The following is a 57,671-nucleotide window of genomic DNA, read 5'->3' as shown; positions in this document are numbered from 1 at the left end:
CGCTCGCGACACCATGCCTCGCGGCGTGCTGGGCATGAACGCGGCGATGATGGAGGATTACCTCAAGTTCATCGCCAACCGTCGCCTGTCGCAGATTGGCTTGAAGGAAGAGTACCCAGGCACCACCAACCCGTTCCCGTGGATGAGCGAGATCATGGACTTGAAGAAAGAGAAAAACTTCTTCGAAACCCGCGTGATCGAGTATCAAACAGGTGGTGCGCTGAGCTGGGACTGACGTAACGCTGTAGGAGCGAGCAAGCTCGCTCCTACAGTCAACGGCTTCAGTTCGACACCTGCTCCAGGAAAATCAACTGCAACGGCTCGCTGAGCAAAGCATCCGCCGTGGCCGCAAAGTGCTGGAAGTACGGCGTGGCAAAATGCTCATCCAGTGCTGCCTGGCTCTTGAACGCCTCGCGCATATAGAACGTGCCGGGTTCATCGCGTCGCTCGAACAACACGTAATCCAGATTGCCAGGTTCGGCCCGCGTCGGTTCGATCAGGCTCAGCAAGCCAGTCTTGAGCGCGTGTTCTTGGCCAGGTTTGGCCTTGAGTACGGCGAGGGATACCAGAGGTTTGGGCATGGCGATGTCTCTTTGAGTGGGTGGGTTGGAACAGCCGGCAACAGCGGTGAACATCACGGCATACAGCCAGGGTTTGATCGGTGTTCTCATGGGTGTCGCTCGCAATGGATTGAAGCCATCGTTGCCCATTTGGCGACGCAGAAACACCGACTAAACACGCTTACACTTTCTTCAAAGGCTTGAAAATGCCGCACTCCATCAAGACCCCTTGCGTCGGCCTGTGCTCCACCGTCTACGGTGATCTGGTCTGTCGGGGCTGCAAGCGCTATCACCACGAGGTGATCCAGTGGAATGGCTATAACGCCGAGGAAAAACAGGCGGTATGGCTGCGCCTGGAACAGCTACTGGTGCAGGTGATGGCCAGCAAGCTAGAGGTTTTCGACCCACACTGCCTGCGACAGCAGTTGGAGGCCCGCAAGATTCGCTTCATGCCGCACCAGTCGCCGTATTGCTGGGCATACCAGCTGATCGCGCGGGGTGCGCGGGTGATTTCCAGGCTGGATGCCTATGGATTGGCATTGCTGCCGGAGTTTCGCGAGCGCCACCTGGCGGATTTGCGCGATGCGATAGATCGGGAATTCTTTCTGCTTTCAGAAGCGCATTACGAGCGCTATATCGCCCCGGGTTTCCTCAAGGATGCCTTCGGGCCAGCCCTGATCGCCACACTCTAAGCAACACCAGCAATCAACTGTGGGAGGGGGCTTGCTCCCGATGGCGGTGTATCAGTCAGCTCAATCAGCTACTGACACGCCGCCATCGGGAGCAAGCCCCCTCCCACAATCAGCAGGTCCAGGGCGCATCCCGTTCTGGCTGCAACCCGTAGAGATGAATCGCCCGCTGACACACCGCCGGCGCCAAACTCCCCTGCTCCACCAATGCCGTCAACGCTGCCAGCACAATATGGTGCCGATCCACCTCAAAGAAATCACGCAACGCCGCCCGTGTATCACTGCGCCCAAACCCATCGGTGCCGAGCACGGTGTAGCCCGAATCCACGTACGAGCCAATCATCTGCGGCACTGCCCGCACATAATCGGACACGGCAATCACCGGCGCGCCTTTGGGCAAACAGTCATGCAAATGACTGACACGCTTGATGCCCTGCGGATGCAGGCGATTCCAGCGCTCCACCTCTCTCGCTTCCCGCGCCAGTTCACTGAAGCTGGTGACGCTGTACACCGCGCTTTGCACCTGCCAGTCATCCATCAGCAACTGCGCCGCCGCCAGGGCCTCACGCACCAGCGTGCCGGAGCCGAGCAGGCGCACCTGCGCGTCCTGCGTACCCTGCAAGCGATACATGCCCTTGATGATCGCGCCTTCCACGCCTTCCGGCAGGCTGGGTTGCGCGTAGTTTTCGTTCATCAGCGTCACGTAGTAGAACTCGTCGACATCCTGCTCCAGCATCCGACGCATACCGTGGTCGAGGATCACCGCAAACTCACCGGCGAACGCCGGATCATAGGCGCGGCAATTGGGCACGGCGTCGGCAGCAAGATGGCTGCTGCCGTCCTGATGCTGCAAACCTTCGCCGCCCAGGGTGGTGCGCCCGGCCGTGGCGCCGAGCAGGAAGCCCCGGGCACGCTGGTCGGCAGCTGCCCAGATAAGGTCGCCCACGCGCTGAAAACCGAACATCGAGTAATAGATATAGAAGGGCAACATGCGCAGGCCATGCACCGAGTAACTGGTCGCGGCGGCCACCCAGGAACTGATGGCGCTGGCTTCGCTGATGCCTTCTTCCAGGATCTGCCCGTCGGTGGCTTCGCGGTAACTGAGGATCGAGCCGATGTCTTCCGGCTCATAGTGCTGGCCGACACTGGAGTAGATGCCAATCTGCTTGAACAGGTTGGCCATGCCAAACGTACGCGCCTCGTCGGCAACGATGGGCACGATGCGCGGCCCCAATTGTCCGTCTTTGAGCAAGTGGGTGAGCATACGGACGAAGGCCATGGTGGTAGACATTTCCTTGCCTTCAGCGGCCGTGGCGAAACCCGCATAACCGCTCATGGACGGCACGCTGACCCGCGCTGCGAGCTGGCTGCGGTTGGGCACGTAACCGCCCAGGGCCTTGCGGCGCTGGTGCAGGTAGCGTAACTCCAGGCTGTCATCGGCCGGCTTGAAAAAACTCAAGGACTCGACCTGCTCATCCGACAGCGGCAATTGGAAACGATTGCGAAAGGCAATCAGCGCCTGGCGATCAAGCTTCTTCTGTTGGTGAGTGGTCATCTTGCCCTGCCCGGCTTCGCCCATGCCAAAGCCCTTTTTGGTCTGGGCCAGGATCACCGTGGGTTTGCCCTTGGTCCGGCGGGCAGCGTGGTAAGCGGCGTGGATCTTGACCATGTCATGGCCGCCACGCTTGAGGCGGTCGATCTGATCATCGCTCAGGCCCTCGACCAGCTTGGCCAGGGATTCACTCTGGCCAAAAAAATGCTCGCGGTTATAGGCGCCATCCTTGGCGGCGAAGGTTTGGAACTGCCCATCCACGGTGTGCGAAAGGGTTCGGACCAATGAGCCGTCGGCGTCCTTGGCTAGCAACGCATCCCAGTCCGAGCCCCACACCAGTTTGATCACGTTCCAACCGGCCCCGCTGAACAATGCCTCCAACTCGTCGATGATGCGTCCATTACCGCGTACCGGGCCGTCGAGGCGTTGCAGGTTGCAGTTGACGACCCAGGTCAGGTTGTCCAGGCCCTCGCGGGCGGCCAGGGTCAGGGCTGACATGCTTTCCGGTTCGTCCATTTCGCCGTCGCCGAACACGCCCCACACATGGCGGTCCGAGGTGTCCTGCAAGCTGCGGTGCTGCAGGTAACGCATAAAGCGCGCCTGGAAAATCGAGCTGATGGGGCCAATGCCCATGGAACCGGTGGGGAACTGCCAGAAGTCGGGCATCAACCATGGATGGGGATAGCTGGACAGCCCGCGAGCGCCCTCCTTCGGGCCACCGATTTCTTGGCGGTAGTGGGCCAGATCCTGTTCTGTGAGGCGCCCTTCAAGGTAGGCACGGGCATAAATACCGGGCGCCGAATGGGGCTGGTAGAACACCAGGTCACCGCCGGATTGCTCGCTGCGTGCGCGGAAAAAGTGGTTGAAGCCCACTTCGAACAAATCCGCGGCGCTGGCGTAACTGGCGATATGCCCGCCCAGTTCGCCATACGCCTGATTGGCGCGCACCACCATGGCCAGGGCATTCCAGCGCACCAGCGAGGCGAGGCGCTCTTCGGTGGCCAGGTCGCCGGGAAAAGCCGGCTGCTGCTCGACGCTGATGCTGTTGATATACGGTGTGCCGTGGCGGGGTTTCCAGTCGATGCCCGGCGCACCGCCTTCGCGGGCCAGCAGGTCTAGAATTTCGCGGGCCCGGGCGGGGCCGGCATTGGCCACCAGCGAGGCCAGGGCATCACGCCACTCATCCAGCTCCTGCTGATCCTGCGCCGTGTGATTGACTGCGTGGGCGAAACCGTTCATGGGCACCTCCGGACTTTTTTTCCAGTTTATGTCGGTGCTGAAGGATTTTTTGCCTGTTATCAGGCTCACCCAACAGAATTTTGAGCATGAATCACTGTAGATCGGCTTTATTCCAGCACGTTGTGCTCATGCACCCGCAAACCCGGCAATTGTGTTTAAAATGCCGCCCGCCCGATGACTGACGCACAACGATGAACCCAGACGCACTCGCTACCCTTCACGCCCACTTGCTGACCGCCCTGGCTGACGCACCGGTGGAAACCCGGCGCCTGTTCCATGGCCGCGGCCGTTGCTGGCCGGGCCTGGAACAACTGACGGTGGACTGGCTGCAAGGGGTGGTGCTGGTGGCGCTGTTCAAGGAAACCGAGCACCTGCAAGCCCTCAAGCAGACGCTGCTGAACATCGACTGGGCGAGCTTTGGCGCGCACACAGTGGCGCTGCAACACCGCTACCTGCCGCAAAGCACCACCGAGTGGTTAGTGGGTGAGGCCATCGATGAGCTGACCATCACCGAGGGCGGCCTGCGGTACCTGATCGACCTGGGTAAAAAGCAGAACAGCGGGCTATTTCTCGACATGCGCTACGGGCGCAACTGGGTGCGCGAACAGGCCCAAGGCCAGCGCGTGCTGAATTTGTTTGCCTATACCTGCGGTTTTTCGGTGGCCGCCATCGAAGGCGGCGCCGACCATGTGGTGAACCTGGACATGGCCCGTGGCGCCCTCAGTCGTGGCCGCGACAACCATCGCCTGAACGGGCATGACCTGAGCAAAGTCACCTTCCTGGGCCACGACTTGTTCAAGTCCTGGGCCAAGGTCACCCACAGCGGCCCTTACGATCTGGTGATCATCGACCCGCCGTCATTCCAGAAAGGCAGCTTCCTGCTGACCAAGGACTACCAGCGCGTGCTGCGCCGCCTGCCGGACTTGCTCACCGCCCAAGGTACGGTGCTGGCGTGCATGAACGACCCAGCCTTCGGCGAAGATTTCCTGATCGACGGTGTAACCCGCGAAGCACCGGGCCTGCGCTTTGTGCAGCGCCTGGACAACCCGCCGGAATTTCCCGACGTCGATCCGCAAAGTGGGCTGAAGGCCCTGGTGTTCCGTCAGGGTTGATGCCGAATCGTCCTACGCTTGCTACGCTTACGCAGACACCGGGCGGTGAACCTTATCCCCCTCTTCCCGGTCGATACCTGCATTCCCCGGCCAGACTCGACGGCGCTACGTTGTCGGCTGCCCCGTTTGACCTTTTGGAGAACCGCCCGTGATATCGACCCTGCATGTAGCCAGACTCAAAGCCTGGGGCGCCCACGGCTTTACTGCCACCGGAGTGGTACTGGCCTTCCTGGCCACCCTGGCGCTGCTGGAAAACTCCCCCAAGGCGTGCCTGCTGTGGCTGGGCCTGGCGCTGGTGGTAGATGGCGTCGATGGCTCGCTGGCGCGACGGGTGAATGTCAGCACGGTATTGCCCAGCTTTGACGGCTCGGTTCTGGACCTGGTGATCGATTACCTCACCTATGTGTTCATCCCCGCACTGTTTATCTACCGCTATATCGACCTGCCGGAATTTACCCACCTGTTTACGGTGTCGGTGATTCTGGTGTCTTCGCTGTTCTGCTTTTGCAATGTGAACATGAAGAGCAAGGACAACTACTTCGTCGGCTTCCCCGCCGCCTGGAACGTGGTCGCCCTGTGCGTGTACATCATCCAGCCTGACGCCTGGGTCACCTTGCTGACCGTGATCGGCCTGGCCCTGCTGACCGTGACACCGATGAAGTTTTTGCACCCATTCCGGGTCAAGCGCTTCATGCCGATCAATATTGCGGTGACTACGATCTGGTTACTGTGCAGCTTTTTGATGGTGGTGGACTATCCCAACACCAACCCGTGGACGTTCGGATTGTGGTCGCTGATGTCGGCGTATTTCCTGGGCATTTGCATCTGGCGTACGGCGCTGGAATGGCTGGGCGCGCACAAATGACCGAGCACGCTCGGTAAAAATGTGGGAGGGGGCTTGCCCCCGATAGCAGTGGGTCAGTGACCAATAAGCTGACTGACCCACCGCCATCGGGGGCAAGCCCCCTCCCACATTTGAGTCACATCGCAGTAAGATGCTGGCTTTCTGCGGCCCTCCAACAATAAGCCCTGCCCATGCCCTTCGAACTCAGCGTTGACCTCACCACCCTGGCCATCCTGGCCGTCGTTGCCTTTATCGCCGGTTTTATCGACGCCATCGCCGGCGGCGGCGGGCTGCTGACCACTCCGGCTCTGCTCACCGCCGGTATGCCGCCTCACCTGGTACTGGGCACCAACAAACTCAGCTCCACCTTCGGCTCGGCCACCGCCAGTTTCACCTTTTACCGGCGCAAGCTGTTCCACCCGCGCCAATGGGTGCACGCCATCGTCGGTACATTGATCGGCGCACTGACCGGTGCCGTGGTCGCCCACTACCTGCCCGCCGAAACCCTGAACAAGATGCTGCCGGTGATCGTCTTTGCCTGCGGGGTGTACCTGTTGTTCGGCGGTACGCCAAAGGCGCCGGTGGATGCCGAAGCACCGATCAAGAAGAAATGGCAGGCCACCCAGGGCTTTGGCCTGGGCTTCTATGACGGCGTGGCCGGGCCTGGCACCGGTGCATTCTGGACCGTCAGCACGATGCTGCTGCACCCCATCGACCTGGTGAAGGCCAGCGGCGTCGCGCGCAGCATGAACTTCGTCAGCAACGCGGCGGCGCTGACGGTGTTTATCATCAATGGCTCGGTAGACTGGATCGTCGGGCTGGCGATGGGCGTGTCAGTGATGTGTGGCGCGTTCTTTGGCGCACGCAGCGCAATCAGCGGCGGCGCCAAATTCATTCGCCCGGTGTTTATCACCGTGGTGCTGGGCCTGACCGTACGCCTAGCCTGGCAGCACTGGTTCAGCGTGGCCTAAGCGGCGGGCCACGTAGAGGTCGATCAGGTAACGAGCAATCGAACGTGACGCCGGCAACGGCGGCAGTTCGTGGATGTTGAACCACTGCGCATCCTCGATCTCGTCGGCCTGGGGCACGATGTCGCCACCGGCGTACTCGGCGTGGAAACCCAGCATCATCGAATGGGGGAACGGCCAGCACTGGCTGCCCATGTACTGGATATTCTTCACTTCTATCTGCACTTCCTCGCGCACTTCGCGGATCAGGCAGTCTTCGGCCGATTCGCCGGGTTCGGCAAAGCCGGCCAAGGTGCTGTAGACCCCTGTGACGAACCGTGGCGAGCGCGCCAGAAGAATCTCGTCACCACGGGTCACCAGCACGATCATGCTCGGCGAAATCCGTGGGTAGCTGCGCAGGTCGCAAGGCGCGCAGTACATCGCCCGCTCCCGCGGGACCTGAACCATGGCCTGGCCGCAACTGCCGCAGAAACGATGCTCCCGCGCCCAGGTGCCGATCTGGGCGGCGTAGCCCAGCACTCTGTAGAGAGTGTGATCGCCCTGTAGCATGAAACCGCGCAGCCCCTGCCAACTGCACCCTGGCACATCGGCAGCACTGTCGAGTTCCAGCAAGTACACCGGTTCACCATCGAGGTGGCCGATGCCGTGTTCAGCGAACACCGGCAGGTCCTGACGCTTAAGCCACTCCCGAGGGAACAGAGGGCCATTGGCGTCATGCAAAAAGCCCTCACGGCTGCGGGCGACGGCCCAGCCGCCGACGGCGTCGTTATCCAGCAGCGTTGTGGTAATCCAGCCTGGGGTCATATCAGTCAATCCACGAATTCAGGTTTCTGCTTGCTCATATGGGCCGCAATGGCCACGCGCAAGTCGTTGGATTGCAACATAGCCGAGTTCCAGGTGGCAACGTATTCCAGGCCGTCATTGACTGTGTGGTCACGCATGTAGCTGATCATGGCTTTGGTGCCGGTCACGGCGATTGGCGACTTGGCGGCGATTTCATGGGCGATTTCCATAACGCCGGCCAGCAGGCTGTCCTGATCGGCATACACGCGATTGACCAGGCCGATGCTGCGCGCTTCTTCAGCACCGAACTGGCGACCGGTGTAAGCCAACTCACGCAACATGCCGTCGCCGATGATGCGCGGCAGGCGTTGCAAAGTGCCTACGTCAGCGGCCATGCCGATGTCGATTTCCTTGATCGAGAACTGCGCGCCCTCGGCCGCGTAGCGCATGTCGCAGGCGCTGATCAGGTCAATGGCCCCGCCAATGCAGTAGCCCTGGATCGCGGCGAGTACCGGCTTGCGGCAATGGTCGACCGCATTGAACGAGGCTTGCAGCTCGAGGATCTTGCGCCGTAACAGGCGCGCATTACGCCCCACGTCCTTGCTGAACTCATTGGCTATCGAGGCCAGCATCATCAGGTCGATACCCGAAGAGAAATGCTTGCCCGCACCACTGAGCACCACGGCGCGCACGGCATCGGTGTCGTCGATCCATTGGAAGATGTCGATGATTTCGGTCCAGAACGCCGCGTTCATGGCGTTGATCTTTTCCGGGCGATTGATCTGCACATGGGCAACGTTGCCGCTCAGTTCGACGACGAAGGCTTGGTATTCGGACATGGCAGTGATCCCTGACTGGCGATTGAGGAAGGCCAGACTATATCAAGGGTGCGCCACGGCGCATCGGCCAAAAGCGGGACTGGCCACGGTGAGGGAAAAGACGCTGGATAAAACCCGGTGCACACGCCATCCTTTGCGCTTTAAGCCGCCCCTGTCAGCGGCGCTCGACGTTTTAAGGATATGCCATGCACGCCCAACCCCTCGCTCCCGCCGATTTCGACTTCATTGACGCCACCTTGCTCAAATACGGTGAAGACCACTCGGTGCTGAACATGGCCGAACTCGACGGTTATTTCACCGCCCTGGTTTCCAGCCCGGCCAAGGTGGACGTGGCCGAGTGGTTCCCGGCGATCTGGGGTGGGCAAAACCCTGAATGGGACAACATGGACGAGGCCCAGAATTTTCTCGAACTGTGTGTACGCCATATGAATACCCTGGCCGCTCAATTGGCCACTGATTCCCAGGCATTCAAAGCCCGTTTCGATGAAACCGAACATCAAGACCAGGCGGTGACGCTGGCTGAAGAATGGTGTTTTGGTTATGTGCGGGGTGTGACGATCGGCAACTGGCCGCCATTGCCCGCCGAACAAGCCGGGCAACTGGAAAAAATCACCTCGTGCGCCGAGCAGGACAATTTCGAACTTCCGGCGGACCTGGATATAAACGCCCATCAACAGCAGGTCAGCGAAATCGAACCGGCTGCGCGGGTGCTGCATGACTACTGGTTGAGCCAGCGTTAAGCCGGGCTTGCTGGCCCCGTCCCACATTTGAATCGGAGCACATTCCAGAAAATTCACGCAGATCACTTGCTCACTCGACAAGCATGGCGTGTTTGCCTGATTATTCGGGTCCGCACGTCGGCCACTCCACGCCACCTCGCCTTGACCAGGAGCCTTGTACCTTGAGTTCGCAAAAAACCGTGACCGTTACACCGCCCAACTTTCCTCTCAATGGCAAGGTCGCGCCCCCCGGCTCCAAATCCATCACCAACCGCGCCCTGTTGCTGGCGGCATTGGCCAAGGGCACCAGCCGTTTGAGCGGTGCGTTGAAAAGCGATGACACTCGCCATATGTCAGTCGCCCTGCGTCAGATGGGTGTGAGTATCGATGAGCCAGACGACACCACGTTCGTCGTCACCAGCCAAGGCTCGCTGCAATTGCCTGCCCAACCACTGTTCCTCGGTAACGCCGGGACTGCCATGCGCTTTCTCACCGCCGCCGTGGCCACCGTGCAAGGCAGCGTGGTGCTGGACGGCGATGAATACATGCAAAAGCGCCCGATTGGCCCGCTGCTGACCGCCCTCGGCCAAAACGGAATTCAGGTCGACAGCCCCACTGGCTGCCCGCCCGTGACCGTGCATGGCACAGGCAAGGTACAAGCCAGGCGCTTTGAGATCGATGGCGGCTTGTCCAGCCAGTATGTATCGGCCCTGCTGATGCTCGCGGCCTGTGGTGAGGCGCCGATTGAAGTGGCGTTGACCGGCAAAGACATCGGCGCCCGTGGCTACGTGGACCTGACCCTGGATTGCATGCGCGCCTTTGGCGCCCAGGTTGAAGCCGTGGACGACACCACCTGGCGCGTCGCCCCGACCGGCTACACCGCCCGGGATTACCTGATCGAACCCGACGCCTCGGCCGCTACCTACCTGTGGGCCGCCGAAGTGCTGACCGCTGGCCGTATCGACATCGGTGTCGCAGCCCGGGATTTCACCCAGCCGGACGCCCAGGCCCAGGCTGTGATCGCCCAGTTCCCGAACATGCAAGCCACGGTGGTCGGTTCGCAAATGCAGGACGCAATCCCGACCCTGGCCGTGCTCGCCGCTTTCAACAACACCCCGGTGCGTTTTACTGAACTGGCGAACCTGCGCGTCAAGGAATGTGACCGTGTACAGGCACTGCACGACGGCCTCAATGAGATCCGCCCAGGCCTGGCGAGCATTGAGGGCGACGACCTGCTGGTGGCGAGCGACCCAGCCCTGGCCGGCACCGCGTGCACGGCGCTGATCGACACCCACGCCGACCACCGCATCGCCATGTGCTTTGCCCTGGCCGGGCTGAAAGTTTCGGGGATTCGCATCCAGGACCCGGACTGCGTGGCCAAGACCTACCCTGAGTACTGGAAAGCCTTGGGCAGCCTGGGCGTTCAATTGACCTACTGACACGCCGATCGTGAAACTTCGCCGGGAGCGTCAATGACCATTCGCCAACCCTGCCCTCCCGGCGCCTGTGTGTGCGAGCGTGAACAACTGCTGGAGGCGCCCGGTGCGGACCTGCGCATCCTCCAGTTGACGCGACAGCAGGAAAAAATCCTGCTCGAACGCCTTGAAAACCTCAAAAGTCTGCAAGACCTTGAACACATGCAGCAGCGGATGTACGAGCAACTGGGCATCCGCGTGCACATTGCGCCTGGGCATACCGAGGTCAAGAGTATGCGCGGGATCCAGATCGTTATCGACGAGTTGCCGGGCATGTGCCGCAAGACTCGTCAATCGATCCCGGCGTCGATCCGCCGCGGCCTGGAAAAACGCCCCGAGATTGCCTACCGCTTGCTCGATGCCCACGACCTGTTTCGCGACACCTGAATCACCCCGCGACCGTCTCGCGCTGGAACATCCCCTGCCCCACAGCTTTGGCCGTGTGCAAATGCGCCTGGGCGCCCCCGCTCTCCGAATCCAGCAGCAGCTTGGACGTCAGCACCTGCGCCCCGCAGTAATCAAAGATGCCGTAATCGATCTGGGTGTGCATGGCCTTGGCATAGCCGTGCCGATCGAAAGCGCTGTCATCCGCGCCCCCGAGGGCCAGCAGGTGCACCTGCAAGTGGCGCAGTTTTTTCACGACGGGTGTGTCGGGGCCATAATCAATCGCCCAGCCGTTGACGAACACGCGGTCGACCCAGCCTTTGAGCAACGCCGGCATCGACCACCAGTAGATCGGGAAAGCCACCACCAGCGCGTCGGAGCGCTCGATACGCGCCTGTTCGGCCAGCACATCGGCCGGCGGAGTTGCATGAGCGCGGTGCACCTGATGGTCGGCGGCGGTGTAGCGTGGATCGAACCCTTCGGCGGAAAGGTCGGCGATTTCGAAGGTGTGGCCGGCGGCGGTCAAACCGGCGCCTACCTGAGCCGCTACGCTATGGGTGAGCGATTTCCGGTCGTGATGAGCAACTACGATCAAGGCGTGCATGACTTTAACTCCTGACAGGATTAAGCTACGTTTAGTAAGTTACGCCCCTTAAGTTACTTTTGGTATATAAACATGTCAAGCAGTGAATCCCCTGCCCCACGTCGGCGCTTGTCCCGTGAAGATCGCCAGCGCCAATTACTCGATGTGGCGTGGCAATTGGTGCGCGAGGAAGGCACCGACGCCCTGACCCTGGGCCGCCTGGCGGAGCTGGCAGGTGTGACCAAGCCGGTGGTCTACGACCACTTCACCACGCGTGCGGGATTGCTGGCTGCTTTGTATGCCGATTTCGATGCGCGCCAGGACCAGGTCTTTACCGAGGCCATCGACACCAGTAAGGCGACGCTAGAGGACCGGGCATGGGTGATCGCGTCGGCGTATGTCGATTGCGTGCTGTTGCAGGGCCGGGAAATCCCCGGAGTGATTGCCGCGCTGAGCGGCTCGCCGGAGCTGGCGGTGCTCAAGCGCGAATATGAGGCGATCTTCCTGGAAAAGTGCTCCAACGCACTGTCACCGTTCGCCTCGGGCGGCGGTGTTTCCAGGGCCGGCTTGCGCGCTATGCTCGGTGCGGCGGAAGCCCTGTCTCATGCGGCAGCCAATGGCGAGATCAGCCGTGAGGAGGCCCAGCAGGAATTGCTGGCGACCATCCTGGGGATGGTCCAGCGGGTCAAATCGTAGGAAACCGCTGCTGGATGTACAGCTGCACCTTGCGCGTCAACTGATCCAGATGCCGGTCACGCTGTTTTTCAGCGTCGACCATGGCGCGCTTGCCGTGCTTTTGCAGCAGGTAGGTATGAATCTGGCGCACTTCCAGCGAACGATAGATCGCTGCTACATCCAACACCCCCATCAAGCCATCGGTGCCGTAGTCCCGGGTGTTCATCAGCACTTGGGTGCCACGTGCGCCGCGCACCTGAAACCCCATGGCCTCGAATACCGGCACCTTCTCCACCGCACAGGCCAGTTCGGCGTGGGGATAGCGCGCCAGCACATCGCCTAGCATTAGCTTCGCCACGCCCTGGCGACGAAAGCCGGCCTGCACCGCCATAAAGGCAATGCCGCAGGCTTGAGGGTCGTTCTTGACCGGCAGATACAGGCAAAAACCGACAACGGTTTCGTCCTGCATCGCCACGACCAGCTCGACGGCGATGCCCTTCTCGCCATTCAACGCCTCAAGGTACAAGTGCACCTCAAACCCGATGGCATACTGGTAGATGTTGTAGAGCAAGTTACTTGGCGCCAGCGCGACACTGCTGATGTCGGTGAGGTTGTCCACCACCATCTGCAGGATCTGGCTATTGACCGATTCGGGGCACGGCGTGGTGTAACGGGTAAGGCTGAACATGCAAATTCCTGGAGTTTCGCGTCAAGGCAGCGGCGATTGTACCTGTTGCAGGCCGCTCATGGCCCGCACAGTGAACGCAGGTAACGGGCCTTGCCGCCTATCTTGCTGCACTGATCGTGTTGGACACATATTGACAAGCTAAATTCGTAACGACTATTGTCTGACAACCTGATTACCAAGGTTTCATCATGCTTGAGCTCCAGCGCCCCGACTCGCTTGTCGTACGGGTTGTCAGCGCCATTCGCGCAGAAATCGAATCCGGCCAACTGGCTCCGGAGTCGCGCCTGCCTACCGAACAGCAATTGGCTGAACAGCTCAACGTCAGCCGCTCTGTGGTGCGCGAGGCCATTGCCCAGCTCAAGGCCGACGGTGTTCTCACCGCCCGCCGGGGGTTGGGGTCGTTCATTTCGCAGACCCCGGCCGGCACGGTGTTCCGTTTCCCGCAGCAAAATGGGCGACGGCCTGACCTGGCGCAGATGTTCGAAGTGCGCCTGTGGATCGAAACCCAAGCCGCCTCGATTGCCGCCCAGCGCCGTGACGCCGCCGACCTGCAACGCATGGAAAGCGCCTTGCAGGCCATGCAGGACCATCGCGACGACTTTGAAGCCGCAGCCCTGGCCGATGTGGAATTCCACCGCGCCATTGCCGACGCCAGCAAGAATGACTACTTCGTGGCCTTCCATGACTTCCTCAGAAGCCAGCTGGCGAGCGCACGCAAGACCGCCTGGGAAAACTCTGCCTCGCGCTTCGCCACCGGCTCGGCCGATGCGACCCAGGAACACCAGCAGCTCTATCAGGCCATCGCCGACGGTGATGCCCAACGCGCCGCTGCCAGTGCAGAGGCCCATCTGCGTGCATCCGCACGGCGCTTGCAACTGGAACTGCCTCCCATCAACTGATCGACTTTTTAAAGCGTGTCCCCGGACACGCCATTTTTTTAACAAAAACATTAGTCTGACAACCTGATAAGCAGACCAAAATGTCTAACCTTAGGTACTCCCAGCAATGATTCACGACTTTTGCATTATCGGCGGCGGCATCGTCGGCCTCGCCACTGCCATGGAACTGCTCAAGCGCCAACCCGGCGCATCACTGGTGATCCTGGAAAAGGAGCCGGTGCTGGCCAAGCACCAGACCGGCCACAACAGCGGCGTGATCCACGCCGGCATTTACTACGCCCCCGGCAGCCTCAAGGCCGACCTGTGCAAGCGCGGTGCCGAAGCCACCAAGCAGTTCTGCCGCGAACACGGGATCAAGTTCGAGGTGTGCGGCAAGCTGCTGGTGGCCTCCAGCCCCCTGGAAATGCAACGCATGGAAGCCCTGCACGCCCGCGCCCAGCTCAACGGTATGCAGGTCGAGCGCCTGGATGCCGAGCAACTGCGCGAGCGTGAACCAAACATCGTCGGCCTGGGCGGCTTGTTTCTCGATGCCACCGGCATTGTCGATTACCGCCAGGTGTGCGAGACCATGGCCCAGGTGATTCGCCGCAACGACGGGCAGATCTGCCTGGAACGCACGGTCACTGCGATCCACGAAGACACCGATAAAGTCACGGTCCATACCCAGGGCGAAACCTGGCAGGCGCGGCACCTGGTGGTGTGCGCCGGTTTGCAATCGGACCGCCTGGCTCGCCTGGCCGGGATCAGTATCGACCATCAGATCATCCCGTTTCGCGGCGAGTACTTCCGCTTGCCGGCGGCAAAGAACAACATCGTCAACCACCTGATCTACCCGATCCCCGACCCGCAGTTGCCGTTTCTCGGCGTGCACCTGACACGCATGATCGACGGCAGTGTCACCGTCGGCCCGAATGCCGTGCTGGGCCTGGGCCGCGAGAACTACCGCAAGTTCTCGGTGAACTGGCGCGATGTGGCGCAATACGCCAGCTTCCCGGGTTTCTGGAAAACCCTCTGGCAGAACCTCGGCTCCGGCACCACCGAGATGAAAAACTCTTTGTTCAAGTCCGGCTACCTGGAGCAGTGCCGCAAGTACTGCCCTTCTCTGACCCTCGACGACTTGCTGCCCTACGAGGCCGGTATCCGTGCCCAGGCAGTCATGCGCGACGGCAGCCTGGTACACGATTTCCTGTTCGCCCAAACCCCGCGAATGCTCCACGTGTGCAACGCACCTTCACCGGCCGCCACCTCGGCCATGCCCATCGGCGCGATGATCGCCGACCGTCTGTTCCAGCCTCAGTAATACCCGTACTGCCCGTTCACCCAAAAATAACTACAAAGACCAGAAGGAAATCCAGCATGTCGGCATCCGCCTCCATCCCCGGTACCGAAACGCCCGAACAAACCCGCAAGCGCCTGCGCAAAGTGGCCGCCGCCACCATCTTTGGCTCGATGCTGGAGTGGTACGACTTTTACCTGTACGCCACCATGGCGGCCATTGTGTTTTCGAAGATCTTCTTCGATAACAGCGACCCGAAAACGGCCACGCTGATGGCCTTTTCCACCTTTGCCATCGGCTTTATCGCCCGCCCTTTCGGCGGCATTCTGTTCGGCTACCTGGGTGACAAGTTCGGACGCAAGCAGGTGCTGGTGCTGACCTTCTGCCTGATGGGCGTGTGCACCACGCTGATCGGCCTGATCCCCAGCTATGCCTCCATTGGTATCTGGGCGCCGATCCTGCTGGTGTTCATCCGCATCATCCAGGGGCTGGGCGCGGGTGCTGAACTGTCGGGCGCCGCGGTAACTTCCTACGAACACGCCTCCCATGGCAAGCGCGGCAGCCAAGGTGCCTGGCCGGCACTGGGGCTGAACCTGGGCCTGTTGCTGTCCTCACTGACCATTTACCTGCTGACCATCAACGGTAACGAGTTCTTGCTGGCCGGCGGTTGGCGCATCCCGTTTATCTGCAGCATCGTGCTGGTGGGCGTGGGTCTGTGGGTGCGTAACAGCATTCCGGAAACCCCGCAGTTCGAGGAACTGAGCAAGGAAAAAGCCAAGGCCAAGCCGTCGCCCCTTAAAGCGTTGTTCAAGAACGACCTCAAGGGCCTCGCCGTGGTGTTCTTTGTCGCGATTGGCTACAACGCCCTGAGCTATATCTTCAAGACCTTCTCCCTGGCGTACCTGACCCAATTCAAAGGTGTGGATGTACACGTCACCTCCCTGTCGGTGACCATCGCCAGCCTGGTGGCCATCGTGGCCGTGCCTTGCTTTGGCTGGCTGTGCGACAAGTGGAGCAGCAAGATTGTGTTGATGCTCGGCGGTCTGTGCTCGCTGCTGTTCGCCTACCCGTTCCTGGCCCTGCTCAACAGTGGTGAAAGCCTGATGATCTATCTGGCCATCGGTGTGGGCACCGGTATCCTTGCGCCGATGATGTTTGCGCCCCAGGGCTCGTTCCTGAGCCGGCAATTCCCGACCCAGACGCGCTCATCGGGCTTCGGCACCGGGCGCGAAATCGGCACCGCGATTGCCGGTGGCCTGGCACCGCTGGGCGCGCTGTCGATGGTGGCGGCCTCGGCCACTCATTCCACCGATGGCGTGGTGGTTATCCTCGCGATTTCCGCCCTGCTGGTGGTGGTGTTCGCCCTCTGCGATCAGGGTGCAAAACACTCGACATTCAAGAACTGAAGAAAAAAGTTCGGACCAACGGGTGCATGGATGCACCTGGATCGCGCATCATGGGCACTTTCAAGCTCAAGGGTAACGTCCATGCGCGTTCTGTCATTGATGATGGGTCTTACGACGCTGGCCGCCACTACGGTGTTCTGCGCCAGCGCGATGGCGAATGAAGAAAGTCAGTTAGTCCAACAGATCAACCAATACCGCAGCCAGGTGCAACGCTGCGGTGACCAGGGTTCCCAGGAACTGCCACCGCTGACCAGCGACACACGGCTGGTGCTGCCGGCCTCCAATGTCGGCGATTTGCAGCAGTCGCTGGCGCGGGCTGCGTACCCTATGGTCAACGTGCAGGCCATCAGCCTGTCCGGGCCCAAGGATGCCGACGCCGCCATGAAAGCAGTGCGCGAAAGCTTCTGTCGGGTCGTACTGGACCCGCAATATGTCGACATCGGCGTCAGCAACAGCGGCCAGGATTGGCGCATCGTGCTGGCCCGCCCGCTGCTGACCAGTGGCCTGGGCGACTGGCAGACCGAAGGCAAGCAACTGCTGAACCTGGTCAACGCTGCGCGCGCCGAACCACATCAATGCGGCACCCAGGCGTTCAGCGCGACCACGCCGCTGTCGTGGAACGACACCCTGGCCAGCGCGGCCAACAGCCACACGCGCAACATGGCCAACGGCAACTTCTTCGACCACCTGGACCACGACGGTCGTACTCCCGGTGACCGCGCCGAACTGGCCGGGTATATCGCGAAGAACATCGGCGAAAACATCGCTGCCGGCCTCGATACCCCACGCAAGGTCGTGGACGGTTGGCTCGCCAGCCCCGGCCATTGCGCCAACCTGATGAACCCGCAATTTCGCGAATTGGGCGCGGCCTACGCGATGGACCCAAAAAGCGATGCGGGCATCTATTGGACAGGTGTATTCGCCGCTCAATAACCTGGATATTCGCGCTGAACTGGGAGCAGTCATTCAGGTCTGTTGCTTGGCAACCTGAGGTTTCAGGCAATAGTCGAACCGCGGTAGATAAGGTGTTGACCCCATGATGAATTGGCTGCAAGGCAACAGCGACATGGCCGAGCGGGTCCGCCAGCATGATTGGGCCAGTACGCCCCTCGGCCCGCTGGAGCAGTGGTCCGATGTATTGAAGACCACCGTCGCGCTGTGCTTCGCTTCCAGGTTTCCCCAGGCCATTGTTTGGGGGCCTGAGTTGATTACGCTCTACAACGATGCATTCCGGCCGATTCTGGGCAACAAGCCGGAGGCACTGGGCCGCCCTTTCAGCGAGGTGTGGCACGAGGCCTGGAGCGAGATAAGCCCCATCGCCAGCGCGGCGTTCGACGGTCATGCCACCTATATTGAAAACTTCCCGCTGATGCTCAAGCGCAATGGCGCGCCGGAACAGGCGTATTTCACTTTTTGCTACAGCCCTATCCGCGACTCCCGAGGCAACGTGGTGGGCATGCTCGATACGGTGACCGAGACCACCTCCACCGTATTCCTCGCCCGTCGCCTGGCGGTGCTGGATGCCATCGGCAACGCCGTGGCCAGCGCCACCGACGCCGAAGCCATCATGACATCGACCACCCAACTGCTGGCGCAACACCTGCAAGTGTCGATTTGCGCCTATGCCGATATGGATGAGGATGAAGATGGCTTCACTATCCGTGGCGACTGGGCGGCGCAGGGCTCACCCAGCATCATCGGACACTACAGCCTGGCGGCGTTCGGCGAACGCGCGGTGAGGGCTCTGCGTGCCGGTCAGCCCCTGGTGATCCGCGATAACCTGATCGAACTGCCCGCCGATGAGTCGGCAACCTTCCAGGCGCTGGGCGTCACGGCTACCATCTGCGTGCCGCTGATCAAGGATGGACGTCTCACGGCGCTGATGGCCGTGCATGACAAACAGCCCCGCTACTGGTCGCCCTACGATCTGGCGTTGTTGGGTGAAGTGACCGAACGGTCCTGGGCGCACATCGAGCGCGTGCGCGCCGATGCCGCCGTACGCGAGGGTTTGGCGGCCTACACCGAACTCAACGCCACACTGGAGCAGCGCGTGGAAGAACGCACCCTCGCGCTGGCCCAGGCCGAGGCCGCGCTGCGCCAGTCACAGAAGCTTGAAGCCATCGGCCAACTGACCGGCGGCGTCGCCCATGACTTCAACAACCTGCTGACCATCATTCGCTCGTCAGTGGACTTCCTGCGCCAACCGAACTTGTCGCAAGAGCGTCGCCAGCGCTACATGAGCGTCGTCTCCGACACGGTGGAGCGGGCCAGTAAACTCACCAGCCAATTGCTTGCCTTCGCCCGTCGCCAGCCGTTGAACCCGCAGGTATTGGATGTCAGCCAGCGGGTACGCAACATCGGCGAGATGCTTGAAAGTGTCACCGGCGCCCGCATTCATGTACAGGTGCAGTTGCCCGATCAGCCGTGCTACGCACGCATTGACCCCAGCCAACTCGAAACCGCGCTGCTCAACATCGCACTCAATGCTCGCGACGCAATGGACGGCCAGGGCATCCTGACCCTCAAGGTCGCCACACAGCAAGCGCTGCCGCGCATCCGCGGTGACGCCGAGTCGCGCCTGCCGTACATCAGCATCTCTCTGACCGACACCGGCACCGGTATTGCCGGCGACACCATCGACCGTATCTTCGAGCCGTTCTTCACCACCAAGGCCGTTGGCAAAGGCACCGGGCTGGGCCTGTCGCAAGTCTTCGGCTTTGCCAAACAGTCGGGCGGCAACATCGATGTGGCAAGTACCCTCGGCCAGGGCACTGTGTTCACCTTGTATTTGCCCCAAGTGGAAGGCGAACCCGCCCCGCAGCAGGACGAACAGGAGCAACTTGTACCGCCGCAGGAGGCTGCCCAACGGCATGTTCTGATCGTGGAAGACAACCTGGAAGTGGGACGTTTCGCCAGCCAGATCCTCAAGGACCTGGGCTACAAGACCACTTGGGCGACCAATGCCGAGCAGGCACTGGCCCTCGCTGGCAACGACGCCCGAGCTTTCGACGCGATTTTTTCGGATGTGGTCATGCCGGGGATGACCGGCGTTGCGATGGCCAGACTGCTGCGTGAGCGGCGTCTGGACCTGCCGGTGGTACTTGTCTCAGGCTACAGCGAAGAGCTGGCGGACAGCGGTTATGAGGGGTTTGAGTTCCTCGCCAAACCCTACTCCGCCGAACAGGTCGCCAGGGCGTTGGTGAGGGCGATGTCCAAGGATCAGACCGCTACAGCCACCTGATCAAGACCTTGAGCCTTAGCGGTGCAGGTCTTCAAACCCGTCGCGCTCATCGGTTTGGGCCGCGCGGGTTGAAAGACGGTGTGTACGCTCCATTTGCCGAGTCAGGCGGAAGGCTTTTTCCAGCGCATCGGACAGTTTGCAGGTGGCCGTCACCACAAAAGATGAAAACACCAGCACCGCCAGGGCCACACCCACTTGCATCGGCGCCGGCTGGAACAACAGCCACAGCGTACAGGGCAACAGCACCAACGCCATCGAACTCAGGGTCATGTAGCGATAGGCCGAGTAGCAGGACACCGCACTGACTGACATCCCTACGGTAAAGAGCATCACCAGTACCTGGGACACTCGGTCATCAACCGGCATCACCGCCAGCGCTCCACCTCCCCAGATGCCAGCCGACAACATCAGCGTGATCCAGTAACGCCGCTCCCAACGCTTTGGGGTGCGCTCGCTGTCAGGGCAGCGAAACCACTGCACGAACATGTGCAGGCGCAGCAGTGACGAGCAACCCAGCAGCACCAGCCATACCAGAATGATTCGATGATCGAAGCGATCCCAGCACAGCCAGCAGAGCATGGCGGCGCCCAGATAACTACCGAAGACGGCCGAGAACGACTGGCGAAACAGTTGGTGCAACCGGTCGGTTCGCACTTGCTGCTCGATGATGGGATCCTGATCTTGCCCATGCCCAAGGCTGTTCATGCAATGCGCCTGTGTCGATTGCGACGGCAAAGGCGCCATTGTGGCGCCCTGCCAGTATCGGGAACAACTGCATCCGCCAATCCAGTGCCCTTACAGCTCCTGCGGACGCAGAATCAACACACCCAGCGGCGGCAGGTTCAACGACAGCGACACCGGTTGCCCATGACGCGGCTCATCCTGGGTGAACACCTCTCCCCCATTGCCAAAGTTGGAACCGGCGTAAGTGTCCGCATCACTGTTGATCACCTCACTCCAACGCCCGCCGAACGGCACCCCAACCGCATAGCCTTCACGCGGCACCGGGGTGAAGTTAGCAACCACCAGCACCGGCCGGCCGTCCTTGCTCCAGCGCAGCCAGGCGTAAACACTATTGATCGCATCATCGCCAATCAGCCACTGGAAGCCTTGGGGCGCATCATCCTGTTCATGCAGCGCCGGCTCCTCGCGGTACAGGCGGTTCAAATCGCCCACCAGCTTCTGCACACCACGGTGCTCAGGGTATTGCAGCAGATACCAGTCCAGTTGCTGGTCGTGGTTCCATTCGCGCCACTGGCCAAATTCGCAGCCCATGAACAACAGCTTCTTGCCCGGGTGCATCCACATGAAACTCAGATAGGCGCGCAGATTGGCAAACTTCTGCCAGCGATCTCCCGGCATCTTGTCGATCAGCGAGTGCTTGCCGTGCACCACTTCGTCGTGTGAGATCGGCAAGATAAACCGCTCGGACCAGGCATATACCAGGCCGAAGCTCAGCTCGTTGTGATGATGGGCACGGTAGACCGGGTCTTGCTGGATGTAGTGCAGCGAGTCATGCATCCAGCCCATGTTCCACTTGTAATTGAACCCCAGGCCACCTTGCTGGGTAGGCTGGCTGACCCCCGGCCATGCCGTCGATTCCTCGGCGATCACCAGCGCGCCGGGCGCTTCAAGGGCGACCACGTCGTTCAAATGCCGCAGAAAATCGATGGCTTCCAGGTTCTCGCGCCCGCCATGGCGGTTGGGCACCCACTCGCCGGCCTTGCGCGAATAATCGCGGTACAACATCGAAGCCACCGCATCCACCCGTAGCCCATCCACATGAAAATGCTTGAGCCAGTGCAGGGCCGAGGCCAGCATGAAGCCGTGCACTTCCGTACGGCCCAGGTTGTAGATCAGCGTGTCCCAGTCCTGGTGAAAGCCCTCCAGCGGGTTGGCATACTCGTACAGCGCTGTGCCGTCGAACTGCGCCAGACCGTGGGTATCGGTGGGGAAATGCGCCGGCACCCAATCGAGAATCACGCCGATATCCGCCTGGTGACAGGCATTGACGAACCAGGCGAAATCCTCGGGCGATCCAAAGCGTGCACTCGGGGCGAATTGCGACAAAGCCTGATAGCCCCAGGAACCACCAAAGGGGTGCTCCATGATCGGCATCAGCTCGATATGGGTGAAGCCCAGTTGCTGCACGTAGGGGATCAAGCGCTCCGCCAGTTCACGCCAGCCGTATTGACGGGCGACCTCGCCGGTCTCGTCCAGCTCGCACTGCCAGGAGCCCACGTGCAGCTCGTAGATCGACAACGGCGCCGTGGATTTCTGCTTTTCACCCCGGGCTTGCATCCACTCATGGTCTTGCCAGTCCACCTGCAACGGTGCGGCGACCTTGGAGGCCGTGTCGGGCGGCAGTTGGGTGGCCAGCGCCACCGGGTCGGCCTTGAGAGGCAGGATCCCATGGGCCCCGAGGATTTCGTATTTGTAGGCAGCGCCCGGCTGCAAACGCGGGATAAAAATCTCCCACACACCGGAGGGGTGACGCAGGCGCATCGGATGGCGGCGACCGTCCCAGATATTGAAATCGCCAACTACCGAAACCCGCCGCGCATTCGGTGCCCACACCGCAAAGCGCACACCTTGCACGCCATCGACACTGGTCACCTGGGCCCCCAGGCAACTGCCCAGGTCGCGGTGATTGCCTTCGGCAAACAGGTAAAGGTCCATTTCCCCCAACAGCAATTGACTGAAGCTGTAGGGGTCTTCGGTAATCTGTTCACCGCCCGCCCACTGGATTTTCAGCAGGTACGGCTGGCGCGTGCTGAACTGCCCGACAAACAAGCCAGGCACCTGGGTTGCCTCGAGGCTGCCCAGCACTTCACCGCCATCCCGGCTGAGTACCTGAACGCTGAGCGCCTCTGGCAGAAAGGCGCGAATAAACTGCCCGCCCTGCTCGTCGTCATGCGGGCCCAGGATCGAGAACGGATCCGGGTGTTCGGCGCGTACCAGCGCTTCGACGTCCTTGGACGCCGGCAATGCAGTCAACTTGGGCTGCAGCGGTTCTTTATGTGTAAAACTCATGACGTCTCCCCACCGCGTACAGGTTTCGATTTAGGTGTAAGCCCGCTCAGCAAGCCATGCAGCCCTTGCAAGGGCACCGGCAACCAGGTCGGGCGATTTTCCGCTTCGTAGGCCACTTCGTACGCGGCCTTTTCCAGGCTGAACAACGTCAGCGCTGCGTCCTGGCCGTTGGCATCCTGCCAATCATGCGCCAGTGTAGACGTCGCCGTCTGATAAGCCTGAGTAAATGCCTGGCGGGCTTCACTCAGATAGCGATCGGTGACGCGCTTGCGCGCAGTGTTGGCTTGCGGTGTCTGATCCACTGCTTGCACATTCAGGGCCATGGCCGCCGCGTAGTCAAAGGAGCGCAGCACTCCGCTCACATCTTTATAGGGGCTGTGCTTGCCGCGCCGCTCATGCAACGGCCGCGCAGGTTCCCCTTCAAAGTCGATCAGGTACGCGTCGCCCTTGACCACCAGCACCTGGCCCAGGTGCAAGTCACCGTGGACACGAATCCGCAGCCCGCCGACCGTGGCCTTCGCCAACGCCTGGACATGCCCGGCGATGGTTTTTTTGTGTACCAGTAACTCACTGACCAACGCCTGGTCAGCGGGGTTCAACTGGCTTTGATGAAGCTTGAGCAATTGCAGCGCACGCTCGATCTGCGCGCCGACATCCTTGGCCCAGGCCTGAGTATCCTTGGCGGTAGTGATTTGCGGCTTGAAGTCCTTGTCATCCGTTGGCGCACCCAGCACCCCATGCATTTCCCCCAGGCGCTGGCCGAGCGCCGCGGCGAAATCCGCCAGTTCGCCAAGGGCGTTGTAGTGCTGCTCCTGTTCAGAAATGGCCTCGGCCAACTCGTCGCGGATCGCCCGTTCCAGGTTGTTCTGGGTCCAGCTCCAGGCATCGCCCTGGTTGCTCAGGTAGCCCTGGGCAATCATCAGCAGGTTGTCCTGCCCCTGCGCGTCGCGGCGGCTCATAAAGCCCAGCAAAGGCGAGATATTCGGGTAGCCGGCGGCGGTCAGGTAGGCGCTCATTTCCAGCTCCGGGTGTACCCCGGCGCTGACTTTGCGAATCAGCTTGAGCACCAGGCTTTCGCCCACCACCACCGAACTGTTGGACTGCTCGGCAGACAAGTAACGCACCGGCGATTCGTGAGTCAGTTGCAGCCCGGCCAGGTGTCCGGTCGCCTCAAACCGCAGATCGCCCTCACTGGAGTTGAGCACGGTCCCTGCCTGCATGGCCTGGATGACTTCACGGATGAAAGGCTCAAGGCTGAAGGCATCGGTCACCAACCCTACCTGGCGAGTACGTCGCACCCGGGCCAGGGCCAATTGCTGGGGCAAGGCGCTGCTCACCTGATCTTCGCCGAGAAAGCCCAACGGCAGTTGATAACGGCTGACCTGACCGCCGCTGCTGACCTCGACTTCACTGAGCAATACCGGGTGCTGTGGGTCGCCAAAACGTACGCCGTAAGCGATGCGCACGCTGTCGATCGCCGTGTCTTTGCCGGCAAACCAGCGACGTTTGGGCAACCAGGCTGGCAATGAGGTTTGTTCCAGGCTGGTGCGGCAAGGCTCTTCGAGTAATTCTTCCATGCGTTTTTTCAGTACCAGAGTGGTGAAGTCGGGCATGCTCTGCGCCGGTTCCACATGCCAGCTTGGCATCTGGTTTTCCGTCGCCAGCACAAACCAATAAAAGCCATAGGGCGCCAGGGTCAGCAGGAAATTCAGCTGGCCAATCGGTGGAAAGGCATTACCGCCGAGCATCTCCACCGGCACCATGCCGGCGAAGGCAGACAAGTCCAGCTCCGCCGCCTGGGCGCTGCGCGACACATTGGCCACGCACAGGATGATTTCGGTGTGGCCGTCTTCCCCCGTGTATTCACGGGTGTAAGCCAGGATGCGCCGATTGGTCGGCGAGAGCATTTTCAGGCTGCCACGGCCAAAGGCCTTGGACTGCTTGCGCACCGCGAGCATGCGCCGGGTCCAGTTCAGCAATGAATGCGGGTCCTGGGCCTGGGTCTCGACGTTGACCGATTGATAACCGTATTGCGGGTCCATGATCGGCGGCAATACAAGGCTGGCCGGGTTGGCACGGGAGAAGCCGCCATTGCGGTCGATAGACCACTGCATCGGCGTACGCACACCGTCGCGGTCGCCCAGGTAGATGTTGTCACCCATGCCGATCTCATCGCCGTAATACAAAGTCGGTGTGCCCGGCATCGACAACAACAGGCTGTTGAGCAACTCGACACGGCGACGATCACGCTCCATCAGCGGCGCCAGGCGTCGACGAATACCCAGGTTGATTCGGGCGCGGCGGTCTGCAGCATAGTAGTTCCACAGGTAGTCGCGTTCCTTGTCGGTGACCATCTCCAGGGTCAGCTCATCATGGTTGCGCAGGAAGATCGCCCATTGGCAATTGGCGGGAATCTCCGGGGTCTGGCGCAGAATATCGGTGATGGGAAAGCGGTCTTCCTGGGCTAGCGCCATATACATGCGCGGCATCAGCGGGAAGTGAAAGGCCATATGGCATTCATCGCCGTCATCGCCTTTGCGCTCACCGAAATACAGCTGCGTGTCTTCGGGCCATTGGTTAGCTTCGGCCAGCAGCATTCGGTCGGGATAATGGGCATCGATTTCGGCGCGAATCTGCTTGAGGACGTCGTGGGTTTCAGCCAGGTTTTCGTTGTTGGTGCCGTCGCGTTCGATCAGGTAGGGGATGGCGTCCAGACGCAGGCCGTCAATGCCCAGGTCCAGCCAATAGCGCATCACCGACAGTACGGCCTTCATGACTTGCGGGTTATCGAAGTTGAGGTCGGGCTGGTGGGAGTAGAAGCGGTGCCAGAAGTACTGGCCGGCGACCGGGTCCCAGGTCCAGTTGGATTTTTCGGTATCGAGAAAAATGATGCGCGTGCCGTCGTACTTCTGGTCATCGTCCGACCACACGTAGAAGTCCCGCGCGGCCGAACCCGGCTTGGCCTTGCGCGCACGCTGGAACCAGGGGTGCTGGTCGGAGGTGTGGTTGATCACCAGCTCGGTAATTACCCGCAGCCCGCGTTTATGCGCCTCGGCGATGAAGCGTTTGGCATCGGCCATGGTCCCGTAGTCGCTGTGCACGCCACGGTATTCGGCAATATCGTAGCCGTCATCGCGACGTGGCGAGGGGTAGAACGGCAATAGCCAGATGGTGTTCACGCCAAGGTCGGCAATATAGTCGAGCTTGGCAATCAGCCCGGGGAAGTCACCGATGCCATCATTGTTGGAGTCAAAGTAGGATTTGACGTGAACCTGGTAAATCACCGCGTCCTTGTACCAGAGCGGGTCTTTGATGAAGGTGGCTGTCTTGGGTTTCTTCGCCATCGGGAACTCCTGAAAACACTAAAGTTCTGCAGACGGAATGCGATCCAGTGTGGGAGCTGGCTTGCCTGCGATAACGGTCTGTCAGTACCTGAAATGGTGGCTGACAAATCGCTATCGCAGGCAAGCCAGCTCCCACAGGGGAACTCCATCAGCCTGGGGAATGGGTGATGCGCCAGATTCCAAAGGGCATCTGCGGTTCAAGCCGTGTCCATTGGGTCTTGCCGTACCAGGTCCAACGGTGGCCGTTCATCAAGTCTTCACCCTGGGTCTGGGCGTCATCCGGCAGGCCCAGCTCCCACAGCGGTAGTTCAAAATGGGCTTCCTGAGCGTTAAAGGGGTCGAGGTTGACTGCCACCAGGATGAAGTTGCTGCCATCTTCGCTGCGCTTGCCGAAATACAGGATGTTGTCGTTCCAGGCGTTGTAGAGCTTGAGCCCCAGGTGTGTGTGCAGGGCCGGGTTCTGCCGACGGATACGGTTGAGTTGGGCGATCTCGGCAATGATGTTGCCGGGGGCGGTGAAGTCCCGCGGGCGGATTTCGTACTTCTCCGAATCCAGGTATTCCTCCTTGCCCGGCACTGGCGCGGCTTCGCACAGTTCAAAGCCTGAATACATGCCCCACAGGCCCGAGCCCATGGCCGCCAGCGCGGCACGAATCAAGAAGCCGGCGCGCCCGGACTGGTGCAAAAAGCCTGGGTTGATATCAGGTGTATTGACGAAGAAGTTCGGCCGGTAGCATTCGCGCCACGGCGACTGGTTCAATTGCGTCAGGTACTCGCTCAACTCGGCCTTGGTATTGCGCCAGGTGAAGTAGGTGTAGCTCTGGGAGTAGCCGACCTTGCCCAGGCGCGCCATCATCGCCGGAGTCGTAAAGGCCTCGGCGAGGAAGATCACCTCAGGGTATCTGGACCTGACATCACTGATCAGCCATTGCCAGAATGGCAGCGGCTTGGTGTGGGGATTATCGACGCGAAAGGTCTTCACGCCCTCTTCCACCCAACCCACCACAATATCGCGCAGCTCTGTCCATAAGCCCGGAATCGCATCCGCCGCATAAAAATCGACGTTAACGATGTCCTGGTACTTTTTCGGCGGGTTCTCTGCGTATTTAATCGTGCCATCGGGGCGCCAGTTGAACCAGCCAGGGTGCTGTTCAAGCCACGGATGGTCCTGGGAGCATTGGATGGCAAAGTCCAGCGCAATTTCCAGGCCGTGGTCGGCAGCGGCTTTGACCAGGCGATGGAAATCCTCACGACTGCCCAGTTGCGGGTGAATCGCCTCGTGCCCGCCCTCCTCGCTGCCGATGGCATAGGGGCTGCCCGGATCATCGGGGCCGGCGGTGAGTGAGTTGTTCTTACCCTTGCGATGGCTGCGGCCGATGGGATGGATCGGCGGGAAATACAGCACGTCAAAGCCCATGTCGTGGATCATCGACAAGCGCGAGTGCACGTCATTGAATGTGCCGTGGCGGGCCGGATCGTCGGTGATCGAGCGGGGAAACAGCTCATACCAACTGGCGAACTGCGCCGCCTCACGCTCTACGTCAATCGGGTAGGCGGGGCTGATGCTCAGATAAGCGCGATGATCGGCCTGGGTCATCAGGTGTGCACTGTCTTCGTGCAGGAACAACGCCACCTGCTCGGTTTCCAGCAGGCCCGACAATTCGTGGTGCAGCAACATCAAGCGGTCGCGCAATTCGTTGTCACTGCGCTCGGCGGCCTGCAACACCAGGCTACGGCCCTCCTGCAATTCAAGGCTGACCGGCACCCCGGCCTCGTGTTTCTTGCGCAGTTCATAGCAGAAGCTGGCGAAGGTATCGATCCATGCCTCGATGCAGTATTCATGCGGACCGAGGTGGGCGACGGTGAACGCGCCCTCCCAGCCATTGTTACCGACATCGGTCATGACCACGCTGTGCCAGCTTTCATCCTCCAGCGCGTGCCAGCGGATCAGCACCGCCAGTTTGTCGTGGCCATCGGCGAACACTTTACTGGTGACATTGACGCGCTGGCCGACCACGGCCTTGACGGCAAATTCCCCCTTGTCGATCACCGGCATGGTGCTTTCGATAGCGATCCTGGGTAACAACAGCGCTTGCGACAACGGCAGTGCGCAGCCCTCTGGAGCCAGTATTTCAGCAGTCATCGAGCATCTTCCCCTTACGCCCCGTGGACGCTCTTTGCTTGATCCGAATTCAAGTACGGCGACGCTCTCCCTGAGCAGAGCCGTTTAAAGTCCGAGCCTGGGCGCGCGGCAAAAGTTCAGGTGGATATGTCGCCGCCGGGCGGGGAATCAATTCCCCAAGGCAATGGTCCACCCATAGAGCCAAGCACAAAGGAGGCCACACTGATGAATATCCCAATACCCCCTGAACCCGAAGATCCGAATATCGATGCCCCGCCCTTGCCGCCTTCGGAGCCGACGCCGGCGCCAAAGCAGGAACCCCCTGAAGATGAGCCACCCGCAGCGCAAGAACCGCCCACGACCACGCCGCCGGTCATCGTCTGAGTCACAATGATGGAGGTTCGCTCGGGAGGGGCCAGGCTGTTCTTCAACTCGAGCGAGCCGCAAAAAATCGAACTCTCCTACAGACACTGGGAACAAGCCTGAATGCTCGCGTGACTGCAGGTTTATATATTTACCTCGCACTCAACCCATCTTCCGATGGGAAGTTCTGATCCTATCGCGAGGACACCATGTCGACTATCAACCCTCAGCACTTTTCCCGCACGCAGCCATCGCCACCTGGACACTCCAGCGGCGCCCAAGCTCAGGGCCGGCCCACACAGCAGCAGGTGGACGCGTTGCTCAACGCTGGCCCGAACTGGTCCGTTACGCCCAAGGCACCGGACCGTGCACAGCAATCGCCTGACACGCGTTCCAATCAGACCTCTCCTGAGCAACACGCAGACGCGACGAAACGCGTGAGCGATACTCATACACTATTGACCCCGGAAACAATCAACGCGCTACAGGGCAATCCGGACTCTGCCCAATCTCGTGCGATCAAGTCCGAACTCGAATGGATTTTTCAGCCAGAAAACAGGCGCGCAGCGTTACGTGGGCCCGACGCCAAAGCGAACCGCAAAAAATTTGAAGAGATGAGCGTCGTGCTCAATGCCGGTGCCAGGAACCTGAACTCAGCCAAGCACAAAACAACAGAAGAGGTAATGAATAAATTCGCCTTTAAAAATATCGAGGCCCTGCTCGGGGCATTTGACGGCGACGCCTCGAGCTCTTTTGGCCGTCTCGATAACTCACTCGCAGAGTTAGCCAAAATCAAACAACACTATTCCAGGATGGACTCGACCTATAAAACCTTAAGCAATACCTGCGATTCGCTGGCCAAGGAAAAGCTCGACGCGTCACAAGCAGATGCCACGCCACCGCCATCGGCCTCCGACACTGGCCACGACAGCTCTGCAACCTACAGCTTCCGCTCTGCCAGTGAATCCACACTCGAGTCTCCTCAAGAGATCCGGAATTTCAAATCCCAAGACAAACTGAACCTGACCGGCATTCAGAAACAGTTGAACACCCCGCTGCGATGGGTTGAGCGCCGCCCAGAGTCGATCGGGGAGATACAGATTCAATATTCGCCCAATAAAAATGTCAGCGTGGTAGTCATTGCTGATGCTCCAGGCAAGCCACCCTTCGTACTGAAGGTGTTTGGTGAGGTGCGCCAAAGCAACATCGTGACCTGATGGCTGGGTATTACTTTTCCACTAACTTGACGATTCTCGGCATGATGCTGAACACCGCCAGGGCCAGCAACGTACTGAGTACCGCCGTCGATTCACGCCCCATGCCCGCCGCCACCCCGATGGCGGCGGTCATCCACAACCCGGCAGCCGTGGTCAGGCCCTTCACATGCTGGCCCTCTTCATCTTCCTTGCCCTTGAGGATAGTGCCGGCGCCAAGGAAGCCGATGCCCGCAATCACCCCTTGAACCACCCGGCTCATGGCGTCTGCCTGGTTGCCGGACATCTGCGGCACCAGCACGAACAGCGCCGCGCCAAGCGCCACCAGCATATGAGTGCGCACGCCCGCCGCCTTGCCCTTGTGTTCACGCTCAAAACCCAGGATGCCACCCAGGATCGCAGCGATCAGCAGGCGCACAGTCACTTGAGTGAGTTGCCGGGCATCGGTGATGTCGGCGAACTCGGCTTGCAGGGTTTGCCACACTTGTTGCCACCAGACGTCCATGGATGCGCTCCTTTTATTATGAGTAAAGAATAGACCGCACAGACCGCCAGTCAGTTGCCCGGAACCCGTGCGCATGGCAGTCGCCTAACGCTGCACAGTTCACAAAACGGAGATCGTCATGACCGTACGCATCGAAAATCATCTGTGCTACTTCACGCTCGACGAAAACGGCCAGGAACAAAGCCTGCCCGCCACCCGGGTGACCATCCTTACCGATCACGACAAAGCCATGTCTTATCTGGAATTGGCGGGTTCTCGCATCTACATCACCGAAGCCGAGGCGGACGCCCTGACGGTTGAAGGCGCCACCGATGGCCGTCAGCACGTGAAGGCCGACGAACCGGGTTCGGTGATTTAATTGATCTGCGTCAGCCCCTTCGATCGATCGCTGCACCTTATTGACGCTGGGGTGCAGCACATTGACGCAGATGGGTACATCCAGCCCATCTGATCCGCTTTATATCGCCATACCTGAGTCTGTTATGCAAACAGCCTGTCGCCCATAGTGCATTGGCCTGATGGAGGCTGATGAGCGAACGACCATGAGCGAACGAATCCCAACCGTGGAAACCTTTGAGCCCATACACCCAAAGAAGGTGAAGGCCAAATCCAGCGATAACCTGATCCATACCCGCAGCTTTACCGGCCTGTTCCGCACCTTGCGTGTCAGTGGAGCGGCTATGCTGTTCCTGGCCTTTTTCGGCACCGTATGGCTGAACTGGGGTGGGCGCCAGGCCGTGCTGTGGGACCTGGCGCACAGCAAGTTCCACATTTTCGGCGCCACCTTCTGGCCGCAGGACTTTATCCTGCTCTCGGCGCTGCTGATCATCTGTGCCTTCGGCCTGTTTGCGATCACGGTGTTTGCCGGCCGCGTCTGGTGCGGTTATACCTGCCCGCAAAGCTCGTTCACGTGGCTGTTCATGTGGTGTGAAAAGATCACCGAGGGCGAGCGCAACCAGCGTATCAAGCTGCAGGCGGCCCCGTGGAGCCTGAACAAACTCGCGCGACGCTCAGCCAAACATACGCTGTGGCTGGGCATCAGCGTGCTGACCGGGCTGACCTTTGTCGGCTACTTCACGCCCATCCGCCCTCTCGCCGTCGAACTGCTGACCTGGCAAATCGGCGGGGTGAGCCTGTTCTGGGTGCTGTTTTTCACGGGCGCTACCTACATCAATGCCGGCTGGTTACGCGAAGCGGTGTGCATGCATATGTGCCCGTATGCGCGATTCCAAAGCGTAATGTTTGATAAAGACACCCTGACCATTTCCTACGATACCGCCCGCGGCGAACGCCGTGGCCCGCGCAAACGCGAAGTGCAGCCAGCCGATGCAGGGCTCGGTGATTGCATTGATTGCCAGCTGTGCGTGCAGGTTTGCCCTACCGGCATCGATATCCGCGACGGCCTGCAAATGGAATGTATCGGCTGTGCGGCCTGCATTGATGCCTGCGACTCGATCATGGACAAAATGGGCTATGCCCGGGGTTTGGTGAGCTACACCAGTGAACACCAACTGCAGGGTGGCAAGACTCATCTGCTCAGGCCACGCCTGATCGGCTACAGTGCCGTACTGCTGGTAATGATTGCCGCGTTGGTGGTGGCCTTGATTGAACGGCCGATGGTGTCGCTGGATGTCACCAAGGACCGCGGCATGTTTCGCGAAAACAGCCAGGGTTTGATCGAGAACATCTACAGCCTCAAGGTCATCAACAAGACCCAGCAACGCCAGGACTACCGGGTGGAACTGGTGGATGCCGACGGGTTCCAGTTGCAAGGCAAGACCCGGATCAGCCTGGCGCCCGGAGAAATCGTCGATATGCCGGTGTCCGTGGCACTGCTGGCCGAGAAGCCGGCGAGCAGCTCGCAGAGCCTGCGCTTCAAGGTGACAGATGTGGATGAGCCCTGGATCTACAGCGCCGCAGACAGTCGCTTCGTCGCGCCGTTGAACCGCTGACAATCCGCCAATGTGGGAGGGGGCTTGCTCCCGATAGCGGTGGGTCAGAACAGTTTTGGTTACTGACACCCCCTCATCGGGACATAGGTATCTACACAATTTTTTAGGTTGTAGAAGCCGACGGTAACTACGATGCGAAGCGAGCCGCTCTTGATCTTGATCTGTTTTTGATCTTAAGCGCCCCGTCAAACCACGCTGGCCGGAATTCGACAGGGATTCTGGGCCGGCATTCCGGCTTTTCGAAAGTGACCCGCTGTAAGAGCGGAACCATAAGTGGCCGTTACCGCAGCAATGGATATGTACTCGGTATAACTGTGTCGGCTGCCTGGCCGCCTTCGCGAGCAAGCCCGCTCCCACATTTGGATCTCGGAGCATCAGATAGATATGCGCTGGCTGACTGGTCGTCACGGGAGCAAGCTCCCTCGCCACAGGTACAGCGCCGTACCAAAAATGTGTAGATACCTATGCTAATCGTGGGCAAGCTCCCACACACACTTACCCGGCGTACAGACTGAAAACTGTTTAAGGCTGCCATGAAACGCTACGAAAAATTCGCCGATGACATCGCAGAACTGATCCGCTCCGGCGTCCTTGGCCCAGGTCAGCGCGTACCGTCGGTGCGCTATGCCAGCCAGACCTACGGCGTCAGCCCGTCTACCGTGTTCCAAGCGTATTACTTGCTGGAACGCCGTGGCCTGATTCGCGCGCGGCCGCGTTCGGGCTACTTCGTCAACACCCATGCGCCGAGCCCGTTTTCCGAGCCAGTGGTGAGCGAGCAGGTGCATGAGTCCACCCATGTGGACGTCAGTGAATTGGTGTTTTCGGTACTCGACTCCATCAAAGACCCTAATACAGTGCCCTTCGGCTCGGCCTTCCCCAGCCCGATGCTGTTCCCGTTGCCGCGCCTGGCCCGCTCCCTGGCCAGCGCCAGCCGCGAAATGGACCCGCGCCTGGTGGTCACCGACATGTCGCCGGGCAACCCGCAACTGCGCCGACAGATTGCCCTGCGCTACATGGTCGGCGGCCTGATGCTGCCCATGGAGGAGTTGCTGATTACCAACGGTGCCCTCGAAGCGCTGAACCTGTGCCTGCAAGCCGTGACTGAACCGGGCGACCTGGTTGCCATCGAGGCACCGGCGTTCTACGCCTGCCTGCAAGTGCTGGAGCGCCTGAAACTCAAGGCCGTGGAAATCCCGGTGCACCCGCGCGATGGTATTGACCTGAACGCCTTGGCACAAAGTCTTGAGCGCTACCCAATCAAGGCCTGCTGGACCATGACCAGCTTCCAGAACCCCATGGGCGCCACCCTGCCCGAAGCAAAAAAACAGGCGCTGGTAGAGCTGTTGCGCAGCCATCAGGTGCCGTTGATCGAAGATGATGTCTATGCCGAGTTGTACTACGGGCAACACGCGCCAAAACCGGCCAAGGCGTTTGATACCGAAGGGCTGGTGATGCACTGCGGTTCCTTTGCCAAGAGCCTGGCACCGGGCTACCGCGTCGGCTGGGTCGCGGCCGGGCGCTTTGCGCAGAAGGTCGAGCGCCTGAAACTGATGACCTCGCTGTGCCCGTCGATGCCGGCCCAGGCGGCGATTGCCGACTACCTGCAACACGGCGGTTATGACCGGCATCTGCGCAAATTGCGCTATGCCCTGGAAGAACAGCAAAGCGCCATGCTGGCGGCCATCGCCCGCTACTTCCCGGCCCAGACACGGGTCAGCCAGCCGGCGGGCGGTTATTTTCTGTGGTTGGAATTGCCGGAGCAAACCGACTCGCTGAAATTGTTCCAGATGGCCCTGGCCCAAGGCATCAGCATCGCACCGGGGCCGATTTTTTCAGCGACCCAGCGCTTCAGAAACTGCATACGCTTGAACTATGGCAGCCCATGGAACGAAGCCTCGGAAAAGGCCATGGAGACGCTGGGGCGGATAGTGCGGTCTTTTTAACGGCGCGAAACACAGCCCGTGGAACCGTGTGCCATCAGGAACCACCTAGCTATGCCTATCCTCATGTCGAGATCGTCATGCGCATCAACCCTCTTGCGGCATCGACCGCCTATCGGCTTGGCGAAGGTCGCCCTGAAAATAACTGGCTTATTGCGCCGACTGCGCCCGAAGAACCTCCCGTCGGTGACAGTCGTACCACCCGGCAGATCATCAACGCCAATCCTGCGCTCAAGCACCTGTTCAAGCGCCGCGATAGCTACCCGGTGACAGACTTGCTCAAGCGCCGACTGGGGGACTGGACATTCGCCAACCCTGATGCCAAGGCCAGGGCCCACGCGGCCTATAACCTGGCGAGAGTGATTAACGTCCTCGACAATGTGAATGATCGCCGCGTCGGTAACAGCGAACGACACGACGGCAAGATCAATGGCTTTCACAACGCCGGCTATTCCACCCGAAAGAACTCAGAAGCCCGTCTACTTGTAGCATTCGCGGAAAACGGCTACGACGTGCTGCAAAACCTCGGGCAGTAAGCTGCTTTTCAGCGTCCGCCCCCTAGGTCTAAAAAGGTGCCGGTGGCGTATGAGGCCTTGTCCGACAGCAACCAGATAATCGCCTCAGCCACTTCATCCGGACGCCCGCCACGCGCCATGGGGATACCGGACTCCAACTTGCTGACGCGGTCCGGGTCGCCGCTCAGGGCGTGGAAATCGGTAAAGATATAACCAGGGCGTACCGCGTTGACTCGAATACCTTCACCTGCGACTTCTTTGGACAGACCGAGGGTGAAGGTATCCAGAGCGCCCTTGGACGCAGCGTAGTCCACATACTCACCTGGCGACCCCAGCCGCGCCGCTACCGACGACACGTTGACGATACTGCCACCCTGCCCGCCATGCCGAGGCGACATACGCAGCACCGCGTGCTTGGCGCACAGGATCGGGCCCAGCACGTTGGTCTTCATGATCTTCAGGATACGAAACTCGGACATCTCGTCGACCCGCGACTTTTGCCCCACAGTACCGGCGTTGTTGACCAGCGCCGTGACACGCCCCAATTCGGCATCCACGCGATTGAACAGCGCTATCACTTCATCTTCGATGCTGACATCAGCGCGCACCGCAATGGCCTGGGCGCCGAGGCCGCGCACTTGTTCAAGCACGGCATGGGCAGCCTTCTCGTCCGACTGATAGTTAATGCAGATGCGATAACCTTCGCGAGCAGCCAGCAAGGCCGTCTCGGCGCCAATCCCGCGGCTGCCTCCGGTGATGATGACGACTTTGTCCATGGCTACGGTCTCCTGATTCAACCTGATGGTTAGGGTTGGATCCAAGAATACCCGTCACTGATGGCTTTTGTCAGGCGCTGGCGCATCTTCGCCGGCGAGGATGTTTGCCATGAAATTGTCGGCCGGCAATGGATGCCCCAACAAATAGCCTTGCAAGGAATCACACCCCAGGCGGGTAAGGAAATTTTGCTGCGCATCGGTTTCCACGCCTTCGGCAACGATCCGCAAGTCCAGGGCCTGGCCGAGGGCGACAATGGCCGAGACGATGGCGGCGTCGTCGCTGTCGTGCTCCAGGTCGCGTACAAAGCCGCGGTCGATCTTCAACTCGTTGGCCGGCAGGCGCTTGAGGTACATCAGGCTGGAGTAACCGGTGCCAAAGTCATCGATGGACAGGTCCACGCCCATGTCCGAGAGCTGCTGCAATACCGTCATGCTCGCATCGGCATCGCTCATGGCAGTGGTCTCGGTGATCTCCAGCGTGAGGCTGTTGGCGGGTAATTGGTGGCGCTCCAGAGCAGCCGCAACACTGTTGACCAACCCGGCATGACAGAACTGCAGCGCCGAAAGATTCACGGCGATGCGCCAGCTCTGATAACCCTGTGCGTACCACAGGCTCATCTGGCGGCAGGCTTCGTCGAGTACCCATTCACCGATGGCAATGATCAGCCCGGTTTTCTCCGCCAGCGCGATAAAAGCTGCCGGCAGCAACAAGCCCTGTTGCGGATGCTCCCAGCGCAACAACGCCTCGGCCCCCACGGCAATACCGCTCACCGCATCGAACTTGGGTTGGTAATACAAGCGAAACTCGCCGAGTTCAAGGGCATTGCGCAGGTCCTGCAACAATTGCAGTTGCTTGCGCGCATTGGTGTTCATTGACGCATCGAAGAAGCTGTAGCCGTTCTTGCCCATGCCCTTGGCGTGATACATCGCCGCGTCGGCGTTCATCAACAGCTCCTGGGGGTTATTACCGTTGCCCGGGAACATGGCGATACCGATACTCGCGGAGATTTTCAGCTCATGCTCGGCCACCGTGAAAGCGCGGTTGATCAGACCGACCTGACGCTCGGCCAGGCCCATGGCATCGTCCGGCTGGGTCAATTGCACCAGCAACACGAACTCGTCACCGCCAATACGGGCCAGGGTGTCCTGGCTGCGCAAGTCCTCGCGCAGACGCAGGCCAACCTCGCGCAGCAGTTGATCGCCCATGTGATGACCAAAGGCATCGTTGACCGGCTTGAAGCCGTCCAGGTCGATAAACATCAGCGCAAAGCAACCGCCCTGCTCGTACACCGCCTGAATGCCTTGTTGAATGCGATCCGCCAGCAGCGTGCGATTGGGCAAGCCGGTGAGCATGTCGTGCAGTGCCAGGTGGGTCAGTTCCTGGTTGGCCAGGGTCAAGGAATCGGCGAGTACAGCGGTACGCGCCTCAAGGCGGGCATCGAGCAATGAGGTCAACAATGCTATGACCAACACCGCCAGGGAGGTCACCAAGACCAGGTTATCCAGGCCCTTGCCGCTCAAGCCCGTCAGCGCGGCACCGCAGAAGCTGTCATCGGCAAACTGCGCGGCGGCCATCCCGGTGTAGTGCATGCCGACAATGGCCACGCCCATCACCACCGCCGCCCCACCCCTTGCCAGGCGCACGTAAGGCGTATTACGGCGCAGGTTGAAGGCGATCCACAGCGCGGCACCGGAGGCCATTACTGCGATCAACAACGAAGCGCCGAACAAGGTCGGGTCGTAGTCGATCCCCGGGGTCATGCGCATCGCTGCCATGCCGGTGTAGTGCATGCTGGCGATACCGGCACCCATCACCAGCGCACCGAACGCCAGTTGCCAGGCCGGCAGACGTGGCTGGCTGACCAGCCATAAGGCGAAGCCACTGGATAACACGGCGATCAACAGCGACAGCGCAGTGATGCCCAGGTCAAACCCGAGGGCAAACGGCAGGCGCAGGGCCAACATGCCGATAAAGTGCATGGACCAGATGCCCACGCCCATGGCTGCTGCGCCGCCGGTAATCCATAGGTAAACGGCACGCCCCTTCGTCGTAGCGATACGCCCGGCCAGGTCCAACGCGGTGTAGGACGCCAGCATTGCAACGCACAGGGAAATCACGACCAGGGAGGTTGAATAGCTACCGATCAACATGGGGCTTCTCGCAGGCAACAGGGCGTACAAGCCCATGCCGGGTGGCAAAGCGGGCGATTGTAGCGAGAATGATTCTGGGGCAGGTGATTAATTAAGCAGATAGCCATTAGTCATTTTTTGGCGTCAATCTGCTGGCTTAATGCGGGTATTTTTCAATACCTATGGGAGGGGGCCTCCCCACTGTAGGAGCGAGTTTGCTTGCGAAAAATCATAGGCGCCGCGTGTATTCAGGAAACACGCGTTATCGTTGACGTTTTTCGCGAGCAAGCTCGCTCCTACAGGATGCCCAGGTATTCGCTCACTCCTTCTCGGCCAGAGACGTCTGGCCGTCCCAGCCACCACCCAACGCCGCAATCAACTGCACACTCGCTACCAGCCGCGACTGCAACAAGGTCAACACGGTGCGCTCGTTGCTCAAGGCCGTCGCCTGCACAGTCACCACATCCAGGTAAGCGATCAAACCCGCCTTGTACTGGTTCTCGGTCAAGCGCAACGACTCACGCGCCGATTCCAGCGCTTCATTGCTGACCACAGCTTCGTCCGCCAGCACCTTGAGTTGCACCATGTAGTTTTCCACTTCACGGAACCCATCCAGTACGGTCTGGCGGTACTTGGCCACGGTCTCGTCATAGCTGGCCACGGTGCGGTCGACTTCCGCCGAGCGCTGGCCGCCATCGAACAGGGTCATCGCCAGTTTCGGCCCCACCGACCAGAAGCGGTTCGGCAGGCTGATCCAATCTTCATACGTGCTGCTGGAGTAGCCGCCCTGCAAGCTCAGGCTGAGATCCGGGTAATAGGCCGCCTTGGCCACGCCGATGTTGGCGTTGGCGGCGATCACCGAGCGTTCGGCCGAGGCAATATCGGGGCGACGTTCCAGCAACTGGGACGGCAGGCTCACCGGTATTTGCGGCAGCGCCGGAATGTCTTTGCTCACCGCCAGGTTGAAGTTGGCCGGGGCTTCGCCGATCAGCACGGCAATGGCGTTTTCCAGTTGGGCGCGCTGCCAGATCAGGTCGATCAGGCTGGCCTGGGTGGTCTTGAGCTGAGTTTGCGCCTGGGCGATGGCATCCTTGCCGGCCACCCCGGCGCGGTACTGGTTTTCGGTCATTTTCAATGAACGCTGGTAGGTGTCCAGGGTGGCTTGCAACAGGCGCGTCTGTTCATCCATGACCCGCAGTTGCAGGTAGCTCTGCACCAGTTCCGACTGTTGGCTCAGGCGCATCGCGGCCAGGTCTGCCGAGCTGGCCTCGGCGCTGGCTTCATTGGCCTCTAGTCCACGGCGCAACTTGCCCCAGATATCGGCTTCCCAACTCACGCCCAACTGCGCATTGAGGGTGTCGCGGATACCACTGCTGGAACTGCTGAGGCTGGCGCTGCTGCTGCCGGTACCCTGGCTGGCGCGGGTTTTACCCACGCTCAGGTCGACGCTGGGGTAAAACGCCCCGCGGGAACTGCGCACCAGCGCCTTGGCCTGGCGAAAGCGCGCTTCGGCCTGGGCAACGGTCTGGTTGGACGTGTTGAGGCGCTCTACCAGCTCATTGAGTTGGCGGTCGCCATACAGCTCCCACCAGGCGCCACGGGCCAGGGAATCGCTGGGGTTGGCCTGGCGCCAGCCCTGGGCTTCTTTGAACTGCACCGGTTCGATGACCTCCGGGCGCTTGTAGTCAGGGCCAATGGCGCAGGCGCTGAGCAACACCCCACACATCATCATGGCCAATAACTTCATTGTGTTGTTGTGGCTAGGGTGCTTGCTCCCTCGCCACAATAATTTGGTTGAATCGGTCATAGCGCAGTGTCCAGGGCAGCATCGGTACGCACGCCGCGCCAGGCATTGAAGCGGTGGCGCGCGCGGTCGAGATAGAGGTAGACCACCGGGGTGGTGTAAAGGGTCAGGATCTGGCTGAAGACCAGGCCACCAATAATGGTCAGGCCCAACGGATGGCGCATTTCCGCGCCATCGCCGGTGCCGAGCAGCAACGGCAAGGCGCCGAGGATGGCGGCCAGGGTGGTCATCAAAATGGGTCGCAGGCGCAGCAGACAGGCGCTGCGGATCGATTCCAGCGGGCTCATGCCGTCGTTGCGCTCCAGTTGCAGCGCCAGGTCGATCATCAGGATCGCGTTTTTCTTCACCACACCGATCAGCAGGAACAAGCCCAGCAACGAAATCAGACTGAACTCGCCGCCCAGCAGGTAGATCGCCAGCAACGCGCCAACACCCGCCGACGGCAGGGTCGAGAGAATGGTCAGCGGGTGGATATAGCTTTCATACAGAATGCCCAGCACCAGGTACACCGCCACCAGCGCACCGAGAATCATGAACGGCTGGCCCTTCTGCGTGGCCGCAAAGGCGTCGGCGGTGCCGGCCATCTTGGCGATCACATCTTCAGGCAGGCCGACCTTGGCAATCGCTCGCTCGATGGCCGCGGTGCCCTGCTCTACCGTCACCCCGGGCGCCATATCGAAGGCGATGTTTTCGGAAGCGAACTGGCCTTCATGGCTGACGCGATCGTCGGCCAGGCTGTTCTCGTAATGGGCAATGGTCGACAACGGCACCCGCGCACCATCGGCAGTAATCACCTGGACCTGGTTCAGGGTGATCGGGTCCTGGGCATACTTGGGGTTGACCTCCATCACCACCTGATACTGGTTGAGGCTATCGTAGATGGTGGAAATCTGCCGCTGGCTGTAGGCGTTGTTGAGTACCGACGTGACCATGTCCATGTCGATGCCCAGACGCTTGGCCTGGTCCCGATCGACGATCAGCGTAACCTGCGCCGCGCCCCGGCCTTCGCGAGCGTCGATGGCAGTCAGCTCGGGCAACTCACGCATCGCCGCGACCACTTTCGGGTACCACAGGCGCAACGCAGCCAGGTCGCCGCTTTGCAGGATGTAGGAATATTGCGCGCTGGTCTGGTCGCGGCTGCCGCCGAACTGCAGGTCCTGGTCGGCCATCAGGAACAGGCGCCCGCCCGGTACCAACGGCACCTCTTTGCGCAGACGCTCGATCACCGCCTGGGCAGAGATCTTGCGTTCACTGATGGGTTTGAGGCGCACCAGCATCACTGCGTTGTTAGTGCCTTGGTTGCCACCGATAAAGCCGGCCACGCTGAGCACCGCCGGATCCTTGAGCACCGCCTGGCGGAAGACTTCCATCTTCGGCTGCATCACGCTGAACGACAGGCCATCGTCACCGCGCACAAACCCGATCAATTGGCCGGTGTCCTGCTGAGGCATGAAGGTTTTTGGCACCACCACATACAGCGCGATATTCACCCCCACGGTAATCAACAGGCTGAGCAGGGTCAGGCGCCGGTGGCGCAATACCCAGTCCAGGCTGGTGGCGTAGCCGGCGACCATGCGGTCGTTGACCTTCTGGCTCCAGCGCTGCAAACCGGTCTGCCGGGTCTTGTCATGAGGCTTGAGCCAGCGGGCGCAGAGCATCGGCGTCAAGGTCAGCGAGACAATCAGCGAGACGATGATCGCCGCCGACAAGGTGATGGAAAACTCGCGAAACAGGTTGGTGACAATCCCGCCCATGAACAGGATCGACAGGAACACCGCCACCAGCGACACGTTCATCGACAACAAGGTAAAGCCGACTTCTTCGGCACCCAGGTACGCCGCCTTCATCGGCGGCACACCCTCGTCGATGTGCCGGGAAATGTTCTCCAGCACCACGATGGCATCGTCCACCACCAGCCCGGTGGCCAGGATCAGCGCCATCAACGAAAAGTTGTTCAGCGAAAACCCGTACAGGTACATCACCGCGAAGGTGCCGACCAGCGACACCGGCACCGCCAGGGTCGGGATCAGCGAAGCACGGAAGTTACCCAGGAACAGGTACACCACCAGGATCACCAGGCCCACGGCAATCAGCAGGGTCATTTCCGCTTCATGCAGGGTGGCAGTGATCACTGGCGAGCGGTCCATGGCCAGGCTGAGTTTGACGCTGGACGGCAGCACTGCCTGCAACGCCGGCAACTGGGCCTTGATCTGCCTGACCGTTTCAATGATGTTGGCGCCGGACTGGCGGTTGATCACCAGCAGCACCGCCGAATCATTATTGAAGAAGCCACTGTTGTAGCGGTCTTCCACACCATCGGTGATCTTCGCCACATCCCCCAGGCGCAGGGCCGCGCCGTCCTGATAGCGGATCAATAGCGGCGCGTAGTCCTTGGCTTTTTCCAGCTGGTCGTTGGCCTGGATCTGCCAATTGCGCTCAGCGTCTTCCAGGGAGCCCTTGGGCCGGCGCTGGTTGGCATTGGCGATGGTATTGCGCACATCGTCCAGGGCCACGCCGTACTGGTCGAGGGCCTTGGGTTCCAACTCGATGCGCACTGCCGGCAGGGAGCTGCCGCCGATCTGCACTTCGCCCACGCCCGGCACCTGGGACAGGCTCTGGGACAGGATGGTCGACGCCAGGTCATACAGCTGGCCCTTCTGCAGCACGTCGGAGGTCAGCGACAACACCATGATCGGTGCCTGGGACGGGTTGATCTTCTTGTAGGTGGGCATGCTGCGCATACCGCTGGGCAACAGGTTGCGCGAGGCATTGATCGCCGCCTGCACTTCCCGCGCCGCACCGTTGATATCGCGGTCGGAATCAAAGGCCAGGATCACCCGAGTCGAGCCCTGGCTCGACGAACTGCTCATGGTGGTGATACCGGCAATCGAACCGAATGAACGCTCCAATGGCGTCGCCACGCTGGACGCCATCACCTCGGGGCTGGCGCCGGGCAAGCTGGCCGACACCACGATCACCGGGAAGTCGATCTGCGGCAGCGGCGACACCGGCAACAGGTTGAAGCTGACGCCACCGAGCAACATGATCGCCAGACTCAGCAGCATGGTCGCTACCGGCCGGCGAATGAAAGGTCCGGACAGGTTCATGGCTCAACCGGCTCCAGGCGTTGCGGCTCTTTGCGCCAGCGCCGGCCAAGGCGATCGAAGTACAGGTAGATCACCGGCGTGGTGAACAGCGTCAACACCTGGCTCACCAGCAAGCCACCGACCATCACCAAACCCAGCGGTTGGCGCAACTCCGCGCCGGAACCGCTGGCAAGCATCAGCGGTACCGCACCGAACAACGCGGCCAGGGTAGTCATCAGGATCGGCCGGAAACGCAACAGCGCCGCCTGGTAAATCGCCGTCTGTGGGTCCAGGCCCTGATTACGCTCGGCGTCGAGGGCGAAGTCGATCATCATGATCGCGTTCTTTTTCACGATACCGATCAGCAGGATGATGCCGATGATCGCGATCATGCCCAGGTCATTGCCACTGAGCAGCAGGGCCAGCAAGGCCCCCACCGCCGCCGACGGCAAGGTCGAAAGGATAGTGATCGGGTGGATATAGCTCTCGTAAAGCACGCCCAGCACGATGTACATGGTGACCACCGCGGCCAGGATCAGCAGCAAGGTGCTCGACAGGGACGCCTCGAACGCCTGGGCGGCACCCTGGAACTGGGTTTGCACGCCCACCGGCATGCCAATGTCCTTCTGGGTCTGGTTGATCAGCTCCACACCCTTGCCCAGGGCGACGCCGGGGGCCAGGTTGAACGACATCATCACCGCCGGGAACTGGCCGATATGGGCAATCGCCAACTGCGCCTGGCGCTGCTCGACATGGGCCAGGCTCGACAGCCGCACCTGGCCGCCGTCGGTGGTCTTCACATGGATCTGGTTGAGCGCGGCCGGGCCGAGGGTTTCGCCGGACTGAGCCTGCAGCACCACGCGATATTGGCTGGCCTGGGTATAGATGGTAGAGATCTGCCGTTGGCCAAAGGCGTCATACAACGCGTCGGTAATGGTCGAGACACTCACACCCAGGCGCGAGGCCGCGTCGCGGTCGATCACCAGGTACACCTGCAAGCCTTTGTCCTGCAAGTCGCTGGCAACGTCGGTGAGTTCCGGCTGTTGACTGAGGGCGTGCACCAGCTTGCCACTCCACAGTGCCAGCAACTCGGCGTCCGGCGACGACATGCTGAACTGGTACTGGGTACGGCTGACGCGGTCCTCGATGGTGAGGTCCTGCACCGGCTGCATGAACAGGCGGATGCCCACCAGCTTGTCGATTTGCGGTTGCAAGCGGGTGATCACCTCGGCTGCGCTCAAGTCGCGCTGGCCGTGGGCCTTGAGGTTGATCAGCAAGCGGCCACTATTGAGGGTGGCGTTATCGCCGTCCACACCGATGTAGGACGACAGGCTCTGGACCGCGGGATCAGCAAGGATGATCTTCGCCAGCTCCTGCTGACGCTGGCTCATCGCCGCAAAGGAAATCGACTGCGGCGCTTCGGAAATGCCCTGGATCACCCCGGTGTCCTGCACCGGAAAAAAGCCCTTGGGCACCACCAGGTACAGCACCACCGTAAGCCCCAGGGTAGCGATGGCCACCAGCAGGGTCAGCGGCTGGTGCTTGAGCACCCACTGCAACTTGCGGCCATAGGCCTGGATCAGCCAATCGATCCAGGCGCCGCTGGCCTTATAGAAACGTCCCTGCTCTTCTTCCTTCGGTTCGCGCTTGAGCAAGCGCGCGCACATCATCGGCGTCAGGGTCAGGGACACAACCAGCGAAATCAGGATCGCCACCGCCAGGGTGATGGCGAACTCGCGGAACAGCCGCCCGACCACGTCAGCCATGAACAGCAGTGGAATCAGTACCGCAATCAGCGACAAGGTCAGGGAAATCAGGGTGAAGCCGATCTGCTTGGCGCCCTTGAGCGCCGCCGCCATCGGCGTCTCGCCCTCCTCGATATAGCGAGAAATGTTCTCCAGCATAACGATGGCGTCATCCACCACGAACCCCGTGGCGATGGTCAGGGCCATCAGCGTCAGGTTATTGATGGAGAACCCCGCCAGGTACATCACGCCAAAGGTACCCACCAGAGACAGCGGCACGGCGATGGACGGAATGATCGTGGCGCTGACCCGACGCAGGAACAGGAACGTCACCATCACCACCAGGGCGATGGCAATCAGAAGCTCGTGTTGTACGTCTTTCACCGAGGCGCGGATGGTCTGGGTACGGTCGGTAAGCACCGTTACGTCCAGGCCGGCCGGCAGGTTGTCGGTGATGCTCGGCAGCAGCGCCTTGATACGGTCGACTACCTCGATCACGTTGGCGCCCGGCTGGCGCTGGATGTTGAGCAGTACCGCCTGGTTTTCGTTGGCCCAGGCCGCGAGGCGTTCGTTTTCGGCGCCGTCGACGATCTGCGCCACATCCTTGAGGCGCAACGGTGCGCCATTGTTGTAGGCCAGGATCAGCTCGGCATATTGCTGGGGTGAGACCAACTGGTCGTTGGCATCGAGCATCGACACGCGGGTGGGGCCGTCGAAGTTACCCTTGGGCTGGTTGACGTTGGAGGCGGCGATCAGCGCACGCACATCCGACAGGTTCAAGCCATTGGCCGCCAGGGCCTCGGGGTTGACCTTGATACGCACGGCCTGGCGCTGGCCACCGGCAATACTGACCATGCCGACGCCGCTGATCTGGGCGATTTTCTGCGCCATGCGCGTATCGACCAGGTCATTGAGCTTGGGCAGCAGCATGGTCTTGGAAGTAATCGCCAGGGTCAGCACCGGGGTGTCGGCAGGGTTGACCTTGTTGTACACCGGCGGCGCCGGCAAATCCTTGGGCAACAGGTTGGTGGCGGCGTTGATTGCGGCCTGCACCTGTTGCTCGGCGACATCCATATTGACGTCGAGGTTGAAACGCAGGGTCAGCACCGACGCACCGCCCGAGCTGGTGGACGCCATCTGGGTCAGCCCGGGCATCTGCCCGAACTGACGCTCCAGCGGCGCAGTGACCGCACTGGTCATCACGTCTGGGCTGGCGCCGGGGTACAGGGTCATCACCCGGATCGTCGGGTAGTCCACCTGGGGCAAGGCCGATACCGGCAACAAGCGGTACGAAATGATCCCGGCCAATACAATCGCCAGCATACTCAGCGTGGTGGCGACCGGGCGCAGGATAAACAGGCGTGACAGGTTCATGAACCGACCTTTTGCGCCTTGCCGGCGTCAGCGCCGGTCTCCCCTTTTGCCGCGGGCTTGCCTTGCAGGTGTTCGGTCGGCGTGGTCGGCACTTCCTTGCTTTCGTTGACCACTTCGATTTCGCTGCCGTCCTTGAGACGGTCAGTGCCTTCCAGCACCACGCGATCGCCTGCGACCAGGCCCTCCTTGACCACGGTGTTCTCACCGTCGGTGTCACCCAGCACCAGGGGCTGGACCTTGACCTTGTTGTCACCGTCAAGCTTGTAGACAAAGGTGCCGGTGTTGCCGAACTGGACCGCCGCCGACGGCGCCAACACCACGTTATGCAAGGTGTCGGCAAGCAAGTGCACATTGACGAACTGGTTGGGGAACAGCGCCTGGTCCTTGTTATCAAAGCGCGCCTTGAACTTCAAAGTACCGGTGGTGACGTCGATCTGGTTGTCCAGGCTCTGCAACACGCCGACCGCCTGTTTTTTCACGTCGCTACGGTCCCAGGCTTCCACGGGCAGTTTGTTGCCGGCGTGGTAACGGGCCAGTACGGTTTCCAGGGTATTTTCCGGCAGGGTGAACGCCACGCTGATCGGCTGGGTCTGGGTGATGACCGCCAGGGCGGTGGTGTCATTGGCTGCGACCAGGTTGCCGACATCGAGCTGGCGCAGGCCAACGCGGCCGCTGATCGGCGCACGGATCCTGGTGAATTCAAGGTTGAGCTTGGCATCGTCGACCGCGCCCTGGTTGGTCTTGACCGTGCCCTGGTATTGCAGGACCAGCGCTTCGGCGGTGTCCAGGGTCTGCTTGGCGATACTGTCCTGGGCGTACAGGCCGCGATAACGCTCCACATCGACCTGGGCGTTTTTCAACTGCGCCTGGTTCTGCAGCAATGTGCCCTGGGCCTGGAGCAAGGCGTTCTGGTAGCTGCGCGGGTCGATTTCTGCCAGCAGGTCGCCGGCCTTGACCATCTGGCCTTCTTCAAAGGCGATCTTCACCAGCTCACCGCCCACCCGGCTGCGCACATTAATGGTGTTGAGCGCGGTGACCGTGCCCAGCGCCTTGTAGTACACCGCAAACTCCCCCTGCACCACCGGCGCCACGCGCACCGGCACCGGGCCGGTGGAACCGCCGAAGCCCGGGCGCGCCATGCCGGTCTTGCCGGTGTGCCCCGCAGGAGCGTCCTTGTGAGCCGCGCCGCCGGGCCAGAATTTCCAGCACAGGCCGGCGATAACCAGCAGCACAAGCAGGCCAAACAGCCAGCGGCGGGAGTTGCGGGAGGAGGATTGCATGGAGTGATCAACCATTGGGGATGAGAGCTTCTTCTTCGGGAGGCTGAAAGATAAGCACTGGGGGGCGTTTAGAAAAGCACCTTTACCGGCTATTTACCTTGGGCTTACAACTTTTAACGTCTGATCTTAGTCCGCCAGCTATTTCGCTAAACCGCTGACACTCAAATAAAAACGGCCTGGACTAGGCCAGGCCGCAATCATGCATCATACGTGTTACTGCCAAACGACAGTTACGCGCAGAAACAGTTACTTCAATACAGCCAGGGCCGCATCGTAGTTTGGCTCTTCAGCGATTTCCTTGACCAACTCGCTGTGCAGCACATTGTCGTTTTCGTCCAGTACCACGACAGCGCGAGCGGTCAGGCCTTTGAGCGGGCCGTCGGCAATCGCCACACCATAATCAACGGCGAAATCCGAATCACGGAAGTCCGACAGGTTCTTAACGTTTTCCAGGCCTTCGGAACCACAGAAGCGCGCTTGGGCGAATGGCAGGTCGGTGGAGATGCACAGCACCACGGTGTTGGCCACATCGTTGGCCTGGGCATTGAACTTGCGCACGGAAGTGGCGCAGGTTGGGGTATCAACGCTTGGGAAGATGTTCAGCACTTTGCGCTTGCCGGCAAAGGTGGCCAGGGTGGCGTCGGACAGGTCGCCGGCGGTCAGGGTGAAATCTGCGGCTTTGGCGCCGACTTTCGGCAGTTCGCCTTCAACCTGGACCGTGTTGCCTTTGAGGGTGACTTGAGCCATGAACGGAATCCTTATGCTGGTTTTTGGTTAAACGAATTCGAGAGGCCGAAGTTAACCACAAAGTGCCGATGCTACCTACCGCCAGACACAAATTGTCATGTCGCCAGGTTGTGGTTTAATTGCGCGCTTTTCGCCTGCCCTTCAAGGAAACCGTCGTCGATGAATCAGCCTGCCACCAAAGTTCTGGTCATTGGTTACGTCTGGCCAGAGCCCCGCTCCTCGGCTGCGGGGGGGCATATGATGCAGATCCTTGAGAGTTTTCTTACGCAAGGTTGGGACATTACCTTCAGCAGCCCTGCGACCATCGGCGAACACAAGGCCGACTTGCCGGCACTTGGCATCGCCGAATGCGCCATCGAACTGAATAACAGCAGTTTCGATGACTTTATCCGCGAACTGGCCCCGGATATCGTACTGTTCGACCGTTTCATGATGGAGGAGCAATTCGGCTGGCGCGTGGAGCAATGCTGCCCCAACGCCCTGCGCGTGCTGGAAACCTCCGACCTGCAAAGCCTGCGCGATGCCCGCCACCAGCGTTTCAAGGAGCAGGTGAAAGCCAACCCCGACAGCGACGACTTCAGCGCCCTGTTCGCGCCTGCGCTTCAAGACGAGTTCCAGCGCATGGCCGATACCGACCTGGCCAAGCGCGAAATCGCCGCGATTTACCGCTGTGACATCAGCTTGATGATCTCCGACGTGGAAATCCGCCTGCTCACCGAGCAGTTCAAGGTGCCCGCCGCTCTGCTCCATTGGTGCCCGTTGATGTTGCAACCGCCCACCGCCGCGTTTGCGCCGTTTGAAGACCGTGCGCACTTTCTCAGCATCGGCAACTTCCGCCACGCGCCCAACTGGGATGCGGTGCTGTGGATGAAGCAAAGCCTGTGGCCGCTGATTCGCCAACAGTTGCCGGGCGCGCAGCTGCATATCTATGGCGCCTACACCCCACCCAAGGCCACCGCCCTGCACAACCCGGCACAGGGTTTTCATGTGATGAACTGGGCCGAAGACGCGCTGCAAGTCATGACCGCCGCACGCATCTGCCTGGCACCGTTGCGCTTTGGCGCGGGCATCAAGGGCAAGTTGATCGACGCCATGCTCTGCGGCACCCCCAATGTCACCACCCCGATCGGCGCCGAGGCCATGGGCGATGATCAACCCTGGCCCGGCGTGATCGAACACGACGCCCCGGCCCTGGCCGCCGCTGCTGTGGCCCTCTACCAGGACCACGAGCGCTGGACCCAGGCCCAGGAACACGGGCGCCAACTGCTGGCCCGGCGCTATGACCAGACTCTGCACGGGCCAGCCTTGGTGGACTGCCTGGAGCAATGCCGCCGCAACCTCGCTGCCCATCGCCGGGACAACTTCACCGGCAGTATGCTGCGCCATCACGCGCACAAGAGTACCCAGTACATGTCCCAGTGGATCGAGGCAAAAAACCGCAACCTGTAAACACTGCTGCTGGCGAGGTCGTGCGCGACGGGGCATTATCCTACGCAGCGACCACAATAAAGCGACGGCAGCATGACCCGAGCAACGCGCATCACCGATCCCTCCTACGAGCTGATGGACGATCACAACGGTCTGTCCATCATCTATCGCCAGCACGGCTTCCCCTGCCCGCTGGTGCGCTGGCACTTCCACAAGGAATACGAGCTGCACCTGATCGTCGCCAGCTCCGGCAAGGTGTTTATCGGTGACTACATCGGCAACTTCTACCCGCAAAGCCTGTTCCTCACCGGCCCCAACCTGCCCCACAACTGGATCAGCCAGGTGGAAGAAGGCGAAGTGGTCCCCAAGCGCGACATGCTGGTGAACTTCACCGACGAGTTGTTCGAACACGGCAGCCATATCTTCACCGAACTCAAACGCCTGGCGCCGCTGCTCGAACGCGCGCAGTACGGCATCGAATTCCGCTGCAAAAAGACCATTGCCCACGCCATGACCCTCATGCAGCACATTGAAGACGCCCACGGCATGGCGCGCCTGGGGCATTTCTTTATCCTGCTGGAGGTATTGAGCGCCTGTGAGGACTACCAGCTGCTGTCCGGCGTAACCACACCACAGCAAGCCGATGAACACAGCATCGACCGCACCAACCGAGCGGTGGACTACATCTTTGCCCACTACGCGCGCGAGCTGCCGCTGGAGGAAGTCGCGGAGTACCTGGGGATGAAACCGACGTATTTTTCCCGTGTATTCAAGCAGGCCACCGGGCGGACTTTTATTGAATTCGTCAATCGGCTGCGCATCAGCAAGTCCTGCGAGTTGCTGGCCGATGGGGACAAGGCGGTGACGGATGTGTGTTTTGAGTCGGGGTTCAACAATATTTCCAACTTCAACCGGCGGTTTCAGCAGCTTAAGGGGATGACGCCGTCCCACTATCGGCGATTGGCGGTACAGCGCCTGACTGAGCAGAATTTGGCTTGAGGTTGATCGCTCGGCAGGCGTCGAGAAACAGAAACGTCTTACAATGTTTTGAGGTTGTCCCTAGGACACTCAATCTCTAGTCTCCGTACACCGCTGCACACTCAGCGGTCGGGCGTCGCGGCCCGGTTTAATCAGACGCAAAGTGCCATTTCCGCTTTCAGTTGACGTCTTTTTATCGTCTACTGTGCGCCCTTATGGTGGCTGTGCGCGGGATACCTTCGGGTATGCCGGTTTCCTGATTCCGGTCCGCGAACCTGCGTACAGCTACCACCCGATCGCGTCGCGGCGATCAGTGGTAGCTCCACTTAAATCAGGAGTTCCACCATGATCAAGCCCACCCCAAATCCCCCAATCGATCCAACACCCAGCGTGCTGTTCACCGTAAAAGACGGCATCTCCACGCAAGACCTACTGGTCAACCTCAGCGAATCCCTCGCCTCTGCCCACGCCCTCACCTGCGATTTCGCCTTTGATCTCGACGGCTCACGGCGCGAAGGCGCGCTGGGGATTGCCCAGTTGATCGAGGTATCTCGCTTGCTGGCTGAGCGAGCACTGGCTGATATCGAGCGTTAAATACGGCATCGATCGTCCCCACGCACCACGGGGACGATCATCGAGTGCAAAAAAGTATCAGTGCGCGTGCGCCCAAGGATTTGTCACAACCCCATTTCAAGGCTGTAATCGACGCACACTCTTCCTGGCTACCTGTAGGAAGACACAACAACAATAACCGTCCTTCTGTAGCCCCCTGGGCGCGGAAATGGAGTGCGCGATGAAGTTCACAGCAAAAGCTCTGCTTGCCTGTTCCTGCATGACTGCATGCATGACCCTCAGCGCCGTCAGCCTTGGCGCGCAAACCCTGACCATTGCCACCGTCAACAACAGCGACATGATCCGTATGCAGAAGCTCTCGAAAACCTTCGAGGCCGAGCACCCAGAGATCAAGTTGAACTGGGTGGTGCTCGAAGAAAACGTGTTGCGCCAACGCCTCACCACCGACATTGCTACCCAGGGCGGGCAGTTCGACGTGTTGACCATCGGCATGTACGAAGCCGCACTGTGGGGCGCCAAGGGTTGGCTGGAGCCGATGAAGGACCTGCCGGCCTCCTACGACCTTGATGATGTGTTCCCTTCGGTACGTGATGGCTTGTCCGTCAAGGGTTCGCTGTACGCCCTGCCGTTCTACGCCGAAAGCTCGATCACCTATTACCGCACCGACCTGTTCAAAGACGCCGGGCTGACCATGCCCGAGCACCCGACCTGGAGCCAGATCGGCGAATACGCGGCCAAACTTACTGATAAGTCCAAAGAGCAATACGGCCTGTGCCTGCGCGGCAAAGCCGGTTGGGGTGAGAACATGGCGCTGATCACCACCCTGGCCAACGGCTTCGGTGCGCGCTGGTTCGATGAGAAGTGGCAACCGCAATTCAATGGCCCCGAGTGGAAGGACGCGCTGAACTTCTACGTCGACAACATGAAGAAATCCGGCCCGCCGGGTGCGTCCAGCAACGGTTTCAACGAGAACCTGGCGCTGTTCAACAGCGGCAAATGCGCGATCTGGGTAGACGCCAGCGTCGCCGGTTCGTTTGTCACCGACAAGAGCCAGAGCAAGGTCGCCGAGCATGTCGGTTTCACTTTTGCGCCCCACGAGAAGACCGACAAGGGCACCTCGTGGCTGTACTCCTGGAGCCTGGCGATTCCGACCAGTTCCAAGGCCAAGGACGCCGCCAAGGTGTTCACCAGTTGGGCCACCTCCAAGGAGTACGGCCAGCTTGTGGCCAAGACCGATGGCATCGCCAATGTGCCGCCGGGTACGCGCCAATCCACCTACAGCGACGAGTACATGAAGGCCGCGCCGTTCGCCAAGGTGACCCTGGAATCACTGAAAGTGGCCGACCCGACCAAGCCGACCGAGAAGCCGGTGCCGTATATCGGTATCCAGTTGGTGACCATTCCTGAGTTCCAGGCGATTGGTACCCAGGTCGGCAAGTTCTTCTCGGGTGCGTTGACCGGTCAGCAGACGGTGGATGCCGCATTGACCGCCGCGCAGACCACCACCGAGCGGGAAATGAAGCGGGCTGGTTATCCCAAGTAACCCCTGCCTCACCACCGTCAAATGTGGGAGGGGGCTTGCTCCCGATAGCAATCTACCAGTTGATGATTGTGTGACTGATACACCGCTATCGGGAGCAAGCCCCCTCCCACACTGACCGCGCTCCGATTCGTATCTGACTGGTCTTGATTCTAATGAATACACCCGCCAAAAACCGCCTGGCCAACCCCGGCTGGTTCCTTGTCAGCCCCTCGGTGGCCTTGTTGCTGCTGTGGATGATCGTGCCTCTGGGCATGACCCTGTACTTTTCGCTGATCCGCTACAACCTGCTCTACCCCGGCGAAAACCAATTCGTGGGGTTGGAAAACTTCAGCTACTTCATCACCGACTCGGGTTTCCTGCCCGGCGCTACCAATACCCTGTTGCTGGTGGGCAGCGTGTTGCTGATCAGTGTGGTGTTCGGCGTGTTGATCAGCGCGCTGCTGGAGGCCAGTGAGTTCCTGGGGCGTGGCATCGTGCGGGTGCTGTTGATTTCGCCATTCTTCATCATGCCCACCGTCGGCGCGCTGATCTGGAAAAACCTGATTTTCCACCCGGTGTCGGGGATCCTCGCCGCCGTGTGGAAGTTCTTCGGCGCCGAGCCGGTGGATTGGCTGGCGCACTACCCGCTGCTGTCGATCATCATCATTGTGTCGTGGCAGTGGCTGCCCTTCGCGATCCTGCTGCTGATGACCGCCATGCAGTCCCTGGACCAGGAGCAAAAGGAAGCTGCACGTCTGGACGGTGCCGGCGCCATTGCGATCTTCTGGCACCTGACCCTGCCCCATCTGGCCCGCCCGATTGCCGTGGTGGTGATGATCGAAACCATCTTCCTGCTCTCGGTGTTCGCCGAAATCTTCACCACCACCAACGGTGGCCCGGGTTACGCCTCGACCAACCTCGCCTACCTGATCTACAACCAGGCGCTGGTGCAGTTCGACGTGGGCATGGCCTCGGCCGGTGGCTTGATTGCCGTGGTCATCGCCAATATCGCGGCGATCATCCTGGTGCGGATGATCGGCAAAAACCTGACTGACAAGCCTTGAGGGCCGCGCCATGACACTTCAACAATCCCGCCGCCTGCAAAGCCTGCTACTCGGTACGTTGGCCTGGGCGATCGCGATCCTGATTTTCTTCCCGATCTTCTGGATGGTGCTGACCAGCTTCAAGACTGAAATCGATGCGTTCGCCACCCCGCCGCAGTTCATCTTCACGCCGACGCTGGAGAACTACCTGCACATCAACGAACGCAGCAACTACTTCGCCTACGCCTGGAACTCGGTGGTGATTTCGTTCAGCGCCACTGCCCTGTGCCTACTGATCTCGGTGCCGGCCGCCTACTCCATGGCGTTCTACGAAACCCAGCGCACCAAGGGCACGCTGCTGTGGATGCTGTCGACCAAGATGCTGCCACCGGTGGGCGTGCTGATGCCGATCTATCTGTTGGCCAAGAGCCTTGGCCTGCTGGATACGCGTATCGCGCTGATCATCATCTACACCCTGATCAACCTGCCGATCGTGGTGTGGATGGTGTACACCTACTTCAAGGACATCCCCAAGGACATCCTCGAAGCCGCCCGCCTGGACGGCGCCACCCTGTGGCAGGAAATGGTCCGCGTGCTGTTGCCGATCGCCAAGGGTGGCCTGGCCTCCACGGTGTTGCTGTCGCTGATCCTGTGCTGGAACGAGGCGTTCTGGTCGCTGAACCTGACCTCGTCGAGCGCTGCGCCGTTGACCGCACTGATCGCCTCCTACTCCAGCCCCGAAGGTTTGTTCTGGGCCAAGTTGTCCGCCGTCTCGACCCTGGCCTGCGCGCCGATCCTGATCTTTGGCTGGATCAGCCAGAAACAGCTGGTGCGCGGTTTGTCCTTCGGCGCCGTCAAATAATAATTCGAAAAGGAGGCCCATCATGGCCAACCTGAAAATCAAGAATCTGCAAAAAGGCTTCGAAGGTTTCTCGATCATCAAGGGCATTGACCTTGAAGTGAACGACAAGGAATTCGTGGTGTTCGTCGGCCCGTCGGGCTGCGGCAAATCCACCCTGCTACGCCTGATCGCCGGCCTGGAAGAAGTCACGGAAGGCACCATCGAACTGGATGGCCGCGACATCACCGAAGTGACCCCGGCCAAGCGCGACCTGGCCATGGTGTTCCAGACCTACGCGCTGTACCCGCACATGAGCGTGCGCAAGAACATGTCGTTTGCCCTGGACCTGGCCGGTGTCGACAAGAAGCTGGTCGAGAGCAAGGTCAGCGAAGCGGCGCGCATCCTGGAACTGGGGCCGCTGCTGGAGCGCAAGCCCAAGCAACTGTCCGGCGGCCAGCGCCAGCGCGTGGCGATTGGCCGGGCGATTGTGCGTAACCCGAAAATCTTCCTGTTCGACGAGCCGCTGTCCAACCTCGACGCGGCGCTGCGCGTGCAGATGCGCCTGGAACTGGCGCGCCTGCATAAAGAACTGCAAGCCACCATGATCTACGTGACCCACGACCAGGTCGAAGCCATGACCCTGGCCGACAAGGTGGTGGTGCTCAACAGTGGCCGTATCGAGCAGGTCGGCTCGCCGTTGGAGCTGTATCACCAACCGGCCAACCTGTTTGTGGCCGGCTTTCTCGGCACGCCGAAGATGGGCTTTCTCAAGGGCAAGGTCACGCGTGTCGAAGGCCATGGCTGCGACGTGCAATTGGACGCTGGCACCCTGATCAGCCTGCCGTTGAGTGGCGCGACCTTGAGCGTCGGCAGCGCGGTGACCCTGGGCATTCGTCCCGAGCATCTGGAAATCGCCGCGCCAGGGCAAACCACCCTGACCGTCACCGCTGACGTTGGCGAGCGCCTGGGCAGCGACACCTTCTGCCACGTCATCACCGCCAATGGCGAACCGCTGACCATGCGGATTCGCGGCGACATGGCCAGCCAGTACGGCGAGACGTTGCACCTGCACCTGGACCCGGCGCACTGCCATCTGTTCGACACTGACGGCGTAGCGGTGGCCCGCCCACTGCGCGCAGCCGCCTGACTCCGCGAGTATTTTTAGATGAAACTGAATAAACACAATCTCACGCAGTTGGCGCCGCAAGTGAAAATCCCGGCTTATGCGCTTGCCGACACCCGCCAGGGCATCGCCCATATCGGCGTCGGTGGCTTTCACCGCGCACACCAGGCGTATTACACCGACGCCTTGATGAATACCGGCGAGGGCCTGGACTGGGGCATTTGTGGCGTGGGCCTGCGTGCCGAGGACCGCAAGGCTCGCGACGACCTGGCCGGCCAGGATTACTTGTTTACCCTGTATGAGCTAGGTGACACCGACGACACCGAAGTACGCGTCATCGGCGCCCTCAGCGATATGCTGCTGGCCGAAGACGGCGCCCAGGCGTTGATCGACAAACTGGCTGACCCGGCTATCCGCATCGTCTCGTTGACCATCACCGAGGGCGGCTACTGCATCGATGACAGCAACGGCGAATTCATGGCCCACCTGCCACAGATCCAGCATGACCTGGCGCACCCCAAGACACCCAAAACCGTGTTCGGTTTTATCTGCGCAGCGCTCACCCAACGCCGCGCCGCCGGCACTGCGGCATTTACCGTCATGTCCTGCGATAACCTGCCGCACAACGGCGCCGTCACGCGCAAGGCACTGCTGGCCTTCGCCGCGCTACACAACGCCGAGCTGCATGACTGGATCAAAACCAACGTGAGCTTCCCGAACGCCATGGTCGACCGCATCACGCCAATGACCAGCACCGCCCACCGCCTGCAACTGCATGATGAACATGGCGTCGACGATGCCTGGCCGGTGGTGTGCGAACCGTTTGTGCAGTGGGTGCTGGAAGACAAGTTCGTCAACGGTCGCCCGGCCTGGGAGAAGGTCGGCGTGCAGTTCACCGATGACGTCACGCCTTACGAAGAGATGAAGATCGGCTTGCTCAACGGCAGTCACCTGGCCCTCACCTACCTGGGGTTTCTCAAGGGTTATCGGTTTGTCCACGAGACCATGAACGACCCGCTGTTCGTGGCGTATATGCGTGCGTACATGGACCTGGACGTTACGCCGAACCTGGCGCCGGTGCCGGGCATCGACCTGACGGTGTACAAGCAGACGCTGGTGGAGCGCTTTTCCAACCAGGCGATTGCCGACCAGTTGGAACGGGTGTGTTCCGATGGTTCGTCGAAGTTTCCCAAGTTCACCGTGCCGACCATCAATCGCTTGATTGCCGATGGCCGCGAGACTGAGCGTGCAGCGCTGGTAGTGGCGGCCTGGGCCTTGTATTTGAAAGGGGTGGATGAAAATGGCGTGCATTACAAGATCCCCGATCCGCGGGCCGAGTTCTGCCAGGGGCTGGTGAGTGATGACGCGCTGATCAGCCAGCGGTTGCTGGGGGTAGAGGAGATTTTTGGCACGGCTATTCCCAAGTCCGCTGAGTTTGTGGCAGCGTTTGAGCGGTGCTATGCAAGCCTGCGCGACAAAGGCGTCACCCAAACCCTGCAACAACTCCTGAACAAACCGGATTAAAACTGTGGGAGGGGGCTTGCTCCCGATAGCGGTAGGTCAGAGAAAGGTATTTGACTGACACTCCCTCATCGGGAGCAAGCCCCCTCCCACACTTGACCGGGTTACCAATCCAAAAATAATACTGCTGAGCACTCCATCATGACCCAGCAAAACCTGTTCCTCGGAATCGACTGCGGCACTCAAGGCACCAAGGCCATCGTCCTCGACGCCTCCAGCGGCAAGGTGCTGGGCCTGGGCGCCGCCGCGCATACCTTGATCAGCGGCGCCAACGGCCGGCGCGAGCAACACACCCAGGAATGGCTGGACGCCTTCACCGAAGCCACCCACCGCGCCCTGCAACAAGCCGGGGTGGACGGCCAGGACATCCTTGGCATCGGCGTTTCCGGCCAGCAGCACGGCCTGGTGCTGCTGGACGAACAAGGTGAAGTGCTGCGCCCGGCCAAGTTATGGTGCGACACCGAAACCGCGCCGGAGAACGAGCGCCTGCTGGCACACCTGGGCGGCGAAAGCGGCTCCCTGGAACGCCTGGGCGTAGCCATCGCGCCGGGCTACACCGTCTCCAAACTGCTCTGGACCCGTGAACAGCACCCGGACGTATTTGCCCGCATCGCCCATATCCTGCTGCCCCACGACTACCTCAACTACTGGCTCACCGGTCGCGCCTGCGCCGAGTACGGCGACGCCTCGGGCACCGGTTACTTTGACGTGCGCAGCCGCACCTGGGATGTGGCGCTGCTCAGGCACATCGACCCCAGCGGCCGCCTGGAGGCAGCGCTC

At 60.6% G+C, this 57,671-nt stretch carries 46 protein-coding genes and 1 pseudogene (2 of these 47 cut by a window edge); 29 read left to right on the top strand and 18 right to left on the bottom strand.

Annotation, left to right across the window (positions count from 1 at the left end; genetic code table 11):
- Positions 1 to 235, top strand: the final stretch of a protein-coding gene (locus J1G33_RS24305; protein WP_005788524.1) for a ribonucleotide-diphosphate reductase subunit beta. The gene continues 1,016 nt to the left of window position 1, outside the view; the window shows 235 of its 1,251 coding nt (coding positions 1,017-1,251); the start codon falls outside the window, past its left edge; the stop codon is at positions 233 to 235.
- 46 nt (positions 236 to 281) lie between these two features.
- Here J1G33_RS24305 and J1G33_RS24300 read toward each other — a convergent pair whose 3' ends face one another.
- Positions 282 to 581 (bottom strand): putative quinol monooxygenase, encoded by a 300-nt coding sequence (locus tag J1G33_RS24300; protein WP_032875681.1) that lies wholly within the window; start codon positions 579 to 581, stop codon positions 282 to 284.
- A 185-nt stretch (positions 582 to 766) separates the two neighbouring features.
- Here J1G33_RS24300 and J1G33_RS24295 point away from each other — a divergent pair, with 185 nt between their 5' ends.
- Positions 767 to 1,252, top strand: a complete 486-nt coding sequence (locus tag J1G33_RS24295; RefSeq protein ID WP_005788526.1) for a DUF1289 domain-containing protein — start codon at positions 767 to 769, stop codon at positions 1,250 to 1,252.
- Between the two features lie 109 nt (positions 1,253 to 1,361).
- Here J1G33_RS24295 and mdeB read toward each other — a convergent pair whose 3' ends face one another.
- Positions 1,362 to 4,040: an alpha-ketoglutarate dehydrogenase gene (gene mdeB / locus J1G33_RS24290; RefSeq protein WP_223018927.1), complete on the bottom strand. Its 2,679-nt coding sequence runs from the start codon at positions 4,038 to 4,040 to the stop codon at positions 1,362 to 1,364.
- A gap of 191 nt (positions 4,041 to 4,231) precedes the next feature.
- On the opposite strand from mdeB, the gene J1G33_RS24285 reads away from it, so the two are divergent.
- The 3 genes from J1G33_RS24285 (at position 4,232) to J1G33_RS24275 (ending at position 6,967) form a co-directional block, all read left to right on the top strand.
- A complete protein-coding gene (locus J1G33_RS24285) occupies positions 4,232 to 5,152 on the top strand; it encodes a class I SAM-dependent methyltransferase (protein ID WP_148854530.1) in 921 nt (306 codons plus the stop codon).
- Positions 5,153 to 5,300: 148 nt separating this feature from the next.
- Positions 5,301 to 6,017, top strand: a complete 717-nt coding sequence (pcsA, locus tag J1G33_RS24280) for a phosphatidylcholine synthase (protein WP_032875693.1) — start codon at positions 5,301 to 5,303, stop codon at positions 6,015 to 6,017.
- A gap of 170 nt (positions 6,018 to 6,187) precedes the next feature.
- On the top strand, positions 6,188 to 6,967 hold the full coding sequence (locus J1G33_RS24275; RefSeq protein WP_005788530.1) for a TSUP family transporter: 780 nt from the start codon (positions 6,188 to 6,190) through the stop codon (positions 6,965 to 6,967).
- Here the strand turns inward: J1G33_RS24275 and nudC are convergent.
- The gene (nudC, locus tag J1G33_RS24270; RefSeq protein WP_005788532.1) at positions 6,935 to 7,768 is read right to left on the bottom strand and encodes an NAD(+) diphosphatase; all 834 of its coding nucleotides are present in this window, start codon (positions 7,766 to 7,768) and stop codon (positions 6,935 to 6,937) included. The genes J1G33_RS24275 and nudC overlap by 33 nt on opposite strands.
- 5 nt (positions 7,769 to 7,773) lie before the next feature.
- Positions 7,774 to 8,586 carry a crotonase/enoyl-CoA hydratase family protein gene (locus J1G33_RS24265; protein ID WP_032875698.1) on the bottom strand — a complete coding sequence of 271 codons (813 nt, stop codon included), beginning with the start codon at positions 8,584 to 8,586 and terminating at the stop codon, positions 7,774 to 7,776.
- Positions 8,587 to 8,771: 185 nt separating this feature from the next.
- Between J1G33_RS24265 and J1G33_RS24260 the strand changes: the two genes are divergently transcribed.
- The 3 genes from J1G33_RS24260 (at position 8,772) to J1G33_RS24250 (ending at position 11,167) form a co-directional block, all read left to right on the top strand.
- A complete protein-coding gene (locus tag J1G33_RS24260) occupies positions 8,772 to 9,326 on the top strand; it encodes a UPF0149 family protein (RefSeq protein WP_223018926.1) in 555 nt (184 codons plus the stop codon).
- Positions 9,327 to 9,487: 161 nt separating this feature from the next.
- A complete protein-coding gene (gene aroA, locus J1G33_RS24255) occupies positions 9,488 to 10,744 on the top strand; it encodes a 3-phosphoshikimate 1-carboxyvinyltransferase (RefSeq protein ID WP_223018925.1) in 1,257 nt (418 codons plus the stop codon).
- 33 nt (positions 10,745 to 10,777) lie between these two features.
- Entirely contained in the window at positions 10,778 to 11,167 is a 390-nt protein-coding gene (locus tag J1G33_RS24250; protein WP_005788540.1) for a hypothetical protein, read from the top strand.
- Position 11,168: 1 nt separating this feature from the next.
- Here J1G33_RS24250 and J1G33_RS24245 read toward each other — a convergent pair whose 3' ends face one another.
- The gene (locus J1G33_RS24245; RefSeq protein ID WP_223018924.1) at positions 11,169 to 11,768 is read right to left on the bottom strand and encodes an NAD(P)H-dependent oxidoreductase; all 600 of its coding nucleotides are present in this window, start codon (positions 11,766 to 11,768) and stop codon (positions 11,169 to 11,171) included.
- A 72-nt stretch (positions 11,769 to 11,840) separates the two neighbouring features.
- Here J1G33_RS24245 and J1G33_RS24240 point away from each other — a divergent pair, with 72 nt between their 5' ends.
- The gene (locus tag J1G33_RS24240) at positions 11,841 to 12,443 is read left to right on the top strand and encodes a TetR/AcrR family transcriptional regulator (protein WP_223018923.1); all 603 of its coding nucleotides are present in this window, start codon (positions 11,841 to 11,843) and stop codon (positions 12,441 to 12,443) included.
- On the opposite strand, the gene J1G33_RS24235 is transcribed toward J1G33_RS24240, so the two are convergent.
- A complete protein-coding gene (locus J1G33_RS24235; RefSeq protein WP_223018922.1) occupies positions 12,433 to 13,110 on the bottom strand; it encodes a GNAT family N-acetyltransferase in 678 nt (225 codons plus the stop codon). The genes J1G33_RS24240 and J1G33_RS24235 overlap by 11 nt on opposite strands.
- A gap of 188 nt (positions 13,111 to 13,298) precedes the next feature.
- Here J1G33_RS24235 and J1G33_RS24230 point away from each other — a divergent pair, with 188 nt between their 5' ends.
- The 5 genes from J1G33_RS24230 to J1G33_RS24210 all read left to right on the top strand — a co-directional run bounded on the left by J1G33_RS24230 (position 13,299) and on the right by J1G33_RS24210 (position 19,932).
- Positions 13,299 to 14,009: a FadR/GntR family transcriptional regulator gene (locus J1G33_RS24230; protein ID WP_078821451.1), complete on the top strand. Its 711-nt coding sequence runs from the start codon at positions 13,299 to 13,301 to the stop codon at positions 14,007 to 14,009.
- A gap of 106 nt (positions 14,010 to 14,115) precedes the next feature.
- Positions 14,116 to 15,309, top strand: a complete 1,194-nt coding sequence (gene lhgO / locus J1G33_RS24225; RefSeq protein WP_032875718.1) for an L-2-hydroxyglutarate oxidase — start codon at positions 14,116 to 14,118, stop codon at positions 15,307 to 15,309.
- Positions 15,310 to 15,365: 56 nt separating this feature from the next.
- Complete coding sequence (locus J1G33_RS24220; protein ID WP_032875721.1) at positions 15,366 to 16,691, top strand: MFS transporter; 1,326 nt, start codon at positions 15,366 to 15,368, stop codon at positions 16,689 to 16,691.
- A gap of 81 nt (positions 16,692 to 16,772) precedes the next feature.
- Entirely contained in the window at positions 16,773 to 17,624 is an 852-nt protein-coding gene (locus J1G33_RS24215) for a CAP domain-containing protein (RefSeq protein ID WP_005788547.1), read from the top strand.
- Between the two features lie 103 nt (positions 17,625 to 17,727).
- Positions 17,728 to 19,932, top strand: coding sequence for a GAF domain-containing protein (locus J1G33_RS24210; protein ID WP_148854520.1), 2,205 nt, complete (start codon positions 17,728 to 17,730; stop codon positions 19,930 to 19,932).
- 45 nt (positions 19,933 to 19,977) lie between these two features.
- Here the strand turns inward: J1G33_RS24210 and J1G33_RS24205 are convergent.
- The 4 genes and pseudogenes from J1G33_RS24205 to J1G33_RS24190 all read right to left on the bottom strand — a co-directional run.
- A pseudogene (locus tag J1G33_RS24205) lies at positions 19,978 to 20,676 on the bottom strand (GGDEF domain-containing protein); the annotation flags it as partial.
- Positions 20,677 to 20,727: 51 nt separating this feature from the next.
- Positions 20,728 to 22,965, bottom strand: a complete 2,238-nt coding sequence (gene glgB, locus J1G33_RS24200) for a 1,4-alpha-glucan branching protein GlgB (protein ID WP_223018921.1) — start codon at positions 22,963 to 22,965, stop codon at positions 20,728 to 20,730.
- Positions 22,962 to 26,309 (bottom strand): maltose alpha-D-glucosyltransferase, encoded by a 3,348-nt coding sequence (gene treS, locus J1G33_RS24195; protein ID WP_223018920.1) that lies wholly within the window; start codon positions 26,307 to 26,309, stop codon positions 22,962 to 22,964. Before treS ends, glgB begins: the two co-directional genes overlap by 4 nt.
- A 148-nt stretch (positions 26,310 to 26,457) precedes the next feature.
- Positions 26,458 to 28,452, bottom strand: coding sequence for an alpha-1,4-glucan--maltose-1-phosphate maltosyltransferase (locus J1G33_RS24190; RefSeq protein WP_223018919.1), 1,995 nt, complete (start codon positions 28,450 to 28,452; stop codon positions 26,458 to 26,460).
- 204 nt (positions 28,453 to 28,656) lie between these two features.
- Between J1G33_RS24190 and J1G33_RS24185 the strand changes: the two genes are divergently transcribed.
- Positions 28,657 to 28,815 (top strand): hypothetical protein, encoded by a 159-nt coding sequence (locus J1G33_RS24185; RefSeq protein WP_164699486.1) that lies wholly within the window; start codon positions 28,657 to 28,659, stop codon positions 28,813 to 28,815.
- A 188-nt stretch (positions 28,816 to 29,003) separates the two neighbouring features.
- Positions 29,004 to 30,011, top strand: a complete 1,008-nt coding sequence (locus J1G33_RS24180; protein WP_223018918.1) for a M10 family metallopeptidase C-terminal domain-containing protein — start codon at positions 29,004 to 29,006, stop codon at positions 30,009 to 30,011.
- Between the two features lie 10 nt (positions 30,012 to 30,021).
- Here the strand turns inward: J1G33_RS24180 and J1G33_RS24175 are convergent, their stop codons facing one another.
- Positions 30,022 to 30,513 carry an MgtC/SapB family protein gene (locus J1G33_RS24175; protein ID WP_103734282.1) on the bottom strand — a complete coding sequence of 164 codons (492 nt, stop codon included), beginning with the start codon at positions 30,511 to 30,513 and terminating at the stop codon, positions 30,022 to 30,024.
- Positions 30,514 to 30,631: 118 nt separating this feature from the next.
- On the opposite strand from J1G33_RS24175, the gene J1G33_RS24170 reads away from it, so the two are divergent.
- From J1G33_RS24170 to J1G33_RS24155, 4 genes are all read left to right on the top strand, one after another.
- On the top strand, positions 30,632 to 30,871 hold the full coding sequence (locus J1G33_RS24170) for a DUF3203 family protein (RefSeq protein WP_005788559.1): 240 nt from the start codon (positions 30,632 to 30,634) through the stop codon (positions 30,869 to 30,871).
- Positions 30,872 to 31,055: 184 nt separating this feature from the next.
- Positions 31,056 to 32,465: a cytochrome c oxidase accessory protein CcoG gene (gene ccoG / locus J1G33_RS24165; RefSeq protein WP_223018917.1), complete on the top strand. Its 1,410-nt coding sequence runs from the start codon at positions 31,056 to 31,058 to the stop codon at positions 32,463 to 32,465.
- A 533-nt stretch (positions 32,466 to 32,998) separates the two neighbouring features.
- Entirely contained in the window at positions 32,999 to 34,408 is a 1,410-nt protein-coding gene (mapR, locus tag J1G33_RS24160; RefSeq protein WP_005788562.1) for a GntR family transcriptional regulator MpaR, read from the top strand.
- 77 nt (positions 34,409 to 34,485) lie between these two features.
- Positions 34,486 to 34,941, top strand: a complete 456-nt coding sequence (locus J1G33_RS24155) for a hypothetical protein (RefSeq protein ID WP_223018916.1) — start codon at positions 34,486 to 34,488, stop codon at positions 34,939 to 34,941.
- Positions 34,942 to 34,949: 8 nt separating this feature from the next.
- On the opposite strand, the gene J1G33_RS24150 is transcribed toward J1G33_RS24155, so the two are convergent.
- The 7 genes from J1G33_RS24150 to tpx all read right to left on the bottom strand — a co-directional run bounded on the left by J1G33_RS24150 (position 34,950) and on the right by tpx (position 47,862).
- On the bottom strand, positions 34,950 to 35,696 hold the full coding sequence (locus J1G33_RS24150) for an SDR family oxidoreductase (RefSeq protein WP_032875743.1): 747 nt from the start codon (positions 35,694 to 35,696) through the stop codon (positions 34,950 to 34,952).
- A 54-nt stretch (positions 35,697 to 35,750) separates the two neighbouring features.
- Entirely contained in the window at positions 35,751 to 37,847 is a 2,097-nt protein-coding gene (locus J1G33_RS24145; RefSeq protein WP_223018915.1) for an EAL domain-containing protein, read from the bottom strand.
- A gap of 298 nt (positions 37,848 to 38,145) precedes the next feature.
- Positions 38,146 to 39,573 (bottom strand): efflux transporter outer membrane subunit, encoded by a 1,428-nt coding sequence (locus J1G33_RS24140; protein ID WP_262416931.1) that lies wholly within the window; start codon positions 39,571 to 39,573, stop codon positions 38,146 to 38,148.
- A gap of 56 nt (positions 39,574 to 39,629) precedes the next feature.
- On the bottom strand, positions 39,630 to 42,737 hold the full coding sequence (locus J1G33_RS24135; protein ID WP_005788569.1) for an efflux RND transporter permease subunit: 3,108 nt from the start codon (positions 42,735 to 42,737) through the stop codon (positions 39,630 to 39,632).
- Positions 42,734 to 45,835: an MdtB/MuxB family multidrug efflux RND transporter permease subunit gene (locus tag J1G33_RS24130; protein WP_032875755.1), complete on the bottom strand. Its 3,102-nt coding sequence runs from the start codon at positions 45,833 to 45,835 to the stop codon at positions 42,734 to 42,736. Before J1G33_RS24130 ends, J1G33_RS24135 begins: the two co-directional genes overlap by 4 nt.
- A complete protein-coding gene (locus tag J1G33_RS24125; protein ID WP_078821464.1) occupies positions 45,832 to 47,130 on the bottom strand; it encodes an MdtA/MuxA family multidrug efflux RND transporter periplasmic adaptor subunit in 1,299 nt (432 codons plus the stop codon). The genes J1G33_RS24130 and J1G33_RS24125 overlap by 4 nt, the downstream gene beginning before the upstream one ends.
- A 231-nt stretch (positions 47,131 to 47,361) precedes the next feature.
- A complete protein-coding gene (gene tpx / locus J1G33_RS24120; RefSeq protein WP_032875762.1) occupies positions 47,362 to 47,862 on the bottom strand; it encodes a thiol peroxidase in 501 nt (166 codons plus the stop codon).
- Between the two features lie 159 nt (positions 47,863 to 48,021).
- Between tpx and J1G33_RS24115 the strand changes: the two genes are divergently transcribed.
- From J1G33_RS24115 to xylB, 9 genes are all read left to right on the top strand, one after another.
- On the top strand, positions 48,022 to 49,311 hold the full coding sequence (locus J1G33_RS24115) for a glycosyltransferase (RefSeq protein ID WP_032875765.1): 1,290 nt from the start codon (positions 48,022 to 48,024) through the stop codon (positions 49,309 to 49,311).
- A 72-nt stretch (positions 49,312 to 49,383) separates the two neighbouring features.
- Entirely contained in the window at positions 49,384 to 50,289 is a 906-nt protein-coding gene (locus J1G33_RS24110; RefSeq protein ID WP_032875768.1) for an AraC family transcriptional regulator, read from the top strand.
- A 324-nt stretch (positions 50,290 to 50,613) separates the two neighbouring features.
- A complete protein-coding gene (locus tag J1G33_RS24105; RefSeq protein WP_032875771.1) occupies positions 50,614 to 50,862 on the top strand; it encodes a DUF6124 family protein in 249 nt (82 codons plus the stop codon).
- A gap of 199 nt (positions 50,863 to 51,061) precedes the next feature.
- Positions 51,062 to 52,384 (top strand): sugar ABC transporter substrate-binding protein, encoded by a 1,323-nt coding sequence (locus tag J1G33_RS24100; protein WP_005788580.1) that lies wholly within the window; start codon positions 51,062 to 51,064, stop codon positions 52,382 to 52,384.
- A 152-nt stretch (positions 52,385 to 52,536) separates the two neighbouring features.
- Positions 52,537 to 53,427: a sugar ABC transporter permease gene (locus tag J1G33_RS24095; RefSeq protein WP_005788581.1), complete on the top strand. Its 891-nt coding sequence runs from the start codon at positions 52,537 to 52,539 to the stop codon at positions 53,425 to 53,427.
- A 10-nt stretch (positions 53,428 to 53,437) separates the two neighbouring features.
- A complete protein-coding gene (locus J1G33_RS24090; RefSeq protein WP_032875774.1) occupies positions 53,438 to 54,268 on the top strand; it encodes a carbohydrate ABC transporter permease in 831 nt (276 codons plus the stop codon).
- A 22-nt stretch (positions 54,269 to 54,290) separates the two neighbouring features.
- Complete coding sequence (ugpC, locus tag J1G33_RS24085) at positions 54,291 to 55,394, top strand: sn-glycerol-3-phosphate ABC transporter ATP-binding protein UgpC (protein WP_032875775.1); 1,104 nt, start codon at positions 54,291 to 54,293, stop codon at positions 55,392 to 55,394.
- Between the two features lie 18 nt (positions 55,395 to 55,412).
- Entirely contained in the window at positions 55,413 to 56,894 is a 1,482-nt protein-coding gene (locus tag J1G33_RS24080) for a mannitol dehydrogenase family protein (RefSeq protein ID WP_223018913.1), read from the top strand.
- A 138-nt stretch (positions 56,895 to 57,032) separates the two neighbouring features.
- Positions 57,033 to 57,671: the 5' end (the start) of a xylulokinase gene (gene xylB / locus J1G33_RS24075; protein ID WP_223018912.1), read on the top strand. 843 nt of this gene lie beyond the right edge of the window; only the first 639 of its 1,482 coding nucleotides appear in the window; it begins with the start codon at positions 57,033 to 57,035; its stop codon lies beyond the right edge, outside the window.

The sequence above is a fragment of the Pseudomonas sp. P867 genome, assembly GCF_019891455.1.
In the GTDB taxonomy this organism is placed as follows: Bacteria; Pseudomonadota; Gammaproteobacteria; order Pseudomonadales; family Pseudomonadaceae; genus Aquipseudomonas; species Aquipseudomonas synxantha_A.
Note: the sequence above shows the minus strand (reverse complement) of the source record. Positions and strands in the feature narration are given on the sequence as shown.

What these genes read in the sequence shown, in the direction of transcription:
- J1G33_RS24080 (WP_223018913.1), top strand. Translation starts at nt 55,413, where the DNA reads ATGAAACTGAATAAACACAATCTCACGCAGTTGGCGCCGCAAGTGAAA.
- mdeB (WP_223018927.1), bottom strand. Translation starts at nt 4,040, where the DNA reads ATGAACGGTTTCGCCCACGCAGTCAATCACACGGCGCAGGATCAGCAG.
- J1G33_RS24295 (WP_005788526.1), top strand. Translation starts at nt 767, where the DNA reads ATGCCGCACTCCATCAAGACCCCTTGCGTCGGCCTGTGCTCCACCGTC.
- J1G33_RS24300 (WP_032875681.1), bottom strand. Translation starts at nt 581, where the DNA reads ATGCCCAAACCTCTGGTATCCCTCGCCGTACTCAAGGCCAAACCTGGC.
- J1G33_RS24150 (WP_032875743.1), bottom strand. Translation starts at nt 35,696, where the DNA reads ATGGACAAAGTCGTCATCATCACCGGAGGCAGCCGCGGGATTGGCGCC.
- J1G33_RS24115 (WP_032875765.1), top strand. Translation starts at nt 48,022, where the DNA reads ATGAATCAGCCTGCCACCAAAGTTCTGGTCATTGGTTACGTCTGGCCA.
- nudC (WP_005788532.1), bottom strand. Translation starts at nt 7,768, where the DNA reads ATGACCCCAGGCTGGATTACCACAACGCTGCTGGATAACGACGCCGTC.
- J1G33_RS24110 (WP_032875768.1), top strand. Translation starts at nt 49,384, where the DNA reads ATGACCCGAGCAACGCGCATCACCGATCCCTCCTACGAGCTGATGGAC.
- J1G33_RS24180 (WP_223018918.1), top strand. Translation starts at nt 29,004, where the DNA reads ATGTCGACTATCAACCCTCAGCACTTTTCCCGCACGCAGCCATCGCCA.
- J1G33_RS24095 (WP_005788581.1), top strand. Translation starts at nt 52,537, where the DNA reads ATGAATACACCCGCCAAAAACCGCCTGGCCAACCCCGGCTGGTTCCTT.
- J1G33_RS24285 (WP_148854530.1), top strand. Translation starts at nt 4,232, where the DNA reads ATGAACCCAGACGCACTCGCTACCCTTCACGCCCACTTGCTGACCGCC.
- J1G33_RS24125 (WP_078821464.1), bottom strand. Translation starts at nt 47,130, where the DNA reads ATGGTTGATCACTCCATGCAATCCTCCTCCCGCAACTCCCGCCGCTGG.
- J1G33_RS24230 (WP_078821451.1), top strand. Translation starts at nt 13,299, where the DNA reads ATGCTTGAGCTCCAGCGCCCCGACTCGCTTGTCGTACGGGTTGTCAGC.
- ugpC (WP_032875775.1), top strand. Translation starts at nt 54,291, where the DNA reads ATGGCCAACCTGAAAATCAAGAATCTGCAAAAAGGCTTCGAAGGTTTC.
- J1G33_RS24235 (WP_223018922.1), bottom strand. Translation starts at nt 13,110, where the DNA reads ATGTTCAGCCTTACCCGTTACACCACGCCGTGCCCCGAATCGGTCAAT.
- J1G33_RS24245 (WP_223018924.1), bottom strand. Translation starts at nt 11,768, where the DNA reads ATGCACGCCTTGATCGTAGTTGCTCATCACGACCGGAAATCGCTCACC.
- J1G33_RS24250 (WP_005788540.1), top strand. Translation starts at nt 10,778, where the DNA reads ATGACCATTCGCCAACCCTGCCCTCCCGGCGCCTGTGTGTGCGAGCGT.
- J1G33_RS24220 (WP_032875721.1), top strand. Translation starts at nt 15,366, where the DNA reads ATGTCGGCATCCGCCTCCATCCCCGGTACCGAAACGCCCGAACAAACC.
- ccoG (WP_223018917.1), top strand. Translation starts at nt 31,056, where the DNA reads ATGAGCGAACGAATCCCAACCGTGGAAACCTTTGAGCCCATACACCCA.
- J1G33_RS24170 (WP_005788559.1), top strand. Translation starts at nt 30,632, where the DNA reads ATGACCGTACGCATCGAAAATCATCTGTGCTACTTCACGCTCGACGAA.
- J1G33_RS24240 (WP_223018923.1), top strand. Translation starts at nt 11,841, where the DNA reads ATGTCAAGCAGTGAATCCCCTGCCCCACGTCGGCGCTTGTCCCGTGAA.
- J1G33_RS24185 (WP_164699486.1), top strand. Translation starts at nt 28,657, where the DNA reads ATGAATATCCCAATACCCCCTGAACCCGAAGATCCGAATATCGATGCC.
- J1G33_RS24090 (WP_032875774.1), top strand. Translation starts at nt 53,438, where the DNA reads ATGACACTTCAACAATCCCGCCGCCTGCAAAGCCTGCTACTCGGTACG.
- J1G33_RS24130 (WP_032875755.1), bottom strand. Translation starts at nt 45,835, where the DNA reads ATGAACCTGTCACGCCTGTTTATCCTGCGCCCGGTCGCCACCACGCTG.
- J1G33_RS24215 (WP_005788547.1), top strand. Translation starts at nt 16,773, where the DNA reads ATGCGCGTTCTGTCATTGATGATGGGTCTTACGACGCTGGCCGCCACT.
- lhgO (WP_032875718.1), top strand. Translation starts at nt 14,116, where the DNA reads ATGATTCACGACTTTTGCATTATCGGCGGCGGCATCGTCGGCCTCGCC.
- J1G33_RS24100 (WP_005788580.1), top strand. Translation starts at nt 51,062, where the DNA reads ATGAAGTTCACAGCAAAAGCTCTGCTTGCCTGTTCCTGCATGACTGCA.
- mapR (WP_005788562.1), top strand. Translation starts at nt 32,999, where the DNA reads ATGAAACGCTACGAAAAATTCGCCGATGACATCGCAGAACTGATCCGC.
- J1G33_RS24190 (WP_223018919.1), bottom strand. Translation starts at nt 28,452, where the DNA reads ATGACTGCTGAAATACTGGCTCCAGAGGGCTGCGCACTGCCGTTGTCG.
- treS (WP_223018920.1), bottom strand. Translation starts at nt 26,309, where the DNA reads ATGGCGAAGAAACCCAAGACAGCCACCTTCATCAAAGACCCGCTCTGG.
- J1G33_RS24175 (WP_103734282.1), bottom strand. Translation starts at nt 30,513, where the DNA reads ATGGACGTCTGGTGGCAACAAGTGTGGCAAACCCTGCAAGCCGAGTTC.
- J1G33_RS24260 (WP_223018926.1), top strand. Translation starts at nt 8,772, where the DNA reads ATGCACGCCCAACCCCTCGCTCCCGCCGATTTCGACTTCATTGACGCC.
- J1G33_RS24105 (WP_032875771.1), top strand. Translation starts at nt 50,614, where the DNA reads ATGATCAAGCCCACCCCAAATCCCCCAATCGATCCAACACCCAGCGTG.
- J1G33_RS24265 (WP_032875698.1), bottom strand. Translation starts at nt 8,586, where the DNA reads ATGTCCGAATACCAAGCCTTCGTCGTCGAACTGAGCGGCAACGTTGCC.
- J1G33_RS24155 (WP_223018916.1), top strand. Translation starts at nt 34,486, where the DNA reads ATGCGCATCAACCCTCTTGCGGCATCGACCGCCTATCGGCTTGGCGAA.
- glgB (WP_223018921.1), bottom strand. Translation starts at nt 22,965, where the DNA reads ATGAGTTTTACACATAAAGAACCGCTGCAGCCCAAGTTGACTGCATTG.
- J1G33_RS24275 (WP_005788530.1), top strand. Translation starts at nt 6,188, where the DNA reads ATGCCCTTCGAACTCAGCGTTGACCTCACCACCCTGGCCATCCTGGCC.
- tpx (WP_032875762.1), bottom strand. Translation starts at nt 47,862, where the DNA reads ATGGCTCAAGTCACCCTCAAAGGCAACACGGTCCAGGTTGAAGGCGAA.
- J1G33_RS24145 (WP_223018915.1), bottom strand. Translation starts at nt 37,847, where the DNA reads ATGTTGATCGGTAGCTATTCAACCTCCCTGGTCGTGATTTCCCTGTGC.
- J1G33_RS24210 (WP_148854520.1), top strand. Translation starts at nt 17,728, where the DNA reads ATGATGAATTGGCTGCAAGGCAACAGCGACATGGCCGAGCGGGTCCGC.
- J1G33_RS24140 (WP_262416931.1), bottom strand. Translation starts at nt 39,573, where the DNA reads ATGAAGTTATTGGCCATGATGATGTGTGGGGTGTTGCTCAGCGCCTGC.
- J1G33_RS24135 (WP_005788569.1), bottom strand. Translation starts at nt 42,737, where the DNA reads ATGAACCTGTCCGGACCTTTCATTCGCCGGCCGGTAGCGACCATGCTG.